Origin of the sequence: Streptomyces sp. YS415, assembly GCF_023544665.1 — a bacterium.
Classification (GTDB): Bacteria; Actinomycetota; Actinomycetes; order Streptomycetales; family Streptomycetaceae; genus Streptomyces.
This window is the reverse complement of record NZ_JAMJFL010000009.1, coordinates 230,687-278,252: the sequence shown is the minus strand read 5'-3', so window position 1 is coordinate 278,252 and position 47,566 is coordinate 230,687. Positions and strand designations below refer to the sequence as shown.

Annotated in this window: 46 protein-coding genes, 5 tRNA genes, 1 other RNA gene and 1 pseudogene (1 of these 53 only partly in view); 25 read left to right on the top strand and 28 right to left on the bottom strand. The window is 72.4% G+C overall.

Annotation, left to right across the window (positions count from 1 at the left end; translation table 11 throughout):
- On the bottom strand, positions 1-1,345 hold a 1,345-nt coding region (locus M8H82_RS14630), incomplete at its 3' end, for a DNA polymerase III subunit gamma and tau (protein ID WP_250073872.1).
- A gap of 45 nt (positions 1,346-1,390) precedes the next feature.
- Positions 1,391-1,487, bottom strand: an RNA gene (gene ffs, locus M8H82_RS14625) — signal recognition particle sRNA small type.
- A gap of 72 nt (positions 1,488-1,559) precedes the next feature.
- Here ffs and M8H82_RS14620 point away from each other — a divergent pair.
- Positions 1,560-1,647: transfer RNA gene (locus M8H82_RS14620), tRNA-Ser, on the top strand.
- A 217-nt stretch (positions 1,648-1,864) separates the two neighbouring features.
- Entirely contained in the window at positions 1,865-2,362 is a 498-nt protein-coding gene (locus M8H82_RS14615) for a DUF4396 domain-containing protein (RefSeq protein WP_250073870.1), read from the top strand.
- A gap of 11 nt (positions 2,363-2,373) precedes the next feature.
- Here M8H82_RS14615 and M8H82_RS14610 read toward each other — a convergent pair whose 3' ends face one another.
- The 5 genes and pseudogenes from M8H82_RS14610 to M8H82_RS14590 all read right to left on the bottom strand — a co-directional run bounded on the left by M8H82_RS14610 (position 2,374) and on the right by M8H82_RS14590 (position 8,180).
- Positions 2,374-4,134, bottom strand: a complete 1,761-nt coding sequence (locus M8H82_RS14610) for a copper resistance protein CopC (RefSeq protein WP_250073893.1) — start codon at positions 4,132-4,134, stop codon at positions 2,374-2,376.
- Between the two features lie 165 nt (positions 4,135-4,299).
- Positions 4,300-5,067: pseudogene (locus M8H82_RS14605) on the bottom strand (SDR family NAD(P)-dependent oxidoreductase).
- Positions 5,064-5,543 carry a cupin domain-containing protein gene (locus M8H82_RS14600; RefSeq protein ID WP_250073868.1) on the bottom strand — a complete coding sequence of 160 codons (480 nt, stop codon included), beginning with the start codon at positions 5,541-5,543 and terminating at the stop codon, positions 5,064-5,066. The pseudogene M8H82_RS14605 and the gene M8H82_RS14600 overlap by 4 nt, the downstream one beginning before the upstream one ends.
- Complete coding sequence (locus tag M8H82_RS14595; protein WP_250073866.1) at positions 5,540-6,139, bottom strand: GNAT family N-acetyltransferase; 600 nt, start codon at positions 6,137-6,139, stop codon at positions 5,540-5,542. The genes M8H82_RS14600 and M8H82_RS14595 overlap by 4 nt, the downstream gene beginning before the upstream one ends.
- Complete coding sequence (locus M8H82_RS14590) at positions 6,132-8,180, bottom strand: penicillin acylase family protein (protein WP_250073864.1); 2,049 nt, start codon at positions 8,178-8,180, stop codon at positions 6,132-6,134. The genes M8H82_RS14595 and M8H82_RS14590 overlap by 8 nt, the downstream gene beginning before the upstream one ends.
- An 88-nt stretch (positions 8,181-8,268) precedes the next feature.
- On the opposite strand from M8H82_RS14590, the gene M8H82_RS14585 reads away from it, so the two are divergent.
- From M8H82_RS14585 to M8H82_RS14570, 4 genes are all read left to right on the top strand, one after another.
- Positions 8,269-8,979: a siderophore-interacting protein gene (locus M8H82_RS14585; RefSeq protein WP_250073862.1), complete on the top strand. Its 711-nt coding sequence runs from the start codon at positions 8,269-8,271 to the stop codon at positions 8,977-8,979.
- Between the two features lie 73 nt (positions 8,980-9,052).
- Positions 9,053-9,637, top strand: coding sequence for an HhH-GPD-type base excision DNA repair protein (locus M8H82_RS14580; protein WP_250073860.1), 585 nt, complete (start codon positions 9,053-9,055; stop codon positions 9,635-9,637).
- A gap of 55 nt (positions 9,638-9,692) precedes the next feature.
- Positions 9,693-10,358, top strand: a complete 666-nt coding sequence (locus M8H82_RS14575; RefSeq protein WP_250073858.1) for an HdeD family acid-resistance protein — start codon at positions 9,693-9,695, stop codon at positions 10,356-10,358.
- Positions 10,359-10,432: 74 nt separating this feature from the next.
- A complete protein-coding gene (locus M8H82_RS14570; RefSeq protein ID WP_250073856.1) occupies positions 10,433-10,735 on the top strand; it encodes a hypothetical protein in 303 nt (100 codons plus the stop codon).
- Positions 10,736-10,931: 196 nt separating this feature from the next.
- Here the strand turns inward: M8H82_RS14570 and M8H82_RS14565 are convergent, their stop codons facing one another.
- A complete protein-coding gene (locus tag M8H82_RS14565) occupies positions 10,932-12,524 on the bottom strand; it encodes a helicase HerA-like domain-containing protein (protein ID WP_250073854.1) in 1,593 nt (530 codons plus the stop codon).
- A 112-nt stretch (positions 12,525-12,636) separates the two neighbouring features.
- Here M8H82_RS14565 and M8H82_RS14560 point away from each other — a divergent pair, with 112 nt between their 5' ends.
- Complete coding sequence (locus tag M8H82_RS14560; protein ID WP_003999914.1) at positions 12,637-12,933, top strand: type II toxin-antitoxin system VapB family antitoxin; 297 nt, start codon at positions 12,637-12,639, stop codon at positions 12,931-12,933.
- A 112-nt stretch (positions 12,934-13,045) separates the two neighbouring features.
- Entirely contained in the window at positions 13,046-13,687 is a 642-nt protein-coding gene (locus M8H82_RS14555; RefSeq protein ID WP_250073852.1) for a LytR C-terminal domain-containing protein, read from the top strand.
- A gap of 147 nt (positions 13,688-13,834) precedes the next feature.
- Here M8H82_RS14555 and upp read toward each other — a convergent pair whose 3' ends face one another.
- The gene (gene upp, locus M8H82_RS14550) at positions 13,835-14,470 is read right to left on the bottom strand and encodes a uracil phosphoribosyltransferase (RefSeq protein WP_250073850.1); all 636 of its coding nucleotides are present in this window, start codon (positions 14,468-14,470) and stop codon (positions 13,835-13,837) included.
- Positions 14,471-14,563: 93 nt separating this feature from the next.
- Between upp and M8H82_RS14545 the strand changes: the two genes are divergently transcribed.
- The 8 genes from M8H82_RS14545 to M8H82_RS14510 all read left to right on the top strand — a co-directional run bounded on the left by M8H82_RS14545 (position 14,564) and on the right by M8H82_RS14510 (position 18,868).
- On the top strand, positions 14,564-14,749 hold the full coding sequence (locus M8H82_RS14545) for a hypothetical protein (RefSeq protein WP_250073848.1): 186 nt from the start codon (positions 14,564-14,566) through the stop codon (positions 14,747-14,749).
- Positions 14,750-14,978: 229 nt separating this feature from the next.
- On the top strand, positions 14,979-15,515 hold the full coding sequence (locus M8H82_RS14540) for a hypothetical protein (RefSeq protein ID WP_250073892.1): 537 nt from the start codon (positions 14,979-14,981) through the stop codon (positions 15,513-15,515).
- A 56-nt stretch (positions 15,516-15,571) separates the two neighbouring features.
- On the top strand, positions 15,572-16,003 hold the full coding sequence (gene tadA, locus M8H82_RS14535; RefSeq protein WP_250073846.1) for a tRNA adenosine(34) deaminase TadA: 432 nt from the start codon (positions 15,572-15,574) through the stop codon (positions 16,001-16,003).
- Between the two features lie 55 nt (positions 16,004-16,058).
- Positions 16,059-16,143 (top strand) — tRNA-Ser (locus tag M8H82_RS14530).
- A 106-nt stretch (positions 16,144-16,249) separates the two neighbouring features.
- Complete coding sequence (locus M8H82_RS14525) at positions 16,250-16,429, top strand: hypothetical protein (RefSeq protein ID WP_250073844.1); 180 nt, start codon at positions 16,250-16,252, stop codon at positions 16,427-16,429.
- The gene (locus M8H82_RS14520) at positions 16,426-16,719 is read left to right on the top strand and encodes a Dabb family protein (protein WP_250073843.1); all 294 of its coding nucleotides are present in this window, start codon (positions 16,426-16,428) and stop codon (positions 16,717-16,719) included. Before M8H82_RS14525 ends, M8H82_RS14520 begins: the two co-directional genes overlap by 4 nt.
- Before the next feature lie 145 nt (positions 16,720-16,864).
- On the top strand, positions 16,865-17,716 hold the full coding sequence (locus tag M8H82_RS14515; protein WP_250073840.1) for an RNA polymerase sigma factor SigF: 852 nt from the start codon (positions 16,865-16,867) through the stop codon (positions 17,714-17,716).
- A 267-nt stretch (positions 17,717-17,983) separates the two neighbouring features.
- Positions 17,984-18,868, top strand: a complete 885-nt coding sequence (locus tag M8H82_RS14510; protein WP_250073838.1) for an RNA polymerase sigma factor SigF — start codon at positions 17,984-17,986, stop codon at positions 18,866-18,868.
- Between the two features lie 101 nt (positions 18,869-18,969).
- Here M8H82_RS14510 and M8H82_RS14505 read toward each other — a convergent pair whose 3' ends face one another.
- The gene (locus M8H82_RS14505; RefSeq protein WP_250073836.1) at positions 18,970-19,164 is read right to left on the bottom strand and encodes a hypothetical protein; all 195 of its coding nucleotides are present in this window, start codon (positions 19,162-19,164) and stop codon (positions 18,970-18,972) included.
- 247 nt (positions 19,165-19,411) lie between these two features.
- Here M8H82_RS14505 and M8H82_RS14500 point away from each other — a divergent pair, with 247 nt between their 5' ends.
- The 4 genes from M8H82_RS14500 (at position 19,412) to M8H82_RS14485 (ending at position 23,710) form a co-directional block, all read left to right on the top strand.
- Complete coding sequence (locus M8H82_RS14500) at positions 19,412-19,867, top strand: MarR family winged helix-turn-helix transcriptional regulator (protein WP_250073834.1); 456 nt, start codon at positions 19,412-19,414, stop codon at positions 19,865-19,867.
- A 13-nt stretch (positions 19,868-19,880) separates the two neighbouring features.
- Entirely contained in the window at positions 19,881-22,334 is a 2,454-nt protein-coding gene (locus tag M8H82_RS14495) for an MFS transporter (protein ID WP_250073832.1), read from the top strand.
- Positions 22,335-22,408: 74 nt separating this feature from the next.
- Positions 22,409-23,230 carry a YceI family protein gene (locus M8H82_RS14490; protein ID WP_250073830.1) on the top strand — a complete coding sequence of 274 codons (822 nt, stop codon included), beginning with the start codon at positions 22,409-22,411 and terminating at the stop codon, positions 23,228-23,230.
- A gap of 9 nt (positions 23,231-23,239) precedes the next feature.
- On the top strand, positions 23,240-23,710 hold the full coding sequence (locus M8H82_RS14485) for a PPOX class F420-dependent oxidoreductase (RefSeq protein WP_250073827.1): 471 nt from the start codon (positions 23,240-23,242) through the stop codon (positions 23,708-23,710).
- Between the two features lie 6 nt (positions 23,711-23,716).
- On the opposite strand, the gene M8H82_RS14480 is transcribed toward M8H82_RS14485, so the two are convergent.
- The 8 genes from M8H82_RS14480 to M8H82_RS14445 form a co-directional block, all read right to left on the bottom strand.
- Positions 23,717-24,469, bottom strand: coding sequence for a TetR/AcrR family transcriptional regulator (locus tag M8H82_RS14480; protein ID WP_250073825.1), 753 nt, complete (start codon positions 24,467-24,469; stop codon positions 23,717-23,719).
- Entirely contained in the window at positions 24,463-25,986 is a 1,524-nt protein-coding gene (locus M8H82_RS14475; protein ID WP_250073823.1) for an MFS transporter, read from the bottom strand. Before M8H82_RS14475 ends, M8H82_RS14480 begins: the two co-directional genes overlap by 7 nt.
- A 63-nt stretch (positions 25,987-26,049) precedes the next feature.
- A complete protein-coding gene (locus tag M8H82_RS14470; protein WP_250073821.1) occupies positions 26,050-28,119 on the bottom strand; it encodes a glycosyltransferase family 39 protein in 2,070 nt (689 codons plus the stop codon).
- Complete coding sequence (locus tag M8H82_RS14465; RefSeq protein WP_250073819.1) at positions 28,116-29,480, bottom strand: bifunctional glycosyltransferase family 2/GtrA family protein; 1,365 nt, start codon at positions 29,478-29,480, stop codon at positions 28,116-28,118. Before M8H82_RS14465 ends, M8H82_RS14470 begins: the two co-directional genes overlap by 4 nt.
- Positions 29,481-29,494: 14 nt before the next feature.
- Complete coding sequence (locus M8H82_RS14460; protein WP_250073816.1) at positions 29,495-31,153, bottom strand: HAMP domain-containing sensor histidine kinase; 1,659 nt, start codon at positions 31,151-31,153, stop codon at positions 29,495-29,497.
- Positions 31,150-31,890, bottom strand: a complete 741-nt coding sequence (locus M8H82_RS14455; protein ID WP_250073812.1) for a response regulator transcription factor — start codon at positions 31,888-31,890, stop codon at positions 31,150-31,152. Before M8H82_RS14455 ends, M8H82_RS14460 begins: the two co-directional genes overlap by 4 nt.
- A 117-nt stretch (positions 31,891-32,007) precedes the next feature.
- Entirely contained in the window at positions 32,008-32,886 is an 879-nt protein-coding gene (locus M8H82_RS14450) for a DUF2797 domain-containing protein (RefSeq protein ID WP_250073810.1), read from the bottom strand.
- Positions 32,887-32,950: 64 nt separating this feature from the next.
- The gene (locus tag M8H82_RS14445) at positions 32,951-33,322 is read right to left on the bottom strand and encodes an HGxxPAAW family protein (protein WP_250073807.1); all 372 of its coding nucleotides are present in this window, start codon (positions 33,320-33,322) and stop codon (positions 32,951-32,953) included.
- A 91-nt stretch (positions 33,323-33,413) separates the two neighbouring features.
- On the opposite strand from M8H82_RS14445, the gene M8H82_RS14440 reads away from it, so the two are divergent.
- Positions 33,414-33,893 (top strand): MarR family winged helix-turn-helix transcriptional regulator, encoded by a 480-nt coding sequence (locus M8H82_RS14440; RefSeq protein ID WP_250073804.1) that lies wholly within the window; start codon positions 33,414-33,416, stop codon positions 33,891-33,893.
- A 183-nt stretch (positions 33,894-34,076) separates the two neighbouring features.
- A complete protein-coding gene (locus tag M8H82_RS14435) occupies positions 34,077-34,559 on the top strand; it encodes a GtrA family protein (protein ID WP_250073802.1) in 483 nt (160 codons plus the stop codon).
- Between the two features lie 57 nt (positions 34,560-34,616).
- Here M8H82_RS14435 and M8H82_RS14430 read toward each other — a convergent pair.
- A tRNA-Arg gene (locus M8H82_RS14430) sits at positions 34,617-34,689 on the bottom strand.
- 185 nt (positions 34,690-34,874) lie between these two features.
- Positions 34,875-34,965: transfer RNA gene (locus M8H82_RS14425), tRNA-Ser, on the bottom strand.
- 169 nt (positions 34,966-35,134) lie between these two features.
- Between M8H82_RS14425 and M8H82_RS14420 the strand changes: the two genes are divergently transcribed.
- Both M8H82_RS14420 and M8H82_RS14415 read left to right on the top strand, forming a co-directional pair.
- Positions 35,135-35,713, top strand: coding sequence for an SSI family serine proteinase inhibitor (locus M8H82_RS14420; RefSeq protein WP_284048865.1), 579 nt, complete (start codon positions 35,135-35,137; stop codon positions 35,711-35,713).
- Between the two features lie 232 nt (positions 35,714-35,945).
- Positions 35,946-40,103, top strand: a complete 4,158-nt coding sequence (locus M8H82_RS14415) for a PAS domain-containing protein (RefSeq protein ID WP_250073800.1) — start codon at positions 35,946-35,948, stop codon at positions 40,101-40,103.
- A gap of 83 nt (positions 40,104-40,186) precedes the next feature.
- Here the strand turns inward: M8H82_RS14415 and M8H82_RS14410 are convergent, their stop codons facing one another.
- The 6 genes from M8H82_RS14410 to M8H82_RS14385 all read right to left on the bottom strand — a co-directional run bounded on the left by M8H82_RS14410 (position 40,187) and on the right by M8H82_RS14385 (position 45,642).
- On the bottom strand, positions 40,187-41,842 hold the full coding sequence (locus M8H82_RS14410; protein WP_250073798.1) for a long-chain fatty acid--CoA ligase: 1,656 nt from the start codon (positions 41,840-41,842) through the stop codon (positions 40,187-40,189).
- 129 nt (positions 41,843-41,971) lie between these two features.
- A complete protein-coding gene (locus M8H82_RS14405; RefSeq protein ID WP_250073797.1) occupies positions 41,972-42,529 on the bottom strand; it encodes a SigE family RNA polymerase sigma factor in 558 nt (185 codons plus the stop codon).
- Positions 42,530-42,722: 193 nt separating this feature from the next.
- Positions 42,723-43,862 (bottom strand): lipid-transfer protein, encoded by a 1,140-nt coding sequence (locus M8H82_RS14400; RefSeq protein ID WP_250073795.1) that lies wholly within the window; start codon positions 43,860-43,862, stop codon positions 42,723-42,725.
- The gene (locus M8H82_RS14395) at positions 43,859-44,248 is read right to left on the bottom strand and encodes a MaoC family dehydratase (RefSeq protein ID WP_250073793.1); all 390 of its coding nucleotides are present in this window, start codon (positions 44,246-44,248) and stop codon (positions 43,859-43,861) included. Before M8H82_RS14395 ends, M8H82_RS14400 begins: the two co-directional genes overlap by 4 nt.
- The gene (locus tag M8H82_RS14390) at positions 44,245-45,138 is read right to left on the bottom strand and encodes an OB-fold domain-containing protein (RefSeq protein WP_250073790.1); all 894 of its coding nucleotides are present in this window, start codon (positions 45,136-45,138) and stop codon (positions 44,245-44,247) included. The genes M8H82_RS14395 and M8H82_RS14390 overlap by 4 nt, the downstream gene beginning before the upstream one ends.
- 177 nt (positions 45,139-45,315) lie before the next feature.
- Complete coding sequence (locus M8H82_RS14385; RefSeq protein ID WP_250073788.1) at positions 45,316-45,642, bottom strand: hypothetical protein; 327 nt, start codon at positions 45,640-45,642, stop codon at positions 45,316-45,318.
- Positions 45,643-45,987: 345 nt separating this feature from the next.
- On the opposite strand from M8H82_RS14385, the gene M8H82_RS14380 reads away from it, so the two are divergent.
- Positions 45,988-46,857 carry a bifunctional DNA primase/polymerase gene (locus M8H82_RS14380; RefSeq protein ID WP_250073787.1) on the top strand — a complete coding sequence of 290 codons (870 nt, stop codon included), beginning with the start codon at positions 45,988-45,990 and terminating at the stop codon, positions 46,855-46,857.
- A gap of 50 nt (positions 46,858-46,907) precedes the next feature.
- Here M8H82_RS14380 and M8H82_RS14375 read toward each other — a convergent pair.
- Positions 46,908-46,997 (bottom strand) — tRNA-Ser (locus tag M8H82_RS14375).
- A 60-nt stretch (positions 46,998-47,057) separates the two neighbouring features.
- On the bottom strand, positions 47,058-47,566 hold the 3' end of the coding sequence (locus tag M8H82_RS14370; protein ID WP_250073785.1) for a S1C family serine protease. 976 nt of this gene lie beyond the right edge of the window; 509 of the gene's 1,485 nt are visible here — the last part of the coding sequence; its start codon lies off the right edge, out of view; its stop codon occupies positions 47,058-47,060.

Sequence of the window (47,566 nt, the reverse complement as noted above, 5' to 3'; positions counted from 1 at the left end):
CTCCCCGTACCGCCGCGCGGGCCGCCGCCGGGCCGCCGGTCGGAGCCGCGGCCCCCTGACCGGGCCCCTGGGTCTGCGCGGGGGCCCCCGCCTGCACCGGGGATTGGGGCTGGACGCCGGGCTGGGCATGGGCCTCAGGTCCGGGGGCGTACCCCATCGCGGGAGCGGCGGCGCCCCCGGAGAAGTTCACGCCGCGCTCCAGCCGGTCCAGCCGGGCCATCACCGAGCGCTCGTCCCCGTAGGCGGCGGGAAGCATCACGCGGGCGCAGATCAGCTCGAGCTGGAGTCGGGGCGAGGTGGCGCCCCGCATCTCGGTGAGGCCGTCGTTGACGAGGTCCGCGGCGCGGCTGAGCTCGGCGGCGCCGAAGGTGCCGGCCTGGGCCTGCATACGCTCCAGCACGTCCGCGGGGGCGTCGATGAGCCCCTTGTCCACGGCGTCCGGAACGGCGGCGAGGATCACCAGGTCCCGCAGCCGCTCCAGCAGGTCGGCGACGAAGCGCCGGGGGTCGTTGCCGCCCTCGATGACGCGGTCGACGACCTCGAAGGCGGCGGCGCCGTCCCCGGTGGCGAAGGCCTCGACGACGGAGTCCAGAAGCGAGCCGTCGGTGTAGCCGAGGAGGGAGGTGGCCATGGCATACGTCACACCCTCCTCCCGCGCCCCGGCGAGCAGCTGGTCCATGACGGACATGGAGTCACGCACGGATCCGCCGCCCGCGCGCACGACCAGCGGGAGGACGCCCTCCTCGACGGGGATGTTCTCGTGCCCGCAGACCTCGGCCAAATACTCCCTGAGGGTGCCCGGAGGCACGAGCCGGAAGGGGTAGTGGTGGGTCCGCGACCGGATCGTCCCGATGACCTTCTCGGGCTCGGTGGTGGCGAAGATGAACTTCAGATGCTCCGGGGGCTCCTCGACGACCTTGAGCAGGGCATTGAAGCCGGCCGACGTGACCATGTGGGCCTCGTCGATGATGTAGATCTTGTACCGGCTGGAGGCGGGGCCGAAGAAGGCCTTTTCCCGCAGCTCACGGGCGTCGTCGACACCACCGTGCGAGGCGGCGTCGATCTCGATGACGTCGATCGAGCCCGGGCCGTTCCGCGCCAGGTCCTGGCAGGACTGGCACTCCCCGCACGGGGTGGGGGTGGGGCCCTGCGCGCAGTTCAGACAGCGGGCGAGGATCCGGGCGCTGGTCGTCTTTCCGCATCCGCGCGGGCCGCTGAACAGGTACGCGTGATTGACCCGGTTGTTCCGCAGCGCCTGCTGCAGCGGGTCGGTGACATGCTCCTGCCCGATGACCTCGGCGAACGACTCCGGGCGATAGCGGCGGTACAGCGCGAGAGACGACACGCATACGAGGTTATAGGCGCCCACTGACAACCCGACCCACGGGAACGCAGACGCCCCCCACGCACCCGCCAGAGCCGACCTACCCTTGCTGCCTTCCGGCCCTGGGGGAGTTCAGTCAGATAGCGCCGCGTGAGGGGCTGCGCACAGAGTACCCGACGTCAGCAGCTCGTATCGAGTTCGCGAGCACCCTCCTCGGTCATGTAATGTTCCCGGCGGAGGATTCGCCTAGAGGCCTAGGGCGCACGCTTGGAAAGCGTGTTGGGGGCAACCCCTCACGAGTTCGAATCTCGTATCCTCCGCCAGTGCCTCACCGGGCACTACGTCGAAGGGCCCCACTGTTCGCAGTGGGGCCCTTCGACGTTGTCCGGCTCAGGGCCTGAATCCCTTCCGGCCCATGGCCTGCCACCCCCTTCCGCCCCAGGGGCTGCACTCCTTCCGGAATACCCCCGGGGGGTATATGGTTCATCGCAGTGGGCCCGGGGACACGGGCCGTGCGGACAGGCGAATGGGGACGTCGTCATGGATCACAGCACTCATCAGCACGCCGGGCACACCGGACACGACAGCCATGCCGGGCACGGCAAGGTCTCGTGGGGCATGGCGATCAAGGCCACCCTGCACTGCCTCACCGGGTGTGCCGTCGGAGAGATCCTCGGCATGGTGATCGGGACCGCGCTGGGCTGGGCGAACGTGCCGACCATGGTGCTGGCGATCAGCCTGGCGTTCCTCTTCGGGTACTCGTTCACGCTGTTCGCCGTCCTGCGGGCCGGGCTGGACCTCAAGTCGGCCGTCAAGGTCGCGCTCGCCGCCGACACCGTCTCCATCGCCGTGATGGAGTTCGTGGACAACGCGATCATCGCCCTCACCCCGGGCGCCATGGACGCCCATCTCGACGACGCGCTGTTCTGGTCGGCCCTGCTGGGCGGCTTCGCGGTGGCGTTCGTGATCACCACGCCGGTCAACAAGTGGATGATCGGGCGGGGCAAGGGCCACGCCGTGGTGCACGCCTACCACTGAGGCCCGCCCCCTCAGCGGACGTCGATCCGCCGCTCCACGCTCACCTGGTCGATCTCCGAGACCCGCACGGTGACCTTCATGGTCCAGGTACCGGCGAGGGGGAGGTTGACGAAGCTGTTGGCCCAGTAGCCGCCCCGGTCGGTCAGGTCGGCGTCGAGGGGGCCGATGTCCTGGGCGGGGAGCGTGAAGGAGACCCGCAGTTCGGGAACGGCCGACAGACCGCCGTCCGGGCCGAGCACCACGGCCTGGAGGGCGTTGTCGCCGACCCGGCCGGGGTCCAGGGTGAGCTCGACCTTGCCGGCGCCGCCCGGGACGCCGACGTCGAAGGGGACCGTGACGGCCACGGTGCCGCCGGTGGGCGGCGCGGCCCCGGCCGCCTCGGCCACGGCCCGGCCCGGCAGGGTCGCGGTGAGCACGGTCGTGATCACCAGCACGACCACCCCGACGGTGACCTCGGCCAGCACCGAGCGGCGCAGGGCGCGGCGCTGGGCCTCGTCGGAGGGCGCGTGCGGTGGCGGGGGCGGCGGGTCCGGGAGGCGGGGGCCGCCCATGGGCTCCGGAACCCTTGCCCGTACGACCGCCTCCGCCGCCTGCTCCCGGCTGCCTTCCCCCGCCGCCCTCTCCGTCCCGACCGCCCCCAGCCGTGCCGTCCACCGGCGGGATGCGGCCGCCGCCGCGAGGAGGAGGGCGACCGCGACGATCTTGAGGGCCAGGAGCCTGCCGTACGTCGTGTCGGTGAGGGCGTCCCAGGAGCCGAGGCCGCGCCAGGACTGGTAGACGCCGGTGACGACCAGGACGGTCACCGAGGCGAAGGCCAGGCGGGAGAAGCGGGTGACCGTGCCGGGGGTGAGGTGGGCGCGGCGCAGGGTGAGCAGCAGGGCCGTGAGGCCGCCGAGCCAGACCGCGGTGGCCAGGAGGTGCAGCACGGCGGAGGTCATCGCCACCGGTACCTGGATTCCGGCCGAGGCGTGATCCGAGGCCGCCCAGGTCAGGGCGAGTCCTACGGCGAGGACGGCTCCCGGCGGGCCGCTGGGCTCGCCCCGCCTCCACCGCCGTACGAGATACGCGGCGGTCAGGAGGAGCAGGGCCAGTCTGGTCAGCAGGGTCAGGCCCGGGCGGCCGGTGAGGGTGTCGGTGAGGGCGTCCGGGTTCAGGGCCCCCGCCGGGGACTCGCCGGTTTCGTACGGGGCCCGGAGCAGCAGCAGGGCGGCCGTCGTGGCCGCCAGGGTCCACCAGCCGAGCAGGAGCGGCGTGCGCAGGGCCTTCGGGTCCGGCGGCCGGCATACGGCGACGAAGGTGGCCGTGCCGATGAGCAGGGCCGCGGCCAGGTAGGCGAGATACCGGGCGATCTTGTGCAGGGCGGCGGTGGCCGGATGCTCGGCCGGGCCCGTGTCGACGGCCACCGGGACGGCCGACGGCTTGCCGACCGAGAAGGTGAACGCGCCCGACACCGGGTGGCTGTCCGCCGACACCACGCGCCAGGCCACGGTGTAGGTGCCCTGGTCCAGGCCCCGGGGCAGGGTGACGCGGGCCGTGCCGTCGTCCTCCGCGTGCTCGGCCTCCCCCACGCGCAGACGCGTGCCGTCCGGGCCCAGGACGCGTACCGAGTCGTCGAGGAGCCCCACGGACTCGGTGAAGGTCAGGGTGAGCTGGCGGGGGGCCGTGGCGAGGACGGCTCCGTTCTCGGGGTCGGTGCCGCTGAGGGCGGCGTGCGCCGAAGCCGTTCCGGCGCCGCCGAGGAGGAGCAGGACCAGCACGGCTCCCAGCAGCACCAGCCCTTGAACCCCGCGCCGTCGGACCACGTCGTCCCTCCGCCTTCCCCGGTCTCCGCCACGAGGATAGGTACGCACCGCGAGCGCCCCACGCTCACCCGGCCGGACGGATCGACGGACGCGTCCGCACCCCGCCCGGCCGCATCCGCGTCCCCGGGACAGGCCTCACCACGTCGGCCGGGCCGATGCCCCTCCGTCCACCACCAGGTCGTGACCGGTGATCCAGGAGGCGAGCGGGGAGGAGAGGAACACGCAGGCGTCCCCCACGTCCTCCGGGCGGCCGAGCCGGCCGACGGCCGTGGCCGCGTTCCAGCGCCGTACGCCCTCCGGCCAGGCCCGGGCCAGTCCGTCCCGGTCGATCAGGCCCGGGCAGACCGTGTTCACGCGGATGCCGTCGCGGCCGTACTCCATGGCCGCCGAGCGGGCGTGCATCACCACCGCCGCCTTCGCGGCCGCGTAGTGCGCGTGCCCCTCCGCCGGCATCCGGCCTCCACGGAGGCGATGTGGGTCACCGAGCCGCCGCCCCGCCCCCGCATCACCTCGGCGGCGGCCTGCGTACAGGCGAAGACACTGGTGAGGTTGGTGTCCAGCACCGCCCGCCACTCGTCCGCGGTCATCCCGGGCAGATCCCGGACCGGCTGCACGCCCGCGTTGTTGACCAGTGCCGTCAGCCTGCCGCCACCCCACTCGGCGGCCTCCCGCACCACGCGGTGGCACTCCTCCTCGACGGTCAGGTCCCCGCGCAGCACGATGGACCGCCCTATTTCGGCGGCCAGTTCGCGCGCCGCGTCCACCGCCGTCCGGCTGGGGGTACCCCCTCTGGGGGAGGAGGGCCACCGCCGCGCCCTGCTCGGCGAAGCGCAGGGCGATGCCGCGGCCGATGCCGCCGCCGGCTCCCGTGATCAGGGCGACCTGGCCCTGGAGCAGCTTCATGGGCGGCACAGTTCCATGATCCGGGCGGCCTCGTGGGGATAGCGGGCGAGGAGGTGCTGCGCGTCGCCGTGCTCGTAGTCCTCGTAGGTGAAGCCGGGGGCCATGGTGCAGCCGAAGAAGGTCCAGCCGCCGCCGGCCGCGACCCGGGCGCCCATCCAGGTGCCCGCGGGGACGGTCAGCTGCGGTTGCTGGCCGTGCAGGACGTCCGGGCCCAGGACGGGCGTGCGGGAGCTGCCGTCGGGAGCGAGCAGCAGCATCTCCAGGGGGTCGCCGAGGTAGAAGTGCCAGACCTCGTCGCCGGTCAGCCGGTGCAGCGCGGAGTAGTCGCCCGGCTCGGCGGTGAGCAGGGCGACTATGGCGGTGCCCGCGGGTCTGCCGTCCGGTAGCGCGGGCCCTTCCCAGGTACGGCGGAACAGTCCGCCCTCGCGCGGTATCGGCTCCAGACCGTAGTGGGCGACGAGGTCTTCCGGGGTCACCCGGGGAAGGCTACCTCCCGGCGGAGGAAGGCGAGTTGGGCCTTCTTCTCCGGCAGGTACACGTCCGGGAGGTCGATCTCGGGGAGGGTGACGAGCGGTCCCGCCTCGAAGCCCTGGCGCACGAAGCGGGCGACGGCCTTCTCGTTCGCCACGTCGGGGTCGATGACGATCCGCCGCCGGTCCAGGCCGATGAGGGCGTAGGAGGTGATGGCCTTGAGCAGCCCGGACGTCCAGCCGCTGCGGCCGCTCTCCTCGTCGGCGGGCGCGAGCAGCAGGTGGACGCCGATGTCGCCGGGCTCCACGTCGTAGCACTCGCTGACCCGGTCGGCCTCGGGCTCGTAGGTCTGCAGCAGCGCGACCGGGACGCCGTCGCGGCGGACGAGGTAGGCGTGGTGGGTGTCGAGGGTGTCCAGGTGGGCGTAGATCTCGGTGACCTGGTCGCGGCTGAGGCCGTTCATGCCCCAGAACGCGGCGCGTTCCTCGCTCACCCAGGAGTGCACGACCTCGGCGTCGGTCTGCGGGTCGAGGCGCAGGACAGACACGGTGCCGAAGCCGTCGACCCGCTCCTCGTACACCGTCTCGCGGGTCTCAGACATCGGTTTCCTTCTCCAGTCGGTCGAAGTCCGTGACGACGGGGACGAGCTCTCCCCGCGTCCACAGGGGCAGTTGGTCGCGGTGGTGGGGAGTGCCGGGCACCCCGGAGGCGCCGAACGGCACCACCCACAGGCTGTGTTCGCGGCGGTCCAGGTCCCAGACGTACCGGGCGGCGGGGCCGCGGGCCGCGAGGTCGGTGATGCCGGGCACGGCGGAGGTGCACAGGACGCAGTCGTGGTCGCCGGAGAGAGCGGGCTCGTCGTACTCGGCGGGCAGGGCACGCCAGGGGGCGAGGCGGTGGGTGTCGCCCCAGACTCCCCCGGGCGGCCGGGCGGCCACCTCCTCCACGGCGGCGCGCACGGCTTCCGGCCGGTCGATGCCGTACAACTCCTCGGCGCGCAGCAGGTGTTCGAGGGCGTAGCCGATGCGCGGGACGAGGGCGAGCCAGGGGAGCAGGACCTCGGGGTAGGCGGGCGGGGCGGTCAGGGCGGCGAAGGCGGGGTGCACGGCGAGCCGGCGTACGACCGCGCCGCGCACCGCCGCGTAGACGGCGGCCGGTGCGCTGTCGGCGTCCATCCGGCGGTCCCAGGCCAGGAGCGTCTCGCGCAGGCGGGCCGCCTCCGGGGAGAGGCCGTCGAGGGCAGCCAGGCGGTCCAGCAGGGCGGCGGCGGAGGCGAGATGGGTATCGGTGTGGATGGCGGGCATGTCGCCGGGCGCCCACTGCTCCTTCTCGCCCAGCAGGGCGGCGATGCGGTCGGCGCGGTGCGGCGGGGCGAACTCGACGCCGAGGGGCGCGGCGGGGCCGCGCTGGTTGGCCATCACCGCGACACCGTCGGCGAGTTCGCCGTACGGCATCTCGTGCCAGCCCTGCCAGGCGTGGCCGGGCTCCCAGGCGGGGACCAGCCGGGTGCGGTTGGCCCGGGCGCGCCGCGGGACCTTTCCGGCGACGCGGTGGAGCAGGCCGCCCTCGGTGTCGGCGGCCTGGACGACGTTGACCGGCTCGGTCCACCGGTCGAAGGCCCGGTCCACGTCGGCGACCCGGCGGGCCCGCAGCAGCGGGAGGAGGGCGCCGAAGCCGAGGTCGCCGGTGACGCGGGGCGGGTAGCGGAGGCTGACGGCGCAGTCGGTGCCGTCGTCGAGGCCTTCGGGGCCGCCGATGACGACCGGGCCGCGGTCGGTCTCGATGACCTCGACCTCGACCGGGTCCTCGCCCGCGACCTCGATGGTCTCGGTGTGCCGGGCGGCGCGGGCCCAGGTGCCGTCCGGACCGAGTGCCTCCACGCCCGCGCCCGTCCGCCGCAGCCGTTCCCGGTACAGGTCCTGGTAGTCGGCCATGGCGTTGGTGATGGCCCAGGCGACCGTGCCGGTGTGCCCGAAGTGGGCGATGCCGGGGACGCCGGGGACGGCGAGGCCGACGACGTCGAACTCGGGGCAGGACAGATGGATCTGCTGGTAGACGCCCGCGTCCTCGATGAACCGGTGCGGGTCGCCCGCGATGATCGGCTGCCCGGAGACCGTGCGCTCGCCGCTCACCAGCCAGCCGTTGCTGCCGGAGGTGCCGGGGCCGTCGATGGCGAACAGGCCGACGGCCTCCTCGCCGAGGTGCCGCACCGCCTGGTCGCGCCAGAGCTTGGCCGGGAAGCCCGCGAAGAGGATGTGGATGCCGAGCCAGATGCCGAGCGGGGTCCAGGGCTCCCAGCGGCCGGGGGTGCCGACCGGCAGGGCGGCCCCGGCGAGGCCTTCGTTGACGCCGTCGACGTACGCCCGGATCCAGTCGGCGGTCTCCGGGTCGCCGTCGGCCAGTTCGGCCCAGCAGCGGCGGGCGGTGTCGTCGAGCCTGGCCCGCCGCACGAAGCGGTCCCAGGCCAGGGAGTCCGGGCCGAGCAGGGCGGCGGAGGTGCCCTCGGCGCGGCGGCGTTCCACCTCCAGCTGCCAGGCCCGGTCGAGGGCGGTGACGCGGCCCTGGGCGCGGGCGAGTTCGCGCGCGCCGTCCGCCCGCAAGTGCGGGATGCCCCAGGCGTCGCGGTAGATCTCGGCGGTCACCTGTCACCCTCCTGTGCTCATGGCCTGCTTTAGGTTAGCCTTGCCTAAGTTATTCGTGGCGGAATAGTACGCGAAGGGTGAAGACGCGATGGGGCAGGGGCACGGTTGGCAGGGCACGGTCCTGAAACTGATGGGCGCCAAGGACTTCGAGTTCACGGTCACCGGCGCCGAGGACGTCTCTCCCGACTACCGGCGGCTGCACCTCACCGACGGCGGCATGCTCGCGGCGACCGGCGTCCACCCGACGATGTGGGTCCGGCTCTGGTTCACCGACGGGGGCAAGCCGCACCAGCGGGCGTACACGCTGGTCGACCCCGATCCGGAGGCCGGCACCTTCAGCCTGGAGTTCGCGCTGCACGAAGGTGTGGCCAGTGACTGGGCGCGGGCGGCGCGGGCCGGGGACACCATCGAGGCGACGGTCCAGGGCACGGGCTTCCAGCATCCCCGGCCCGAGCCCTCCCACGTCTTCGCGATGGCCGACCCCGCCTCGCTGCCCGCGCTCAACTCCCTCCTGGACGCGCTGGGTACGGCCCCGGCGACCATCTGGTTCGAGGGCACCCTCGACGGGCTGCCCTGCCGGGCCGACGCCTCCCGGCACGAGCTGCGCCCGGTCGCCCGCCACGAGCTGGTGGACGCCGTACGCGCGGACCTGCCCGACCTGGTGAAGGGCACCGACCAGCCGTACGTCTGGATCGCCTGTGACACGGTGACCACCCGGAACCTGTCGGCCTACGTCCGCAAGGAGCTGGGCGTCGCCAAGGACCGGATGCACGCGCTGGGGTACTGGCGCGCGACCTGAGCCCGAGCAGGCGCACGCGGTCGCGCTCGCGTACCGGCGCGCGACCCGGGCTCGTCCGCGGGATCATCGAGCCATGGACGTCACCCTTCACCTCGCCCAGGACCCCGACGCCGACGAGCTGCTCGGCCGCAGTCCGCTCGCCGCGCTGGTCGGGATGCTGCTCGACCAGCAGGTCCCGATGGAGTGGGCGTTCAAGGGGCCCCGGACGATCGCGGACCGGCTCGGCGCGGACGATCTGGACGCGCACGACATCGCCGCCCTGGACCCGGAGTCCTTCGCGGCGCTGCTGTCGGAGAAGCCGGCCGTGCACCGCTACCCGGGGTCCATGGCCAAGCGCGTCCAGCAGCTGTGCCAGTACCTGGTCGAGCACTACGACGGCAACGCCGAACTGGTCTGGAAGGGCGTCACCGAGGGCACGGAACTGCTGCGGCGCCTGGAGGAACTGCCCGGCTTCGGCAAGCAGAAGGCGCAGATCTTCCTCGCGCTGCTGGGCAAGCGGCTCGGCGTGGCCCCGAAGGGCTGGCGGGAGGCGGCCGGCTCCTACGGCGAGGCCGAGTCCTTCCGGTCCGTCGCCGACATCACGGGGCCGGAGTCGCTGGCGAAGGTGCGCGCGCACAAGCAGGAGATGAAGGCGGCGGCCAGGGCGGCCAAGAAGTAAGCCGTTCGGCTCACCCTTGGTGGCGGCACCGGCCGGGCCGTTCTCAGCTTGAACCATGACCGAGGCACCGTCCGGCCCCGCGTGGGGCCCGGAGTACGACGACCGCAACGTCCACGCGCGGCGCGCCCCGAGAGGCGGCCACGAACCCGAACCGCCCCTCGAGGGCCCCCTGCACGCCCTGTCCCGGGCCGCCTGGCAGATCGTCCTGCTGACCGGCCTCGCCTCGCTGGTCCTGGGCGTGCTGGTGCTGGTCTGGCCGGGCTCCACGCTGCGCGCCACCGGCGTCCTGTTCGGCCTCTACCTCCTGCTCAGCGGCGTCTTCCAGCTGGTCGCCGCCTTCGGCACGCACAAGACGACCTCGCTGCGCGTGCTGGGCTTCATCAGCGGCGCCCTGTCGATCCTGCTGGGCCTGTTCTGCTTCCGCGGGCCCATGCAGTCGCTGCTGCTGCTCGCCCTGTGGATCGGCATCGGCTGGCTGATCCGCGGCATCACCCAGACCGTGGCGGCCGTCTCCGACCCGGGCATGCCCGCCCGCGGCCGGCAGATCCTCCTCGGCGTCGTCACCTTCGCCGCCGGGGCCGTGCTGATCGTCTCGCCGTTCGAGTCGGTCGGCGTCCTCGTCGTGGTCGGCGGGATCTGGCTGGTCGTCGTCGGCATCGTCGAGATCGTCACGGCGCTGGGCATCCGCCACCGCGCCCGCCAGGTCCCCCACGAGCTGTGACCGGGTACGCCGGGCGGGCGGTTCTCGGGCGCGCCGCGCAGAACGGCGCGGCCGCGACGGGGAGATGACCTTCCGTGAGCACCGTACGAAGCCTCCGACCCGGCCGGACCTGGCTGCGGACCTTCGTCCTGCTGCTCGCCCTGTGCGTCCCCGCGGCACCCGCCGGAGGGCCCCTCTCCCCCGTCGCGGCGGCCACCGAGATCATCGAGTACGACGTCGTCGACCCCGCCCCGCGGCCCGGAACCGCCCGCCGCGCGCACCGCGCCGCCGCCCTCCCGCCGCCTCCCGCCCCGCGCCCCCGCCCGGCGGCCCTGCTCCCGCCGCCGCACCCGCGCACCCCGGCCGCCCGCCGCTCGGTGGTGGTCCTGCGCTGCTGACAGAACCGCTCCCCCCGGTTCATCCGTCAGTACGACGCAAGGAGCACCCCCATGCCCATGGACCCGTACGCCGTCCTGCGCGCCCTGCTGCGGGCGGAGGCCGCACGCAGCACGCCGAAGCCGCAGACGAAGCGGGACGAACATTCCCCGAAGGACAAGAACCGCTGAGCAGCCGGCGGAGGCGGGGCCGTGGCGGCTACCGCCTCCGCCGCCGGGCCGTACCGAAGACCGAGCGGGTGATCTCGCGCCCGATCTGAGTGCCGACGGACCGGGCCAGCGACTTGAACATGCCGCTGCCGACGACCTGCTCGACCACCGACGGCTGCTCCTGGGTCCGCGGGGCGGCCTGGGGGGCCCGGGCCCGCATCTCGTCCGGCCCCTTGCCCGCGGGCGGCCGCTGCAGCCGCTCGTACGCCGACTCCCGGTCGACGGCCTGCGCGTACCGCCCGTACAGCGGCGACGACGTCACCGCCTCGTTCAGGGCCGCGGACTCGATCGGCCCCATCAGGGACTCGGGTGCCCGCAGCCGGGTCGCGGCGACCGGCGTCGGGGCGCCCCTCTCGCTGAGCACGGTGACCACCGCCTCGCCGGTCCCGAGCCCGGTGAGCAGCTCCTCCAGGTCGTACGCCGAGTTGGGGAAGGTCTTCACCGTGGCCCTGAGCGCCTTCTCGTCGTCCGGGGTGAAGGCGCGCAGCGCGTGCTGGATCCGGTTGCCGAGCTGGCCGAGGACGTCCCCCGGTACGTCCTTCGGGGTCTGCGTGACGAAGAAGACGCCGACCCCTTTCGAGCGAATGAGCCGCACGGTCCGCGTGATCGCGTCCAGGAAGGCCGGGGAGGCGTCCTGGAACAGCAGATGCGCCTCGTCGAAGAAGAAGACCAGCTTCGGCTTGCCGGTGTCACCGACCTCGGGCAGATCGTGGAAGAGATCGGCGAGCAGCCACATCAGGAACGTGGAGAACAGCTCCGGCTTGTCCTGCACGGCGGGCAGTTCGAGGACGGAGACCGTGCCGCGCCCGTCCCCGTCCGTGCGCAGGAACTCGGCCGTGTCGAACTCCGGCTCCCCGAAGAAGCCGCCCATGCCCTGCGCCTCGAAGGCGGTCAGCGCCCGCAGGATCACTCCCGCCGTGGCACTGGACAGACCGCCGATGCTCTTCAGCTCCGGCCGGCCCTCGTCCGAGGTCAGGAAGGCGACCACCGCCCTGAGGTCCTTGAGGTCGACCAGCTCCAGGCCCTTGGTGTCGGCGTAGTGGAAGACCAGGCCGAGCGACTGCTCCTGGGTCCGGTTCAGCTGCAGCACCTTCGAGAGCAGGACCGGGCCGAAGCTGGTGATCGTGGCCCGCACCGGAACGCCGTGGCCGAGACCGCCGAGCGCGTAGAACTGCGCGGGGAAGCCGGTCGCCGTCCAGCGCTGGTGGACGTCCGCGGCACGGGCGGTGATCCGGTCGCCGGGCTGTCCCGGCGCCGAGATGCCCGACAGATCGCCCTTGATGTCGGCGAGGAACACCGGCACGCCCTGGGCCGAGAGCTGTTCGGCGATCAGCTGGAGCGTCTTGGTCTTGCCGGTGCCGGTCGCGCCGGCGACCAGACCGTGCCGATTGAGCATCGGCAGCGGGATCCGGATCTGCGCGTCGGCCAGGCACCGGCCCTCCCACAGCAGGGCGCCCAGGTCGAGGGCGGGGCCTGCGAAGGCGTACCCGGCGGCGATCTCCAGGGCCTCCTTCGGCAGGGCGGGAGCGCTCCCGGACTTCTCGGGGGCGGTGGCCGACGGCACGGTTTCGCGGTCACTCATCTCAGGCACCTATCCGAAAATTGAGGTTCACCCCGATTTACAGCGGCTTTTCCAGCGTCGCACTCGGGCGCCATGGCTGCGCCCGGAACGTCTGGACCGGTAGGCTTTCCGTGTGATCTTCAAGCGCATCGGAAACGGCCGGCCGTACCCCGACCACGGCCGGGAGAGCACCCGGCAGTGGGCGGACGTCGCACCGCGCCCGGTCCGCCTCGATCAGCTCGTGACGACCAAGGGCCAGCTCGACCTGGAGACCCTGCTCGCCGAGGACTCCACCTTCTACGGCGACCTGTTCGCGCACGTGGTGAAGTGGCAGGGCGATCTGTACCTGGAGGACGGTCTGCACCGGGCCGTGCGCGCCGCGCTGCAACAGCGCCAGGTGCTGCACGCGCGCGTGCTCGAGCTGGACTGACGCCGCGGATCGAGTGGCGGTCCGGTGAAGGGTTGACCCTTTCGGGTTCTCCTGCCCGGCATCCAATGATCATGTAGTAGGAATCACCGCTCCGGCGCACTACGCTGCGCCCATGAGCATGCTGACTCCCCCTGGCATGGGCGGCCAGTACCGGATCACGGGGGACAAGTACCCGCGGATGCGCCGGCCGCGGCGACGCGGCAGGCTCGTTCTCCTGGCCGTCGCGTCCGTCACCGCCCTCGGCGTGCTCGGCTGGGGCACGCTCCAGCTCATCGACGTCTTCACCGGTGGCGGCAAGGAAGCCTCCGCGGCCGGCGCCCGGCTCGGGGAGTGCCGCGACCGGGCGACTGTCTCGACCAAGGCCGCCGCGCTCCCCGAGCCGGGCCGGATCACCGTCAACGTGCTCAACGCCACGCCGGTGAGCGGCCTCGCGAAGAAGACCGCGGACGAGCTGAAGAAGCGCGGCTTCCGGATCGGCGAGGTGGGCAACGCGACCAAGCAGTACGACAAGAAGGTCAAGGGCACGGCGCTGCTGCTCGGCCCCTCCGCCGCCCTCGACACGTCGCTGCCGGTCCTCGCCACCCAGCTGCCGGGCGCCGAGCGCCGCACGGACGCGGCCCGCAAGGGCACGGCGGTGGACCTGATCCTCGGCTCGGGCTTCAAGAAGCTGACGGCGAAGGCGGACGCCGACAAGGCCCTGGCCACGCTGACCAAGCCGAAGCCGACGCCCGCCGCGGCGGACAAGGCCTGCTGACACCACTCGGCCAGCGGCAAATCCCCTGGGGGGCGGATTGCGCCTGGGGCGCAGGAATCTGCGCCCAGGGGCGCGGGGAACTGCGCGGCAAGCCACGACGGCGCCGCAGCCACCGCGCACCCCTGAGGAAAACAGGCGACCCGCGTCCTACTCCGCGGCGCCGTACATCCGGTCGCCCGCGTCGCCGAGCCCCGGCACGATGTACCCGTGCTCGTTGAGCCGCTCGTCGACGGAGGCCGTCACCACGGTCACCGGCGCCCCCGCCAGCTCGCGTTCCATCACCTCGACGCCCTCGGGGGCGGCGAGCAGCACCACCGCGGTCACGTCGTCGGCGCCGCGCTTGATCAGCTCCTGGATCGCCGCGACCAGGGTGCCGCCGGTGGCCAGCATCGGGTCGAGGACGTACACCTGGCGCCCGGAGAGGTCCTCCGGCATCCGGGTGGCGTACGTGGAGGCCTGGAGCGTCTCCTCGTTGCGGATCATGCCCATGAAGCCCACCTCGGCGGTCGGCAGCAGCCGGACCATGCCTTCCAGCATGCCGAGGCCGGCCCGGAGGATCGGCACCACCAGCGGGCGGGGGTGGGACAGCTTGACGCCCGTGGTCCGCTCGACCGGCGTTTGGATGTCGACCTGTTCGGTGCGCACGTCCCGGGTGGCCTCGTAGGCGAGCAGGGTGACCAGCTCGTCGGCGAGGCGGCGGAAGGTCGCGGAGTCGGTGCGCTGGTCGCGCAGGGTGGTGAGCTTGTGGGCGACCAGGGGGTGGTCGACGACGTGGAGACGCATGTCCCCAACAGTAACCGGGCCGCCGCGCCCCACGTGCTGGCATCAAACCGGCCACCGGTGGGAACGCGGGAAGGACGTACTGGGGGTGTGCACATGCCTGACAGGGAGTCCCGACAGAACCGCGACCAGCGGGAGACCGACGCGCAGCGGCGCCGGCGCCGGGCCCAGTTCCTGCGCGACCTGGCGGAGGCCCGCGAGCTGCGCGACCGCGTCCAGCCGCGGCGCGCCAAGGCCGCCCGGCTGCGCCACGCCATGCGCATGCGCACCTTCCGCTGGTGACCCCGGCCCGCTGTCGGCCCGTCTGATGCGTGCGCCAGGCCGGGTGCCGCGTACGATCCCGCTGGTGGACGATCAAAACGGGCGGACACAGGGAGCCGAAGACGTCCCCTGAACGCTCCGTTTCTGCCACGATTCCGAGTGGGCGGGGCTCGGCGCACCGCACTCCCGCCCACAGCCTCCGCCGGGGGGACCCCCAACCGGCACGCCTATGACCAGTGGGAGAGTCACGGTGTACTTCGCCGCACTGCTCGCGCGCACCGAAGACGGGTGGGAAGCGAGCGACACAGAGCTCGACGATGTGGAGACCCTGTCGGACCTGGCCGAACTGGCCCGTGAATCCTCCCCGGAGGACGACACGGTGCTCGTGCTCATCGAGCAGGAGGACGCCTGGTTCGGCGTCGTCCGCATCGACGGCGAGGACGACCCTCGTATCTACGTCTCGGACGCCGCCGCCGCTGCCCGCAGCAGCTACGGCGAGATCCTGCTCACCGACGAACTGCTCGGAAAGGAGCCCGGCGACGACGTCCCCGACCTGGACGCCCTCGACCTCGACGGCACGGAGGAGCCGGACGGCGACTCCGACGACACCGAGGAACCCGTGGGCGGGACCTCCGCCGACGCGGTGCCGCACAGCCCGGTGGGCGACAGCGGGATCCTCGACGACCTGGGCATCAGCGAGAAGGAGCTGAAGACCCTGGACGCCGACGCGCTGAGCGCCATCGCCGAGGCGCTGGGCGCCGCGGAGGTCCTGGAGACCGTCCGCTGACCCCGGCCCTTCCCGCGGGTCCTCCGGACCCGGTACGCGACCGCTGGCGGGCGGCGATGCGACTCGCCCTGGACCAGGCCGAACTGGCCGTCCGGGGCGGGGACGTCCCCGTCGGCGCCGTCGTGCTGTCCGCGGACGGTACGACCGTGCTCGGCACCGGGCACAACGAACGCGAGGCCGTCGGCGACCCCACCGCGCACGCGGAGGTGCTGGCGATCCGCCGGGCCGCCGCGAGGACCGGCGAGTGGCGGCTGACCGGCTGCACGCTGGTCGTCACGCTGGAGCCGTGCACCATGTGCGCGGGCGCGCTGGTGCAGTCGCGGGTGGACCGGGTCGTCTACGGCGCCCGGGACGAGAAGGCCGGCGCCGCGGGATCCCTCTGGGACGTCGTGCGCGACCGGCGGCTCAACCACCGCCCCGAGGTCGTCGAGGGCGTGCTCGCCGAGGAGTGCGCCGGGCTGCTCACGGACTTCTTCCGGCACCGCTGACGGCCCCCGATTATCGATTTTTGAGCAGTGCCCAGCGTGCTGTAAGGTCTCCCTCGGTAGCGTGTCCGAGCGGCCGAAGGAGCTCGCCTCGAAAGCGAGTGTGGCGCAAGTCACCGAGGGTTCAAATCCCTCCGCTACCGCTCTGAGAAGGGCCTCGTCGCGAGACGGGGCCCTTTCATCTGTTCGGTTACACTCGCCGCCGGCAACAGGGGGCCCTTCGGGGGCGACAGGCGCAGGGAGGCCGCGGTGGCGGTGAATTCGAAGAAGATCGCCGTCTATGTGCTCGTGGTCTTCGTGCTCTACCTGATCATCACGGACCCGGCCAAGGCAGCCGACTACGTGCAGATAGGGTTCGAGGGCATATCGGACGCCGCCAAGGCCATCGGCGACTTCATGACGTGGATCGCCAACGGAGGAGAAGAATGATCCGCCACCTGGTCCTCTTCAAGCTGAACGAGGGTGTCCGGCGCGACGACCCGCGGGTCGTGGAGGGCGAGAAGGCCTTCCAGGCGCTGGAGGGCACGATCCCCGAGATCCGCTTCTGGGAACTCGGCTGGAACCTCAGCGACCGCCCGATCGCCTACGACTATGCGATCAACTCCGCCTTCGACGACGCCGACGCCCTGCGCCGGTACGTGGAGCACCCCGAGCACCAGGCGGGCGTGGCCCTCTGGAAGGAGTTCGCCACCTGGGTGATCGCGGACTACGCCTACTAGACCCGACCGCCGCACAGCCCTTCGCCGCGATGGCGAGGGGCTTTTCTGCGTTTTTGGGCACTTGGTCCTCAACACGGTGTTATGCGGTGCTTGCACACAGTGCACATGTCTTGTGATGCTATGACCGCTTTTGACGGATGAGTTGATGGATCACGAGGTGGAGTTGACCGTGCCGGCCAGTACTGCGCCTCCCCAAGAAGCGGCCCCCGAACCGGCGGCAGCCGCCCCGCGCAGCCGCGGTGCCGACACCCGCGCGCTCACTCAGGTGCTCTTCGCCCAGCTGAAGGAGCTCCGCCCGGGCACGCCGGAGCACAACCGGGTGCGCGGGGCGCTGATCGAGGCCAACCTCCCGCTCGTGCGCTACGCGGCCGCCCGCTTCCGCTCCCGCAACGAGCCGATGGAGGACGTGATCCAGGTCGGCACCATCGGCCTGATCAACGCCATCGACCGCTTCGACCCGGACCGGGGCGTGCAGTTCCCCACCTTCGCGATGCCGACGGTGATCGGCGAGATCAAGCGGTACTTCCGTGACAACGTCCGCACGGTCCACGTCCCGCGCCGGCTGCACGAGCTGTGGGTGCAGGTCAACAGTGCGACCGAGGACCTGACGACCGCCTTCGGACGCTCCCCGACCACCGCCGAGATCGCCGAGCGGCTGCGCATCAGCGAGGAGGACGTGCTGTCCTGCATCGAGGCGGGACGCTCCTACCACGCCACCTCGCTGGAGGCCGCCCAGGAGGGCGACGGGCTGCCCGGCCTGCTGGACCGGCTCGGCTACGAGGACCCCGCGCTGGACGGCGTGGAGCACCGCGATCTGGTCCGGCACCTGCTGGTCCAACTCCCCGAGCGGGAACAGCGCATCCTGCTGCTGCGCTACTACAGCAATCTCACCCAGTCGCAGATCAGCGCGGAACTCGGCGTCTCCCAGATGCACGTGTCGCGGCTACTCGCGCGTAGCTTCCAGCGGCTGCGGTCGGCAAATCGGATCGACGCCTGACCGCAAGCACGAGCGAACGGTCACCGGGTCGAGCGAATCGCTCACCAGGGCTCTTCCCGGCGGTTTCGCGCCGAAAGACCGTCAGACCCCTTGTTTCCAGGGCGGATTCACGTCTGACATGTCGACATGTCACTACAGCGTGTTGCCGACATGTGACATTCTGCGGGAAGCGCGTTTGCCGCGGCTCCGGCTCCGGTATTCAGGTGAAGGCTGCGTTCCTCAGTGGGAGCGTCCGCCCCGACCGTCCCGCGACCCAAAGGGGGTGGCATGTCCGCAGAACAGGGCAGCTCGAAGGTGCTCACGCTCACGAAGAGCGAGGCTGAGCCCGCGCTCGACGACGTAACGGCCCTTGTCGAGGCCGCGCCGGCCCCGGCCCTCCCGACGTCGGGAGCCATCGACACCCGCACCCTCTCCCGCTCCCTGTTCCTGCGGCTCGCCGCGCTGGACGAGAACAGCCCCGAGCGCGCGTACGTCCGTGACACGCTGATCGAGCTGAACCTCCCGCTCGTCCGGTACGCGGCGGCACGCTTCCGCTCCCGCAACGAGCCGATGGAGGACATCGTCCAGGTCGGCACCATCGGCCTGATCAAGGCGATCGACCGGTTCGACTGCGAACGCGGCGTGGAATTCCCGACGTTCGCGATGCCGACGGTGGTCGGGGAGATCAAGCGGTTCTTCCGGGACACCTCGTGGTCGGTGCGGGTGCCGCGCCGTCTTCAGGAACTGCGGCTGGCCCTGACGAAGGCCAGCGACGAACTCTCCCAGAAGCTGGACCGCTCGCCGACGGTCACCGAACTCGCCGCGGTGCTGGGCGTGTCGGAGGAGGACGTGGTCGACGGCCTGGCGGTCGGCAACGCCTACACGGCGTCCTCGCTGGACTCACCGGCGCCCGAGGACGACGGCGGCGAGGGCTCGCTGGCGGACCGCCTCGGCTACGAGGACACCGCGCTGGAAGGCGTCGAGTACCGGGAGTCGCTGAAGCCGCTGCTGGCCAAGCTGCCGCCCCGGGAGCGCCGCATCATCATGCTCCGCTTCTTCGCCAACATGACCCAGTCCCAGATCGGAGAGGAAGTCGGCATCTCCCAGATGCACGTCTCCCGCCTGCTGACCCGCACGCTCGCGCAGCTGCGCGAGGGGCTCATCTCGGACTGACGCCGAGGGCGGCGCCCGGCGCTCCGGGCGACGACATGGACACATGGCCGCGGAGGCGCCCTGACCGGCGCCTCGGCGGCCGTCGTGTGTCCGGGGCGGACTTACATCAGCGCCAGCCAGGCCACCGCCGCGACGATCGCGACGGCGAGGACGACACCGACGATCAGGCCGATGCGGGGGCCGGAGGAGGCCGCCGCCTGCTGACGCCCCTGCGGGGCCTCGTCGACGAACGCACGGAACATCTGGGTGCTGCCGGCGGGGTCGTAATTGCCCTGCGGGCCCTCGGTGTTAGCCATGGGCCGAAACCCTAGCGAACCCAGGGGTGCCGCCCAAGCGCGGGGCGGCGGGGGCCCTGCGGGATCCCGGCGTCCGGCCGGTGCGACCGGCACCGGGAAGCGCCCGTATCGGCCGTCACCTGCACGTTTACGGTCGCAATACTTGCCTTTGCCAACTTTTGGAGCGTACCCCCGCCCCTTTTGCTTGCCTGTAGCAACCATCAGCTTCTATGGTTGCCCTAAGCAACGAATACTCCCGGGAGGCGCGATGGCCGAGCAGGCGGTGTACGAGGAGCTCGTCCGTCAGTTCAGTGCCTTCGGTGCCGTGAAGCGGGAGCTGGGGCGGGCGCTGCCGGCCGACTGCCCGAGTGGTTCCGCCGCCGTGCTGACGCTGCTGGAGCGCCACGGCGACATGCGCATGAGCAAGCTCGCGGACCTGCTCGCCGTGGACATGTCGGTCACCAGCCGCCATGTGGCCCATGTCGCCGAGCGCGGCTGGATCGACCGCTCCCCCGACCCGGCCGACAAGCGCGGCCGCATCCTGCGTCTCACGCCCGCGGGACGGGCGCGGGTCGAGGAGCTCGCCCGGTGCACCACCCGGCTGCTCGCCGAGCGCCTGAGCGACTGGACCGACGACGAGGTCACCCAGCTCACGCTGCTCATGGCCCGCCTGAGGCGCTGCTTCGACGAACAGTCCCCCCGTACACCCGCGATCACCACGTAAGAGAAGGAAGTCCATGGCAACGACCACACCAGCCGGTGTGCGGGCTCATGCCAAGCACTCAGGAGGCGCCGGCGAGGCCCCCATGACGCATCGGCAGATCATGGAGGCGCTCTCCGGGCTGCTGCTCGGCATGTTCGCCGCCATCCTGTCCTCCACCATCGTCTCCAACGCGCTGCCCGAGATCATCCAGGACCTCGGCGGCGGGCAGAGCGCGTACACCTGGGTCGTGACCGCGGCGCTGCTGGCGATGACGGCGTCCACGCCCCTGTGGGGCAAGCTCGCCGACCTGGTCAGCAAGAAGGCCCTGGTCCAGATAGCCCTGGTCGTCTACATCATCGGCTCGGTCGTCGCCGGTCTGTCCCAGAACGCCGGGATGCTGATCGGCGCCCGGGTGATCCAGGGGCTCGGTGCCGGTGGTCTGACCGCGCTCGCCCAGATCATCATGGCCGCGATGATCTCCCCCCGGGAGCGCGGCCGTTATTCCGGCTACCTCGGCGCGACCTTCGCCGTCGCGACCGTCGGCGGTCCGCTGGTCGGCGGTGTCATCACCGACACCGACTGGCTGGGCTGGCGCTGGTGCCTGTACGTCGGGATCCCGTTCGCGCTGATCGCCCTGTTCGTGCTGCAGAAGACGCTGCACCTGCCGGTGACCAGGCGCAAGGTCAAGGTCGACTGGGCCGGTGCCTTCTTCATCACCGCGGCCGTCTGTCTGCTGCTGGTCTGGGTGACCTTCGCGGACGACAAGTACGCCTGGCTGTCCTGGCAGACCTACGCGATGGTCGGCGGCGCGCTCGCCCTCACGCTGGTCTTCCTGTTCGTGGAGACCAGGGCCGCCGAGCCGATCATCCCGCTGCACCTGTTCCGGAACCGGACGATCACGCTGGCCTCGCTCGCCTCCCTGCTGGTCGGTGTCGCGATGTTCGCGGGCACGGTCTTCTTCAGCCAGTACTTCCAGCTGGCGCGGGACAAGTCCCCGACCATGTCGGGCGTCATGACCATCCCGATGATCGCCGGTCTGTTCGTCTCCTCCACCGTCTCCGGCGCGATCATCACCAAGACCGGCAAGTGGAAGGCGTGGCTGGTCACCGGCGGTGTGCTGCTGGCGGCGGGCCTCGGGCTGCTGGGCACCATGCGCTACGACACCCCGTACTGGCACATCGCCGTCTACATGGCGGTCATGGGCCTCGGCATCGGCATGATGATGCAGAACCTGGTGCTGTCCACGCAGAACCAGGTCGCCCCGCACGAGCTCGGCGCCGCCAGCTCGGTGGTGACCTTCTTCCGGTCCCTCGGCGGTGCGATGGGCGTCTCGGCGCTCGGCTCGGTGATGTCCAGCCGGATCAGCCACTACGCCACCGACACCATCGGCTCCCTCAGCCCGCAGGAGCAGGCCGGCGCGGCCCGCGCCGTGGGCTCCGGCGAGCTGCCCGACATGGACGCCCTCCCCGAGCACATCCGCACCTGGCTGGAGAGCGCCTACGGACACGGCATCGCCGACATCTTCCTGTACGTCGCCCCGATCGCCTTCCTCGCCTTCCTGGTGACGCTGTTCATCAAGGAGGTCCCGCTGCGGACGTCCGGCGCGCTGGTGCAGGCGGCCGAGGGCACGAAGCCGGCGGCGGCTCCCGCTGCGGAGAAGGACGCGGCCGAGAAGGACACCGTGGTAGAGCACCCCGTGGTGGAGGACGCAGTGCAGGTCACCGGTGGGGCCGTGCCCGTGCGCGGATTCGTCCGCGGCGCCGAGAGCGCGCCCGTACCGCGGGCCGCCGTCACGCTGATCTCCCTCTCGGGACGGCAGCTCGGCCGCTCGGTGGCCCAGACGGACGGTGCCTACGGCGTCGACGCGCCGGGCGCCGGCTCGTACGTCCTCATCGCCTCCGCCGACGGCTTCCAGCCGCAGGCGTCCACCGTCGTCGTCGGCGAGGAGCCTTTGGCCTACGACATCCTGCTCAGCGGCACCAGTGGGCTGAGCGGTGTGGTGCGGGCGGCCGACGGGGCGCTGCCGGTGCAGGACGCGATGGTGATCGTCACCGATGTGCGCGGGGACCTGCTGGCCACCGCCGCCACCGGGGAGCAGGGCGAGTTCGCCCTCGGCGAGCTGGTGCCGGGCACGGTGACCGTCGCGGTGAACGCCGCCGGGTTCCGGCCGCGCGCCCTGCCCGTCGAGATCGGCGGCACCGGCGTCACCCGGGTCGAGGTCGGCCTCGACTCCGGTGCCCAGGTGCGGGGCGTCGTACGGGCGCCGCACGGTCCGCTGGCCGACGCCCGGGTCACGCTGGTGGACGCGGCGGGCAATGTCGTCGGCACCGCGACGACCGGGGCGGACGGGGCGTACGCCTTCGCCGACCTGGACGGCGGCGACTACACCGTCATCGCGACGGGTTACCCGCCGGTGGCGTCCGCGCTGGCCGTCGGCGGATCCGGCGTCGACGACCACGACATCGAACTCGCCCACCCCGGCGAGTAGGACAGGCCCCGGCCCGTGGAGCGCGCTCTGAGCGGAGGCGCGCTCCACGGGCCGGTTTCATGCGAGGAGTTGAGATGGGACTGACCGCGAGGATCCGTACCCGGGACGGTTGGGCCGTGTCGCACGCGGTCGTCACGGTGACGGACGGGAACGGCAACCAGGTGCTGCGCGCCCCTGCCGACGCGGAAGGCGCGGTGCGGGACCCGAACCCGCTGGCGCCCGGGGCGTACACGGTCATCGTCACCGCCGTCGGGTACGCGCCCGCCGCGGCGAGCGCGATCGTCACCGCGAGCGGCCGGGCCGAGGTGGGCACGGTGACGCTGGCCCGGCAGGGCGGGGCGGAACTGCCGCCGCCGGGGGTGTGGACGGTGGACCCGGCGCACTCGTCGGTGGGCGCGGTCGCCCAGCACCTGGGGATCTCCAGCGTGCACGGGCGGTTCACCGACTTCTCCGCGACCGTCGCCATCGCCCCTGACGACGTCACCGGGTCGCGGGTGGAGGCGGTGATCCGGGCGTCGTCGATCGACACGGGCAATGCCGTACGGGACGAGCACCTGCGGTCGGCGGACTTCCTGGACGTGGAGAGGTTCCCGGAGATCACCTACCGCTCGACGGGCCTGACCGCGGCCGGCCCGGATCGCTGGACGGTCCACGGGACGCTGGGGCTGCACGGTGTCGTACGGCCGGTGGACCTGGACCTGGCGTACCTGGGGACCGGGTCGGATCCGTGGGGCGGGACCCGGGCCGCCTTCCGGGCCACCGCCGAGCTGCGGCGGGAGGACTTCGCGATGCGCTACAACCAGGTCGTCCAGGCGGGGATCGCCGCCATCGGTACGACGCTGCGGGTGGAACTCGACGTGCAGGCGGTCCAGGGAGACGCGCTCCCGCAGTCCTAGGCTGGGCGCATGGCACCGAACATCGCGACCAACACCACCGTCTCGTCGGCCGAGTTGCTGGACTTCGTCCGGCCGCGGCATCGCGCGATCCTGCTGACGCGGCGGGCCGACGGGAGCCCGCAGGGGTCGCCGCTCACCTGCGGGGTGGACGACTCCGGGCGGATCGTCGTCTCCACCTACCCCGAGCGGGCCAAGACCCGGAACGCCCGGCGGGATCCGCGGGTCAGCCTGATCGTGCTGAGCGACGACTGGAACGGTCCCTGGGTGCAGATCGACGGCACGGCGGAGGTCGTCGACTGCCCCGACTCCGTCGAGCCGCTGGTGGAGTACTACCGGAACATCGCCGGGGAGCATCCGGACTGGGACGAGTACCGGGCGGCGATGGTGAAGCAGGGCAAGTCGATCATCCGGGTGACGCCGCAGAGGTGGGGGCCGGTGGCGACGGGCGGATTTCCCGCGCGGCTCGTCGAGGACGCCTAGCCGGTCCTATCGTCCTCTCGCCACCATCGCCTCGATGCCCGCGACCAGCAGGTCCAGGGCGAAGACGAAGTCCCGCTCCAGCATCTCCTCGACCGTGTCGCCGCCCCGGGCCGCCATGATGTCCTTGGCCTCGTCGACGACCTCCGCGGTCGAGGGGGACTCGCTCACCGTCTTCATGGCGTGCTGGAACCAGGCGTCGGGGGTCATGCCCGCGTCCTGGACCCGGGCGAAGAAGTGGCCCTCGATCGTGCCGTAGCCGTACACGAACTGGAAGACGGCCGAGATCGCGCCCGTCACGCCCTCGGCCGGCAGCCCCGTCCTGCGGATCACGCGCTGGACCACCCGGGAGAAGGCCAGGGAGTTCGGCCCGATGTTGAGGTAGGTCCCGGCCAGCGGGGAGATCCACGGGTGGCGGACCAGCAGGGCCCGGTACTCGCGGGCCAGCGTGCGCAGTTGGTCGCGCCAGTCCTCGTCGGCCTCCGGGTCGGGGAGCCGGAGTTCGCCGTAGACCGTGTCCAGGGCGAGTTCGAGGAGGTCGTCCTTGGTGTCGACGTACCAGTAGACGGACATGGCCGTGACGTTCAGCTCGGTGGCCAGCCGGCGCATGGAGAACTTGGTGAGCCCTTCCGCGTCGAGCAGCCGTACGGTCACCTCGGTGATCCGGTCCCGGTCGAGGCCGGAGGGCTGCCCCCCGCCCCGGCCGCCGCGGCGCCCCTTGGCCTCCAGCCATACGCTGGCCCGCTCGGCTGCCTTCACCATGGCGCACCTTCCTGGTCCTGCTGCGTGCGGGTCATGTCACCCGAGTCTGCCCGCTCCGCCCTGCGCAGCAACGTCGCCGCCACCAACCCGCCGAGCAGCACGGCCACCGCGCCCACCAACTGACTGCTCTCCAGGCCGGAGGCGAACGCGTCCCTGATCTCGCTGCGCCGGGCCTCGCCGTCGGCCGCCGCCATCGCCGCCGGGAACGAGGACGCGGCCACCGGGACGAGCGCCGCGAAGCGGGAGGTGAGCACGGCCCCGAGCACGGCCACGCCCAGGCCCTGCCCGAACTCCGCCACGGTCCCGTTGATCCCGGCCCCGATGCCCGCCTTCTCCGGCGGGATCGAGCTCATGATCGCGTGCGCCATCGCCGGGTTGGCGATCGCCGCACCGGCGCCTATGAGGAGCAGGCCCAGCAGCGTTCCGGTGTACCCGCTCGCGGTGAGCAGGGCGATCGACGCCAGGCCGCAGGCCATCAGGGCCATGCCGACCCCGATGGCGGCCGGGTTGCCGAGCCTGGCCGCCCACTTGGCCGCCACTCCGGTGAAGTTCAGGGCCACGATCGCGAGCGCGAGCGGTGCCGTGCGCAGACCGGCCTCCAGCGGGCCGTAGCCGAGGACGAACTGCATGTGCTGGGTGAGCAGGAAGAGCGAGCCGCCCATGCCGAAGGTGATCAGCACCGCGCCCGCGATCGCCCCCGTGAACCGCTGGTTCTTGAAGAAGTGCAGGTCGAGCATGGGGTACGGGATCCGGCTCTCCCAGTAGGCGAAGGCCGCCAGCACTCCGCCCGCGACGGCCGCCGACCCCAGCACCCGGGCCGAGGTCCAGCCGTGCTCGGGTCCGGAGATGATCGCGAAGACCAGGGAGGCCATGCCGATCGTGGAGAGCAGGGCGCCGAGCAGGTCGGGCCGGTCGCCGCGGGGGTTCTTCGACTCGGGGACCAGGGTGACGGCGGCGACCAGGCCCAGCACCACGACCGGCAGGTTGATCAGGAAGATCGCGCCCCACCAGAAGTGGTCCAGCATGAAGCCGCCGAGCAGCGGGCCGCAGGCGAAGCCGAGCGCGTTGACCGCGGCCCAGATGCCGATGGCCTTGGCGTGCTCCTCGGGGGCGAAGATCTGCATCACGACGGCGAGCGTGGTGGTCAGCAGCAGCGCCCCGCCCACGCCCATGCCCGCCCGGGCGGCGATCAACTGGCCGGTGGTGTCGGCGAGTCCGGCCGTCAGCGAACCGGCGCCGAACAGGGCCAGGCCGGTGATCAGCATCTTCTTGCGGCCGTAGCGGTCGGCGGCGCTGCCCGCGGTGAGCAGCAGTCCGGACTGCACCAGCGAGTACGCGTTGATCATCCACTGGATGTCCGAGGTGGCCGCGTCCAGCTCGCTGGTCAGCGAGGGGATGGCGACGTTCAGGACGGTGTTGTCCAGGACGACGGTGAGCTGCGCCAGGCAGATGACGCCGAGGATCAGCCAGCGCTGGGGGTGGCCCTGGGAGACGGTGACGGGTGCGGAGACGGACATGCTGTACACCGTAGAACAGCTCTCATACGGTGTACAGCGCGTTTCTCCCGTCTGCTGCGGCGCTCAGCCGCCCGCCTTCCGCGTCAGGTCGTAGAAGGTGGCGGAACCGGCCGTGACCTGCTTGAAGTTGGCCTCGACCCACTCCGTGATCCGGGCGGACGTACCGCTGTCGGAGCCGCCCATGCCGCCGCCGGAGCCGCTGGAGATGAAGTAGTGGATCCGGCCGTCCGCCACATAGTCCTTGAATTGGGAGAGCGTCGGGGAGGGGTCGGTGCCGTTGAAGCCGCCGATCGCCATCACGGGCTCTCCGGTGGAGAGTTGGTAGCTCGCGGCGTTCTGGGCGCCGATGGCCGCGGCGGCCCAGGTGTAGTCCGCGGCGTTCTCCGTCAGGAGGTCCGTGGCCTCGTCGGCGACCGTGGCGCCGTTGAGCAGACCGCCCATGCCGCCGCCCCCGCCACCGGGGGTACCGCCGTCACCGTCCTGCTGGTTCTGCTGACCCGGCATCCGGCCGGTCCCGTTTACCGGGGGCCCGCCCGTGCCGCCGCCCTGCTGGTTCTGCCGGCCCGGCATGCCCCCGCCGTCCGGGAAGCCACCCCCGCCCGGACCGCCGCCACGGCCGCCCTGCACCGAGGGTCCCGCGGTCACGATCGAGCCGGAGTGCCCCTCGCTCACCGTGGTGAGGGTGTACGCCGCGGGCCCGGCCAGCGCCGCCACCAGCCCGAGTCCGGCCACCGCCATGGCCGCTCGGCGACCCAGCCTGCTCGCGAAGACGAGCCCGAGCGCGGCGAGCAGACCGCCGACCAGCACCAGCCACTTCAGCCAGGGCAGGTAGTCGGCGGACCGGTTGAGCAGGACGTACCCCCAGGCCGCGGTGGCCGCCGCCGCGGTCGCCAGGGTCCCCGACGCCCACGCCCTGTCCCGCTTCTCCCACAGCAGCACCGAGCCCATCCCGACCAGGGGAGCGATGCAGGGGGCGAGCGCCACCGTGTAGTACTCGTGGAAGATGCCCTGCATGTAGCTGAAGACCACCATGGTGGTCAGCAGCGCGCCGCCCCAGACGAGGAACGAACCACGGGTCACCGAGGTGCGCTCGGCCTTGTGGGTGGCCACCAGGCCCGCGATCAGCAGGATCAGCGCGGCCGGGAGCAGCCAGGAGATCTGGCCGCCGATGCCGGCGCCGAACAGCCGGTCCCAGCCGGTCTCGCCCCACTGCCCGGTGCCGCCACCGCCACCGCCGCCGACGCTGCCGGTCTCCTCGCCGTTCAGCCGGCCGAGACCGTTGTAGCCGAAGGTCAGCTCGAGGAAGGAGTTGTTCTGGGAGCCGCCGATGTACGGGCGGGAGGACGCCGGCCACCACTCCACGACCGCCACCCACCAGCCGCCCGAGACGACGATCGCGGCCAGTCCCGCCGCCAGCTGTCCGATCCGCTTCCTCACCCTCACCGGGGCGCAGACGGCGTGGGCGAAGGCCAGCGCGGGCAGGATCAGGAACGCCTGGAGCGTCTTGGCGAGGAACGCGAAGCCGATCGCGGCCCCGGCCCACAGCAGCCACTTCGTACGGCCGTCCTCCAGGCCGCGGATGACGAAGTAGCAGGCCAGGGTCATCAGCAGGGCCAGCAGCGCGTCCGGGTTGTTGAACCGGAACATCAGCGCCGCGACCGGCGTCAGCGCGAGCACCGCGCCCGCGATCAGACCGGCGGCCGGACTGAACCGGCGGCGGACGGCCGCGTACACGACGGCGACCGTGCCGACGCCCATCAGCACCTCGGGGACGAGGATCGCCCATGAGTTCAGGCCGAAGATCCGTACCGACAGCGCCATCGGCCACAGCGCGGCCGGGGGCTTGTCGACGGTGATCGCGCCGGCCGCGTCCAGCGAGCCGAAGAAGAACGCCTTCCAGGACTGGCTGCCGGCCTGGACGGCCGCGGAGTAGAAGGAGTTGGCGTAGCCGGAGGCGCTCAGATTCCAGAGGTAGAGCACCGCGGTGGCGAGCAGCAGGCCGAGGAAGGCCGGGCGCGCCCAGCGCGGGTCCCCGGTCCTGCCGCGCCACAGTCCGCGCAGGAACGGCCGCTCGGGCCCGGCGGCCGTGGGAGCGGGCGGCTCCTGCACGGCCGTACGGTAAGTGCTGGTCATCGGGGCTCCCCCGGTCGGTGGTCGGAGGGCCGCACGGGCTGCGGGGGCCGCGGGAGCGGCGGCTGCGGTACGGCGTACGCCGGGATGTGCCGCACGGCCGTCGGCGGCGGCTCCTCGCGGCGGTCCGGGAAGACCCACACCCGGAAGAGGAGGAACCGCAGCACGGTCGCCGCGAGGTTGGCGGCGATCAGGACCGCCAGTTCGGTGGAGTGCCCGGGGTCCCCGGCCGCCGTGTTCAGGGCGGCCAGCGAGCCGCTGGTCAGGGCGAGTCCGATGGCGAGGACCACCAGGCCCTGCGCCTGGTGCCGCACCGCCCCGCCGGGGCCGCGCACCCCGAAGGTGAGGCGCCGGTTGGCGGCCGTGTTGGCGACCGCCGAGACCAGCAGGGCCAGGGCGTTGGCCGGCTGCGCACCGGTGAACTGGCGCAACCCGCTGTAGAGCAGCAGGTAGAACAGCGTGGACAGCGCGCCGACCACGCAGAATCCGACGAGCTGACGGGCCAGCCCCTTCGGCACGTCCTGGAGGTCGCGGTCGCGCGGATCGTCGCCGAAGGGGCGGGCGAGGCGGTCCAGCGGCAGCGAACCGGTGGCCAGGGCCTTGCCGATCCGCCACACGCCCTTCAGATCGTCGGCGGCCGTCCTGACGATGCGGACGGTGGAGTCCGGGTCGTCGACCCAGTCGACGGGCACCTCGTGGATACGCAGTCCCGCGCGCTCGGCGAGCACCAGCATCTCGGTGTCGAAGAACCAGCCGCTGTCCTCCACCAGCGGCAGCAGCACTTGGGCCACCTCACGGCGGATCGCCTTGAACCCGCACTGCGCGTCCGAGAACCGGGCCTGGAGCGAGCCGCGCAGGATGAGGTTGTACGAGCGGCTGATGAACTCCCGCTTCGGGCCGCGCACGACCCGGGAGGAGCGGGCGAGACGGGAGCCGATCGCCAGGTCCGAGTGGCCCGAGATCAGCGGGGCCACCAGTGGCAGCAGGGCGTTGAGGTCGGTGGACAGATCCACGTCCATGTAGGCGAGGACCGGGGCGTCCGAGGCGGACCACACGGTGCGCAGGGCGCGGCCGCGGCCCTTCTGCTCCAAGCGGACGGCCCGGACCTCCGGGATCTCCGCCTCCAGCCGCCGGGACACCTCGGGAGTGGTGTCCGTCGAGGCGTTGTCCGCGATCGTGATGCGGAACGGGTACGGGAAGGTGCGCCGCAGGTGCTCGTGCAGTCTCCGCACACACGGCTGGAGGTCCTTCTCCTCGTTGTGGACGGGGATCACTACGTCCAGGACAGGCGTAGGCGTACCGGCGTCTGTGGCCGGGAGGTGCTCCCGCGCCGGCAGAGTGCCGGGAGAAGAGTCGGTTCGCATGGAACCGACTTTTCTCAACTGCCCTGTCGTGCCCGTGTGGTGGTGCTGTGCTGTGCCTGTGAGTGAGGCTGCCCGCGGGTTTCGGTGGCCGGCCGGACGGTGAGCGGGGGCAGATGGACCGTGAAGACGGTCCGCCCGGGCACGCTGTCCACGGTCACGGCACCGCCGTGCGCGGTGGTGACGGCCTGCACGATGGCAAGGCCGAGACCGGTCGAGCCGGAGGCGCGGGAGCGCGAGGTGTCGCCGCGCGCGAACCGTTCGAAGACGTGCGGCAGCAACTCGGGCGGGACGCCCGGGCCGTCGTCCTCGACGTCCACGCACGTCCAGGGACCGCGCCGCTGCACGCGCGCGGTGACCGTCGTCCCCGGCGGGGTGTGGGTGCGGGCGTTGGCCAGCAGGTTGACCAGGACCTGTTGCAGCCGGGCCGCGTCCGCGCTGATCAGGGCGGGTTCGTCGGGCAGGTCGAGGCGCCAGTTGTGGTCGCGGCCGGCCGCCCGGGCGTCGCTGACGGTGTCGACGACGAGGGGGACGAGGTCGGTCTGCTCGAACCGGAGCGGCCGGCCGGCGTCCAGCCTGGCCAGCAGGAGCAGATCCTCCACCAACAGGGTCATGCGGCCCGCCTCGGACTCGATCCGGCCCAGGGCGTGCCGGGTGTCGGGGCCGACGTCCTCCCGGCCGCGCCGGGTCAGCTCGGCGTAGCCGCGGATGGAGGCGAGCGGGGTTCTGAGCTCGTGGCCGGCGTCGGCGACGAACTGCCGTACCCGTGTCTCGCTCTGCTGGCGGGAGTGCAGGGCGCCGTGGACGTGGTCCAGCATGCGGTTCAGAGCGGCGCCGACCCGGCCGACCTCGGTGTGCGGGTCGCACTCGGACTCCGGGACCCGCTCCTCGAGGTTCACCTCGCCGGTGTGCAGCGGGAGTTCGGAGACGCGGGTGGCGGTGGCGGCGACCTTGCGCAGGGGGCGGGTGGCGACGCCGACGATGACGGTTCCGGCGAGGGAGGCGGCGATCAGGCCGGCGGCGGTGACGCTGATCTCGATGAGGATCAGGGTGTCGAGGGTGTTGTCGGCTTCCTCGGTGGGGACGGCGACGTAGAAGCTGCCGTTGTCGCCGGAGGCGTACTGGACCCGGTAGTCACCCAGCTCGCCGAGGTCCACGGTGTGTTTGCGGCCGTCCCGGGGCACGGAGTCGAGCGCCTGGACCTGGCTCTCGGTGAGGTCCTCGGACTCCAGGCCGCTGAGTTCGGTGCTGGTGTCGTCCTGCACGCCGACCTTGGCGGCGGTGATGGAGCCGCGCTCGACCTCGGCGACGACCGTGCCCTGGGGTTGGGGGCCGCGGGTGACGATGTCGTCGAGGCTGAAGGGCTGCGGGGCGTCGGCCGCGTCGCCGTCGGCTTGGGCGTTGTCGTCGGCGCTGTCGTCGGCGTTGTCGGGGTTGGCGTCGGGGTTGCCGTCGCCGTGGGGTCCGCCGAAACCGGCGACGCGGCCGGTGACCTCGGTCAGCCGTCCGTCGAGCTGGGCGTAGAGGTGGGAGCGCAGCGCCAGCGTGGTCACCGTGCCGATCACCGCGCAGACCACGGCGATCAGGACCACGGAAGCGACGACGAGCCGTGTCCGCAGGGTGCGCGGCTGTCCCGCTCGCGTCTGCTGCGGACGCGTCCGTCGTCGCCCGCTCACGAGGCGGCGGGCTTGATCAGGTATCCGGCTCCGCGCCGGGTGTGGATCATCGGCTCCCGGCCCGCGTCGATCTTCCGCCGCAGGTAGGAGATGTACAGCTCGACGACGTTGGCCTGGCCGCCGAAGTCGTAGGACCAGACCCGGTCGAGTATCTGCGCCTTGCTGAGCACGCGGCGCGGGTTGCGCATCAGGAAGCGCAGCAACTCGAACTCGGTGGCGGTGAGATGGATGGAGTCCCCGCCCCGGCTGACCTCGTGGCTGTCCTCGTCGAGGGTGAGATCGCCGACGACGAGCACGGAGTCGGAGCGGCGGTCGGCGGCGCCGGAACGGCGGATCAGTCCGCGCAGCCGGGCGACGACCTCTTCGAGGCTGAACGGCTTGGTGACGTAGTCGTCACCGCCGGCGGTGAGCCCGGCGATCCGGTCCTCGACGGCGTCCTTGGCGGTGAGGAAGAGGACGGGCACCTGGGGCAGCTCGCGCCGCAGGCGGCCCAGGACCGCGAGTCCGTCCATGTCGGGCAGCATCATGTCGAGGACGACGGCGTCGGGCCGGAACTCGCGCGCGGCCTGGACGGCACCGGTGCCGTCCCCGGCGCTGCGGATCTGCCAGCCTTCGTAGCGCAGTGCCATCGACAGCAGCTCGGTGATCGACAACTCGTCGTCCACCACAAGCACGCGGACGGGGCTCCCGTCCGGCCTCAGCAGTTCGGTGCGCCCCTGGGGCGAGGTCGTGGTCATGCCCGCCACGCTGTCGGTCCCCTCTGAGAACACACTTTCGGCAACCTGTGATTTCCCTGAGAAACACACAGGGGGTTCTCGGTCAGGTTTTCCGGGAGGTTCTCAGGGCGTCCTGGTTCAGAACAGGCCCTCCTGGGGCGGGTGGGCCGGCTTCGGTTCACGGATCGGGAAGGGCGGGGCGTCGTCCGTCGCGGGTATCAGGGGCCAGCCTCGGAGCAGGCGGGTGTCGAGGACGACGACTCCGTCCGGCGTCCGCAGATGGAGGTCGGGGCCTGCCGCGGCGAGGAGTTGGCCGTGGAGGGCGGCGCCGGCGACCAGTTCGGTGACTTCTCCGGCGGCGGGCGGGAGGCCCGTGAGGCCGAAGGCGTGCACGTGATCGACGGGGCGGCAGGGCGCGGGGGTGAGGGAGTCCGGCCAGGCGGGAAGAGCGAGGGCCTGCGCATGCAGCCGCTCCAGCTCCGCGGACCGCTCGCCCTCGGTGCCGGGAAGGGCGGAGCGTACGGCCCGCTTGTCGGCGTACGGAATCCGGTCGGGCACGCGCAGCGCGGCCCGCAGCAGCTCCTCGGTCCGCCGGGCGGCCATCAGCGGCCCGGTGCCCAGCCAGCTGAAACAGACCGCACCCTGCTCAAGAAGGCGCGCCGAGCCCCGTTCCTCGGCGGTGATCCCGACCTTGACCAGGCCGGTCCCGAACCAGGCCAGATAGACGCGGTACGGCCGGGGATCGTCGGCGAGGGTGTCCGCAGCCACCGAGTGCGCACGGTCCAGCCGGGCACACTCCTCGCACCGCCCGCCGACACTGCGCCCCGGCACGGGGGCCCGCACGGGACAGGCATGCCCCCTGGCCCCGATGCACGTCCGCACACCCCCTCCCGCCACCCCGAAGGCGACACGCTTCCCCCGGACCAGCGCACTGCGCCGCCCGCCGTCCCACTCCAGCACGGGCCCCGTCGCAGACGACCACCGCAGCCCCGAACACATCCACGACGCCTGTTCCATCACCGTCGAGACTAGGCGGGGGGACTGACAACGGCCTGGGGACGGCCGTACGGGACAGGCCCGTTCACTCGGCGGCGGACGCCAGGAGTACCGGCTCACTCGCGGGCACCGTCACCACGTCGGGGACCACCTCCCGGCGCCCCCGTCCGGCCAGCCGGCACCCCAGGCACCCGGCGTGCCCCTGACGCGCCTGCGAGTCGCGCGCCCGCATCGGCCACTCCTCCCGCGGCCGCCGTCCCGACGGCTTCCCCCATCCCGCGAGATGCAGCGTCCAGGTGACCAGCAGGGCCCCGGCCACGATCACGAAGCCGAGGGCCAGCCAGGCGCCGGACACCGTGCAGACGCCGACGCCCAGTGCCGCGGTTCCGACGGTCGCTATGCCGAAGCCGGTCCACCCCGCGACCGTATGTCCGTGGTCATACTGATGTGCGCTCACGTATCCGCCCCACCTCGAAGCCAGCAGAACCTCTTACCTCGTAAGAAGTTTAGCGCAGAAATCCCTCACGAGCTAAGGTAATAACACCCTCATGTCCGCCACGTCGCGCCCCGCCGCCACCCCAGCCCAGGCGCTGGAGGCGATGGACTCCCTCATCGCGGCCCATCTGCTCGGCCAGCAGGAGATGGCCCAGCGGCTGGGCCTGAACATCACCGACCTGCTCTGCTTCGCCTGCGTCCTGAAGGCGGGCGAGAACCTGCTCACCGCGGGCGACCTCGCCGAGCACGCCCACGTCACCACCGGCGCGATGACCGGCATCCTCAACCGGCTCGAGCGCGGCGGCTACATCACCCGCGTCCCCGACCCGGCCGACCGGCGCCGGGTCCGCGTGGCCGCGGTACCGGACGCCGTCACGCGCGTGGAGGCGCTGTACGGGCCCTACTACGGCCGCCTCAACGCCCTGTTCGCCGACTACTCGCCCGACGAGATCGCCGTACTGACCGACTGGTTCACCCGGACCACGGGGCTGGCCCAGCAGTACATCGACGAGCTCCGGCAGGGCGACGGCTGAGACTCACGCAGGACGCCGTACCTGGAGCGGACCCAACTGCCTTGGTAGGGCTGGCCACACCCCCGATCGGGGAGCTCACCTCCTCGTGCGGGAACCGGGATCACGGGATCGTTGGACACGGCGGAACACGACAGCCGTAAGCCGCCGCTCCGGCTCAACGCCCCCTCCCCGGAAGGACGTTCCATGACGTCGCCGTCACCGCTCGCGTCCTTCGCCCGGTTCGTGGTGTGCGGGGGCGGCGTCGGACTGGCCTCCGGAGCCACGGTGCCGCTGCTGGCGCACTCGATGCCGTGGGCGGTGGCCAACGCGCTGATCACCGTGGCCTCCACGCTGCTCTGCACCGAGCTGCACGCCCTGTTCACCTTCGGCACGGGCAGCCGGCCGGGCCTGCGCCGGCACCTGCAGTCGGCGGGCTCCGCGGCGGTGGCGTACGCGGTGACGTCCGCCGCGATCCTGCTCCTGCACCTGGTGGAGCCGTCCCCCACCCTGCTGTGGGAGCAGACGGTCTACCTCACCGCCGCCGCACTCGCCGGGATCGGCCGCTTCCTGGTGCTGCGGCTGTTCGTCTTCACGGGCGACGCCACCGCCCCGGTGAAATCGGCACCGTCCCGCCCGGCACCGATCAGGTTCTCCCTCACCCCGAAGAACGCGGCCACCCTCGCCTGACCGAAGCCGCCCCATAACGCAGGAAGCCCCGGATCTCTCCGGGGCTTCCTGTCGATGTGCACTCGGCAGGATTCGAACCTGCAACCTTCTGATCCGTAGTCAGATGCTCTATCCGTTAAGCTACGAGTGCTTGTTCTGTTTTCCCGCCGCTCCTTGCCCTTCCGGGCCGCTCGCGGCGACAGGAAGAACATTACATGACTGCCGCCGCCATGTGAAATCCATTGGCCATACCCCTTGTGACCTGCGAAAACAGCTCTGGAGCGGTCGGGAAACACTGAAGCCCCGGTCGGGTGACCGGGGCTTCGTGATCTACGGCGGAGGCGGAGGGATTTGAACCCTCGATGGGCTTTGAGGCCCAAACCGCATTAGCAGTGCGGCGCCATAGACCGGACTAGGCGACGCCTCCAGCACATCCGCACGCGCGAGCGCGATTGGTGCGTGCCGATGATGACACAGTCGAGCGCGGTGTCACCAATCGCCCCCCACGGTACTAGGCAGGCGGGGTGTGGGGCAAAGCCCTTGTCGCTGGTCGGGCAGGGGCGCAACGTCCCGGCGCGCGGGGCGTTAGTCAGGTCATGTTGCAGGTCTCCCGCCCCTCCGGCGGCCATCGCGCCCCCCGTCCCTCCCGCACCCGCCGGCTGAGCCGGTTCCTGGTCGTCGCCACCGGCTCGGTCGTCGCCACCGGCTCGGTGGTCGCCACCGGATCCGTCGCGGCCACCGGCCCGGCCGTCGCGGGCCCCGCTGTGCCGGGGCTCGCCGCTTCCGTCATCTCCGCCGTGCCCACCGCTGCCGTACCTCCGGCCACCGCCCGCTCCGGTGACCACCTCACCGTCACCGTCCGGAACGCCGGCGGCGGTGCCGACGGGCGGTACGAGCTGTACTGCCACCCCGGCGGCGGCGACCATCCCGACGTCTCCGGCGCCTGCGCGGCCCTCGACCGCGGGGCCCGCTGGGGCAAGGACGCCTTCTCCCCCGTACCGCGGGGCAGCGTGTGCACCATGCAGTACGGCGGGGCGGCCACCGCTCATGTCACCGGGACCTGGCGCGGGCGGCCGGTGGACGCGCGGTTCGACCGGGGTGACGGGTGCGAGATCGCCCGCTGGGACCGGATGGTTCCCGTCCTGCCCGACCTGCGGCGGGCCGGCCGCGTGTGACGCAGCGACCGGGTAAATGTCCCGCGAAGGTCTCGCGAAGCAAGCGGGCCGTGAGCGGGCTGCTCGCGGACGCGCTCATACGTTCTGGGTCACTTCGTCGTGCGACCTCCCTCTCATCCGGGGCCGCCATCACACCCCCAGCCCTTAGACTCCCTCGCGTGACACGTCGCGGGCAGGTTGGCAAGATGGCCCGAGCGGTCGGCAAGGTGCGGTAACAGGAGGGAAGCGTCTCGTGAGCAGCAGGCCATCCCGAGGCGCTGCTCGCCTCGCAGCCATACTCGACGCGCTGCCCGATGCGTTGGTGCTGGTCAACGCCAACGGGACCGTCGTCAACGCCAACACCATCGCCCTGGAGGCCTTCGAGGCCCCGGGCACCGCGCTGGTGGGGCGCGGGCTGCTCGATCTGCTGCCGCAGTTCGACTCCAAGCTGATCCCGGGCTCCATGCGCCGGCCCGACCACATGGACCCGCGCGGGCGGACCAAGCCGACCCGGATGATGGCCCGCCGCACCGACGGCACCGAGTTCCCCGTCGAGGTCACCTCCGCGAACCTGGAGAACGGCCAGCAGGCCTACGACGGTTACGGCTACACCAGCGACGAGCTGCTGATGCTCGTCGTCCGTGACCTGTCCGGGACCATCGACACCGAGGCCGAGCTGGCCCGCTCGCAGCGGCAGACCGAGATGATCCTGCGGGCCGCCGCCGAGGGTGTCGTGGGCACCGACACCGACGGACGGATCGTCCTGGTCAACCCGGCCGCCGCCCAGATACTGGGGTACCGGGCCAGCGACCTCGGCGGGCGCGAGCTGCACGACCTCGTCCTGCACTCCCGGCCCGACGGCACGCCCTTCCCGTACGAGGAGTCCCCGCTCGCCGACACCCTGCGCTCCGGGCGCAAGCACCGGGTGCGCGGGCAGGTGCTGTTCGCCAAGAGCGGCGAGCAGGTGGCGGTCGACCTGACCACCGCACCCGTGCGCGACGGCGACCAGCTCGTCGGCGCCGTGATGACCTTCACCGACCGGCGGCCCTACGACGCCCTCGCCGCGGAGAAGGCCGCCGCCGAGAAGCGCCACGAGGAGGAGCTGGAGCGGCTCTCCGAGGAGCACGCCTCCGAGCTCACCGCGCTGCGCCAGAAGCACGTGACCGAGCTGGAAGGGCTCCAGGAGCGGCACGAGGAGGAACTCGGCGCCAACGAGGAGCGGTACGCGGCGCTCGGGGAGCGCGAGAAGGACCGCTACGAGGCCCTCGCCGGGCGGCACGAGCAGCTGCTGACACTGCTCGCCCAGTCGCTGCGCGGGCCGCTGGACGAACTGCGCCGCGAGCTGGCGGCGCTGGCCGCGGACGACGCGGGGCAGCTGTGGCCCGAGGCCAACCAGGTGCTGCACCATCTGTCGGCCGGGTACTCCCGGATCACCACCCTCATCGACAACGTCCTCGGCTATCAGCGGCTCGACACCGGCAGCGAGGGGATCACGCGTACGAAGGTGATGCTCGACGCCGTGGTCGCCGCCGGTGTCGACGGGGCCGTCGAACTCATCGGCCCCGGCCGGGTGCAGTTCGCCGTGCACGCGCCGCCCATCGAGGCGGAGGTCGACTCCCGGATGCTCGCGACCGCGCTGGCGCATCTGGTCGCCGATGTCGCGGGCGTCGACGCGACCGGCAACGCGCCCGTGTCGGCGGGCGGCTACATGGACAACACGGTCGTCGTGGCGGCGGCGCAGCGCGGTGAGGTCGTACGGATCGAGGTGCGCGGGCCGTACCCCGGGGGAGACCCGGTGCACGAGCCGATCGTGCGCGGGATCGTGCGGGCGCACGGCGGTGTGCTGCAGACCCACGAGGTGCCCGGGATGAGCGGCAGCGCGTTCGTGCTGGAGGTGCCGATCGGCGGTGGCGCCGGGGCGGTTCCGGGCTCCGAGGTCGCCCTGGTCGCCCCTCCGGCCGAGGCCGAGGCGGAAGCCGTCGAGCAGACCTCCGGCGGCGGGCGGCGGCGGGCCCGGCGAGCCTCCGTGGACGCCTTCCTGGACAGCGAGGTGGCCGGGCAGCCGGGCGGCGCCGGGAGCGAGTCCGCGCCCGAGTCCGCGCCGACCGGACGGCGCAGGCGGCGGGCGGTGGAGGCGGCGCCCGTTCCGGCTCAGGCGCAGGCACCGGCCGACGCGTCCGGCGGTACGGGGCGGCGGCGCGGGCGTCCGGCCGAGATCGCCGGTGCGGACGGCACCGGCGCGGGGGTGTCCGAGGGCGCCGTGGTCACGGCCGCCGAGCATGCCGCGGGCACCGCTGCCGTGGGGACCGGTCTCGGCGGCACGGTGCCGCCGCAGGGCGTGCCCGGGCCGGGCGGACGGCGGGCCCGGCGGGACTCCGGCGAACAGCACGCGCTGCCTCCGGCATTGCCCGCGGTCTCGTCCGGGCCGATTCCGGCGCAGGGCGGGTCCGGCACGGACTCCGGCCCCGGTATCGACTCCGGTTCCGGCCCCGGTTCCGGCCCCGGTATCGACTCCGGCTCTGCCGAGGACGGGCAGCCGACCGGGCGCCGGCGGCGGGCGCTGGCGGCCGCGAACGAGCGTGCGGCCGCGCAGGAGGCGGGACCTCGTACGGTGTTCGCCCTGCCTCCGGCCGACGCGGACCGGCCGGAGCAGCAGGCGCCGGTGCCGCCTCAGGCCCCGGTTCCGGCCCAGGGCCACGGCCCGGTTCCGGTCCAGGGCCACGGCCCGGTTCCGGTCCAGGGCCACGGCCCGGTTCCGGCCCAGGGCCAGGCTCCGGTTCCTCCTCACGGCCAGGCCCCGGTTCCGAACCAGTCCCAAGTAGTCCAGCCCCCGGCACCCCACCCCGCCTCCGTCCCAGTCCCCGCCCCCGCCCCCGCCGCGGACGACGGCCGGCACGACGCCGTACCGCACGATCAGGCCGACGACCACACGCCGCCGCAGCCTCATCCCACGAGCGCCCCCACCGGGCGCCGTCGGCGGGCCGTGGCGCAGCCGGTCCCGGAGGCCGGAGCCCCCGCGGCGCCGCACCCCGAGGCGCAGGCCCCCGCCGCGCTTCCGCTGCCCGCCGAGGCCGCCGCTCCGGCACAGGGCACCCCCGTCGCCGCCCAGCCGTGGCCCGGCGCGGACGACACCACCGGCGCCGGTACGGCCGTACCCCCGAACCCCGCCCCGCCGCAGCCGGCGCCCGTCGCGGGCACCCCCGCGCAGGGGACGCCGTCCCAGGGCACCCCGTTGCCCCCGGAGGCCGAGAGGCCGCGCGCGGCGCAGCCGCTGCCCGCCGAGGCCGCCGCCCCCGTGGATCCGAACTCCACGCAGGGGCGGGCGATCAGTGTGCGGACCCTGGGCCAGGGCGTGCCGTTCACACGGCAGGCGGCGCAGGTGCAGCAGCAGTCGGCGACGCCGCCCCCGCACCAGACGAACGGCGGCGGCCGTCGGCGCAAGCTGGGGACGCGGCCCGATGCGGTGGGCGCGGCCCCGGCGGAGCAGACGGCACGGCCGCAGGCCCAGCCGTCGCCGACCGGGCAGTCCCGGCTGGCGCAGGGCACCGAGGGCACGGGACGGTCGTACGCCATAGGCGCGCCGGACGAGAACGCCGCCGAGGGGCCCGAGCCGCTGGACGGGCCGGGCGGCGCGGTGGAGGTCGCGGACACCCCGCGGCCGCAGCCGATGGACGACGAGCTGCCCCCGGAGCCACTGGACAACCCGCGACGGCTGCTGGTGTGGCCTGCCCCGGACGTCACCACGCAGCAGGCGCTGAGCGACCGCGGCTACCGGCCCGTCATCGTGCACTCGCGCGAGGAGGTGGACGCGCAGATCGCGGCGTTCCCGGCCGCGCTGTTCGTGGACCCGTTGACCGGTCCGATCACCCGTACCGCCCTGCAGTCCCTGCGGCAGGCCGCGGTGGCCGCCGAGGTGCCGGTGATGGTGACGGCGGGGCTCGGTCAGGCCTCGCGGGAGGCGGCGTACGGCGCCGACCCCGCCGTACTGCTGAAGGCGCTGGCGCCCCGGGACAGCGAGCAGCATCCGCCGCGGGTGCTGCTGATCGAGGAGCACGCGGAGATCGCGCTGGCGCTGACCGCGACGCTGGAGCGGCGCGGGATGCAGGTGGCGCGGGCCGCGAGCGATGTGGACGCGGTGACGCTGGCGGGGCAGTTCCGGCCGAACCTGGTCGTGATGGACCTGATGCAGGTGCACCGCCGCCAGGCCGGGTTCACCGGGATCATCGACTGGCTGCGCGCGAACGGCCAGCTCAACCGCACTCCGCTGGTCGTCTACACCGCCGCCGTGGACCAGGCCGACCTGCCGCGGCTCGCCTCGGGCGAGACGGTGCTGTTCCTCGCGGAGCGGTCGACGAGCCCCGAGGTGCAGAACCGGATCGTGGACCTGCTGGCGCGGATCGGCACCAACTAGCCGCCGTACGCACGCACACCAGAGCCCCCGGCCGTTGCCGGGGGCTCTGTTCGATCGTGGGTCAGATCCGGGTCAGATCCGGGTCAGATCCGGGTCACGTCCAGCGTGCCCTCCGCGTACTGCCGGCGCAGCACCTTCTTGTCGAACTTGCCGACGCTCGTCTTCGGCACCGTCTCGATGACCGTCCAGCGCTCCGGGAGCTGCCACTTGGCGATGCCGGCCTGGTCGGCGAGGAAGGTGCGCAGGGCGGCGAAGTCGGCCGTCGAGCCCTCCTTCAGGACCACCGTGGCCAGCGGACGCTCGCCCCACTTGTCGTCGGGCACCGCCACCACGGCCGCCTCGGCGACCTCGGGGTGGGACATCAGGGCGTTCTCCAGCTCCACCGACGAGATCCACTCGCCGCCGGACTTGATGACGTCCTTCGCCCGGTCCGTCAGGGTCAGGAAGCCGTCCGGGCTGATCGTGCCGACGTCACCCGTCTTCAGCCAGCCGTCCTCGCTGAACTTGTCGTCGGGGCGCAGGGGTTCGGCGTCGGGGCCGTTGTAGTAGGCGCCGGCGATCCACGGGCCGCGCACCTCCAGCTCGCCCGCCGACTCGCCGTCCCAGGGCAGGCGCTCGCCGCCCGGGCCGGTGAGGCGGGCCTCCACCGAGGCGGGGAAGCGGCCCTGGGTGAGGCGGTAGCCGAACTCGTCGTCCGTGCCCACCGCGTGGGCCGGCGGACGGGCGATCGTGCCGAGCGGGGAGGTCTCCGTCATGCCCCAGGCGTGGCAGACCCGCATGCCGAGCTCGTCGAAGGCCTTCATGAGCGAGGGCGGACAGGCCGAGCCGCCGATGGTGACCTGGCCGAGGGAGGACACCTCGCGCGGGTTCGCCGTCAGCTCGCCCAGCAGGCCCTGCCAGATGGTGGGCACCGCCGCCGCGTGCGTCGGCTTCTCGCGCTCGATCATCTCGGCCAGCGGGGCCGGCTGCAGGAAGCGGTCCGGCATCAGCAGGTTGACGCCGGTCATGAAGGTGGCGTGCGGCAGGCCCCAGGCGTTGACGTGGAACTGGGGAACCACGACCAGGGAGGTGTCCTCGTCGGTCAGGCCCATCGACTGAGTCATGTTGACCTGCATGGAGTGCAGGTAGATCGAACGGTGGCTGTACACCACGCCCTTGGGGTCGCCGGTCGTGCCGGACGTGTAGCACATGGCCGCCGCCGCACGCTCGTCCAGCTCGGGCCAGTCGTAGGTGTCCGGCTTGCCGGCGATCAGGTCCTCGTACTCGTGGACCCGCACGGACGCGTCCGCGAGCAGCCCGCGGTCGCCGGGGCCCGAGATCACCACGTGCTCGACCGTCTTCAGGTGCGGGAGCAGCGGGGCGAGCAGCGGCAGCAGGGAGCCGTTGGCGATCACCACCCGGTCGGCCGCGTGGTTGACGATCCAGACCAGCTGCTCCGGGGGGAGGCGCAGGTTGAGGGTGTGCAGCACCGCGCCCATGGAGGGGATCGCGAAGTACGCCTCGACGTGCTCGGCGTTGTTCCACATCAGGGTCGCGACCCGCTCGTCGGCCGCCACGCCCAGGTCGTCCCGCAGCGCGTGCGCCAGCCGGGCCGCGCGTGTGCCGATCTCGGCGAAGGAGCGGCGGTGCGGTTCGGCCTCGCCGGTCCAGGTGGTCACCTGTGATGTGCCGTGGATCGTCGACCCGTGGGCCAGGATCCTGGAGATCAGCAGCGGTACGTCCTGCATGGTGCTCAGCACGGTGGTCCTCCCGGGGCGGCATTGCCTACGCGGTGGTACGGGTTGCCGAGATTCTGCGCGCATACCGCGTGGTATGTCACTAGGGGAGGGTGATCGATCACATCACGTTGCGCTCACCAAAGGATGACGCTAACGCGACAGGGCCAGTCCGGGGTCCTCGCGCAGCTTGCCGAGCGCCCGGGACACCGCCGACTTCACGGTGCCGACGGACACGCCGAGCACCTCGGCCGTCTGGGCCTCGCTGAGGTCCTCGTAGTACCTGAGGACGACCATCGCCCGCTGCCGGGCCGGCAGCTTCATGATCGCCCGCCACATCGCGTCGTGCAGCGCCTGCTGCTCGGCCGGGTCGGAGCCGCTCGGGCAGGGCTCCGGCTCGGGCAGCTCGTCGGTCGCGAACTCGTCGACCTTTCTCTTGCGCCACTGCGAGGTGCGCGTGTTCACCAGCGCCCGGCGCACATAGCCGTCGAGCGCGCGGTGGTCCTCGATGCGCTCCCAGGCGACATACGTCTTGGTCAGCGCGGTCTGGAGCAGATCCTCCGCGTCGCACGGGTTCGCGGTCAGCGACCTGGCGGTACGCAGCAGCACCGGCTGGCGGGCCCGCACGTACGACGAGAACGACGGGTACGGAAGGGTCTGCGCCCTGGGTGCGGCGGCGTTCGAAGCGCGTGTGCAGACGGGAGTGGTCATGGCTCCACGCTAGGAGCGGGCACCAGGTTCGCTCATCGGCCGGAGGTCCCGAAGCAGAGTCCGCCTCAGGTTGTAGGGGTGGGGTCAGCTCCACCTCCTGAGGGTGGACGAGAGGGCGAGGGCTACTCCGGGATGACCCCCAGGGGACCTCCGTACGCCGTCGGCTGTCGCCGTCGTCCACCGCCCGCCGCCGTCATCCGTCCGCCGTCAGCAGCAGGCCCGAGGTCGGCACCCCCGTCCCCGCCGTCACCAGCACCCGGGCCGCCCCGGGGACCTGGTTCACCGAAGTGCCCCGGATCTGGCGTACGCCCTCCGCGATGCCGTTCATCCCATGGAGGTACGCCTCGCCGAGCTGACCGCCGTGGGTGTTGAGCGGCAGCCGGCCCTCCGCCACGAAGTGCGCCGCCTCGCCGCGGGCGCAGAACCCGTACTCCTCCAGTTGCATGAGCACGAACGGGGTGAAGTGGTCGTAGAGGATCCCCACGTCGATGTCGGCGGGGGTGAGTCCCGTCGTGAGCCACAGCCGGCGGGCCACGACCGCCGACTCGGCGAGGCCGGTGAGGTCGCCGGTGTGGAAGCCGGTCATCTGCTCCTGGCCCCGGGAGGCGCCCTGCGCGGCCGCGGCGACCACCACCGGCGGGTGGGGGAGGTCGCGGGCGCGTTCCAGGGAGGTGACGACGACCGCCTGGCCGCCGTCCGTCTCCTGGCAGCAGTCCAGCAGGCGCAACGGCTCGGCGATCCAGCGGGAGGCGGCGTGGTCGGCGAGGGTGATGGGGCGGCCGTGGAACCAGGCGGCCGGGTTGGTGGCCGCGTGCCGGCGGGCCGTGACGGCGACGGGGCCGAAGGCGGCCTCGGGGGTCAGGCCGTAGGTGTGCAGATAGCGCTGGGCCGCCATCGCCACCCAGGACGCCGGGGTGAGCAGGCCGAACGGCAGCGCCCAGCCCAGCGCGGCGCCCTCCGCCGACGGCTCGCGCCGCTGCACGCCGGAGCCGAAGCGGCGGCCCGAGCGCTCGTTGAAGGCGCGGTAGCAGACGACCACCTCGGCCACCCCGGCCGTCACCGCGAGCACGGCCTGCTGGACGGTGGCGCAGGCGGCGCCGCCGCCGTAGTGGACGCGGGAGAAGAAGGACAGCTCGCCCATGCCGGCCGCCTGGGCCACGGTGATCTCCGGGCTGGTGTCCATGGTGAAGGTGACCATCCCGTCCACGTCGCCGGGGGTCAGCCCCGCGTCGTCCAGCGCCGCCCGCACCGCCTCCACGGCCAGCCGCAGCTCACTGCGGCCGGAGTCCTTGGAGAACTCCGTCGCCCCGATCCCGGCGATCGCCGCGCTCACGGGGCGGCTCCGAGCGTGACGGTGGCCGTGCCGGTCACATGGGCGCCGAGGCTGTTCGTCCCGACGACGCGCACGGTGGCCGTGTCGCCGTCGACTTCCTCGACGCGGCCGGTCAGCACCAGGGTGTCGCCGGGGTGGTTGGGGGCGCCGAGGCGGATGGAGAGCGTGCGGAGCACGGCCGTGGGGCCGAAGTGGTCGGTGAGGTAGCGGCCGACCAGGCCGTTGGTGGTGAGGATGTTCATGAAGATGTCCGGGGAGCCCTTCCGCCGGGCGAGTTCCGGGTCGTGGTGGACGTCCTGGTAGTCGCGCGACGCGATGGCTCCGGCGACGATCAGGGTGCGGGTGACGGGGACGGTCAGCGGCGGCAGTTCCGCACCGGCCCTCATGCGGCCACCCGCCATACCGGAAGGGTCAGCTCCTCGTCGTGGGCCCGGAACTCGACCCGGACCGGCAGCCCGATCCGCACCTTGTCGTACGGCACCCCGGCCACGTTCCCGAGCATCCGCACCCCCTCCGGCAGCTCGATCAGGGCGACGGCGTAGGGCGGGGCGAAGGCCGGGAAGGGCGGGTGGTGCATGACGACGTACGAGTACACCGTCCCCTCGCCGCTCGCCTCCACGGTGTCCCAGTCGAGGCTGCCGCAGGCGTTGCAGCCGGGGAGCCAGGGGTGACGGGGGGTGGCGCAGGCGGTGCAGCGCTGGAGGAGGAGCCGGTGCTGCCGGACGCCCTCCCAGAAGCCGGCGTTGTCGCGGTTGACGACCGGGCGGGGGCGCGGGGGCTTCTCGGCCTGTCGGGCGGGGGCGTACTTGAGGATGCGGAAGCGGTGGGTGCCGACCAGGTCGGGGCCGACCCGGATGTCGGTGCGGGTGGTGACGAAGTGGCCGGTGCCGAGCCTGGTGGTCTTGCGGTCCGAGACGGTCTCGATCACGGTGTCGAAGGTGATCTCGTCGCCGGGGCGCAGGGGGCGCAGGTACTCCTGCTCGCAGTCGGTGGCGACGACGGAGGTGCAGCCCGTCGCGTCGAGCAGGCCGAGCAGGTCGTCGTAGGCCGCCGAACGGCCCGTGTGACCGAGGAGGCCGCCCATCGTCCACGCCTGGAGCATGGTGGGCGGGGCGATGGCGTCGGGGCCCGAGTAGGCCGGGTTCGTGTCGCCGAGGGCCTCGCACCAGTGGCGGATCATGGGCAGGTTGACGGGGTCCTTGCCGGTGGCCCGGGTGGCGGCGGGCCGGCCCTCGAAGGCCTTGAGCCGCTCGGTCAGGTCTGCTTCGGTGCGCACGACTCCCTCCCCTCTCACGTTTCTGACTGTCCGTCAGATCTGATGGGGAGTCAAGACCGCGCATGCCGGGCACAAACGCCTGCGCGGCGGTGCCGTAGCACCGCCGCGCGGACGTGTCACACCCCATGCACACCACTCGGGAGACCGGGACCGGCGGCGTGAACGCCGGCCCTCAGCTCACCACCACAGCGGGGTGAAGTTGACGGCCACGTTGTCGTTCCCCTGGTTGATGGCCGTGAACGCGGAACCGTCGACCTGGGCGGTGTTGCTCTGGTTCGAGGCACCGGAGCCGATCGCCTGCTGCTGGGTGGTGGACGAGTTGCCGTTGTTGGCCCCGCCCACACCACTGCCGAGGATGCCCTGCCAGGCATTGGTGACGGCCGCGCTCGATCCGTCGTCCGCGATGGCGCCGTTGTCCGCCGAGGCGACACCGGCGAAGAGCGCGGCGGCGAGCGGCAGGGCGGAGACGGCGGCGATGACGCGGACGGTACGGATGCTTGCCATGTTGTTCCTCCAGAACGTGAAGTACGTGAAGCACGTGAACCACGGCTCCTGCCAAGGCAGTTGGCCCACCGGCTTGGCGTTGTGCACGACGTCGCGAATCCAGAATTGCCCACCGAATCCCCGGCGAACCACCCCTAACGCCGCGATTCGCCCTCAAGCGTGATGACAAGTCGATAAACCCCTTTGCCCACCCGGACCGCCCAGGTCAGGGCAGTAGGGACAGCCCGCCCCAAGCGCCGCAAGAGGGGAAGCGTTCCGGCACATTTCCGCCGTCATCCGGCCTTCCGGGCGCGTCGGGGGCCGGACCCTCTTCCCTTTTTCGAACACGCGTACGAACATGGGTCCATGGCCACCACCGACCGGCAGGCCACGACGCTGGCCCTCGCCCACGCCCTGTCAGCCGCGGAGCGCGGACTGGCCGTCATCCCCCTGTCCCGGACGAAACTCCCGGCCCTGCGCTCCCCCCATCGCGACGACCCCCTGGCCGCGCCCTGCCACGGCGAATGCGGCCGCTTCGGGCACGGTGTCTACGACGCCTCGACGGACCCCGCGCGGATCCGCGCACTCTTCGCCGCCGCACCCTGGGCGACCGGCTACGGCATCGCGTGCGGCCTCCCGCCCCACCATCTGATCGGCATCGACCTCGACACCAAGTCGGGCACGGACTCCTCCGCCGCGCTGCGGGAACTGGCCCTGCGCCACCTGTTCACCATCCCCGACACCGTGGTCGTCCTGACCCCGAGCGGCGGGCGCCATCTCTGGCTCAGCGGCCCCGCGGACGTGGTCGTCCCCAACTCGGCCGGCCGGCTGGCCCCCGGCATCGACATCCGCGGCGCCGGCGGCTACCTCGTCGGCCCCGGCTCGCGCACCGAGCACGGCGTCTACGGCACGGCGCCGGGCACCACCCACCTGGCCCCCGCGGCCTGCCCGCCCTCGCTCCTGCGCCTGCTGCTCCCACCGCCCCGCGCGCCGCAGAACCCGGTGCCGGTGTCGGCGGGCGACCACGGCCGGGGCCTGGTGCAGTTCGTCCTCGCCGCGCACGAGGGGCAACGCAACACCCGCCTGTTCTGGGCGGCCTGCCGCGCCTACGAGGACGGCATCGGCCCCGCCCTGGTCGCCCCCCTGGTCGAAGCGGCCCTCGACACGGGCCTGACCGAACGGGAGGCCCGGGCGACGATCGCCTCGGCGGCCCGGATGACGGGACACGGGGCGTGAGGGCGGTGCACGCACGAGGGGGGCCGCCGGTGTCCGGCGGCCCCCCTCGGTGGCGGAGGCGGTGGGATTTGAACCCACGGTGACATCGCTGCCACGACGGTTTTCAAGACCGTTCCCTTAGGCCGCTCGGGCACGCCTCCCCGCGCCGGTGTTGATCCGGCGCGGGACAAGAGTAACGGGTGGGCCCGGCGGCGGGGGTGTCAGCTGTCGCCGACCCGGGAGCCCAGGGTCAGTTCGACCGTACGGGTCTTGCCGTCGCGTTCGTAGGTGATCTCGACCTTGTCACCGGGCTGGTGGGTCCAGATCTCGCCGATCAGGGTGGGGCCGGAGTCGATCACGCGGTCGTCGAGCTTGGTGATGACGTCCCCGGGCTTGAGGCCCGCGTCGGCCGCGGGGCCGCCCGGCTCCACCGCGTCCGAGCCGCTCGCGCCCTGCTCGGTGATCTTCGCGCCGCCCGTGCCCTCCTCCAGCGAGACGGAGGCGCCGATCTTGGCGTACACCGGCTTGCCGGTCTTGATCAGCTGCTGGGCGACGACCTTCGCCTGGTTGATCGGGATGGCGAAGCCCAGGCCGATGGAGCCGGACTGGCTGGTGCCGCCCAGGCCACTGCCCGCCGACTGGATCGCCGAGTTGATGCCGATCACATTGCCCTGGGCGTCCAGCAGCGGGCCGCCGGAGTTGCCCGGGTTGATCGACGCGTCCGTCTGCA

What these genes read in the sequence shown, in the direction of transcription:
- M8H82_RS14420 (WP_284048865.1), top strand. Translation starts at nt 35,135, where the DNA reads ATGTTGCAGGTCTCCCGCCCCTCCGGCGGCCATCGCGCCCCCCGTCCC.
- M8H82_RS14515 (WP_250073840.1), top strand. Translation starts at nt 16,865, where the DNA reads ATGGATCACGAGGTGGAGTTGACCGTGCCGGCCAGTACTGCGCCTCCC.
- M8H82_RS14475 (WP_250073823.1), bottom strand. Translation starts at nt 25,986, where the DNA reads ATGTCCGTCTCCGCACCCGTCACCGTCTCCCAGGGCCACCCCCAGCGC.
- M8H82_RS14440 (WP_250073804.1), top strand. Translation starts at nt 33,414, where the DNA reads ATGTCCGCCACGTCGCGCCCCGCCGCCACCCCAGCCCAGGCGCTGGAG.
- tadA (WP_250073846.1), top strand. Translation starts at nt 15,572, where the DNA reads ATGCGACTCGCCCTGGACCAGGCCGAACTGGCCGTCCGGGGCGGGGAC.
- M8H82_RS14450 (WP_250073810.1), bottom strand. Translation starts at nt 32,886, where the DNA reads ATGGAACAGGCGTCGTGGATGTGTTCGGGGCTGCGGTGGTCGTCTGCG.
- M8H82_RS14580 (WP_250073860.1), top strand. Translation starts at nt 9,053, where the DNA reads ATGGACGTCACCCTTCACCTCGCCCAGGACCCCGACGCCGACGAGCTG.
- M8H82_RS14395 (WP_250073793.1), bottom strand. Translation starts at nt 44,248, where the DNA reads ATGAGGGCCGGTGCGGAACTGCCGCCGCTGACCGTCCCCGTCACCCGC.
- M8H82_RS14575 (WP_250073858.1), top strand. Translation starts at nt 9,693, where the DNA reads ATGACCGAGGCACCGTCCGGCCCCGCGTGGGGCCCGGAGTACGACGAC.
- M8H82_RS14490 (WP_250073830.1), top strand. Translation starts at nt 22,409, where the DNA reads ATGGGACTGACCGCGAGGATCCGTACCCGGGACGGTTGGGCCGTGTCG.
- M8H82_RS14435 (WP_250073802.1), top strand. Translation starts at nt 34,077, where the DNA reads ATGACGTCGCCGTCACCGCTCGCGTCCTTCGCCCGGTTCGTGGTGTGC.
- M8H82_RS14485 (WP_250073827.1), top strand. Translation starts at nt 23,240, where the DNA reads ATGGCACCGAACATCGCGACCAACACCACCGTCTCGTCGGCCGAGTTG.
- M8H82_RS14510 (WP_250073838.1), top strand. Translation starts at nt 17,984, where the DNA reads ATGTCCGCAGAACAGGGCAGCTCGAAGGTGCTCACGCTCACGAAGAGC.
- M8H82_RS14480 (WP_250073825.1), bottom strand. Translation starts at nt 24,469, where the DNA reads ATGGTGAAGGCAGCCGAGCGGGCCAGCGTATGGCTGGAGGCCAAGGGG.
- M8H82_RS14405 (WP_250073797.1), bottom strand. Translation starts at nt 42,529, where the DNA reads ATGACCACTCCCGTCTGCACACGCGCTTCGAACGCCGCCGCACCCAGG.
- M8H82_RS14495 (WP_250073832.1), top strand. Translation starts at nt 19,881, where the DNA reads ATGGCAACGACCACACCAGCCGGTGTGCGGGCTCATGCCAAGCACTCA.
- M8H82_RS14455 (WP_250073812.1), bottom strand. Translation starts at nt 31,890, where the DNA reads ATGACCACGACCTCGCCCCAGGGGCGCACCGAACTGCTGAGGCCGGAC.
- M8H82_RS14615 (WP_250073870.1), top strand. Translation starts at nt 1,865, where the DNA reads ATGGATCACAGCACTCATCAGCACGCCGGGCACACCGGACACGACAGC.
- M8H82_RS14565 (WP_250073854.1), bottom strand. Translation starts at nt 12,524, where the DNA reads ATGAGTGACCGCGAAACCGTGCCGTCGGCCACCGCCCCCGAGAAGTCC.
- M8H82_RS14545 (WP_250073848.1), top strand. Translation starts at nt 14,564, where the DNA reads ATGCCTGACAGGGAGTCCCGACAGAACCGCGACCAGCGGGAGACCGAC.
- M8H82_RS14500 (WP_250073834.1), top strand. Translation starts at nt 19,412, where the DNA reads ATGGCCGAGCAGGCGGTGTACGAGGAGCTCGTCCGTCAGTTCAGTGCC.
- upp (WP_250073850.1), bottom strand. Translation starts at nt 14,470, where the DNA reads ATGCGTCTCCACGTCGTCGACCACCCCCTGGTCGCCCACAAGCTCACC.
- M8H82_RS14385 (WP_250073788.1), bottom strand. Translation starts at nt 45,642, where the DNA reads ATGGCAAGCATCCGTACCGTCCGCGTCATCGCCGCCGTCTCCGCCCTG.
- M8H82_RS14505 (WP_250073836.1), bottom strand. Translation starts at nt 19,164, where the DNA reads ATGGCTAACACCGAGGGCCCGCAGGGCAATTACGACCCCGCCGGCAGC.
- M8H82_RS14470 (WP_250073821.1), bottom strand. Translation starts at nt 28,119, where the DNA reads ATGACCAGCACTTACCGTACGGCCGTGCAGGAGCCGCCCGCTCCCACG.
- M8H82_RS14520 (WP_250073843.1), top strand. Translation starts at nt 16,426, where the DNA reads ATGATCCGCCACCTGGTCCTCTTCAAGCTGAACGAGGGTGTCCGGCGC.
- M8H82_RS14465 (WP_250073819.1), bottom strand. Translation starts at nt 29,480, where the DNA reads ATGCGAACCGACTCTTCTCCCGGCACTCTGCCGGCGCGGGAGCACCTC.
- M8H82_RS14585 (WP_250073862.1), top strand. Translation starts at nt 8,269, where the DNA reads ATGGGGCAGGGGCACGGTTGGCAGGGCACGGTCCTGAAACTGATGGGC.
- M8H82_RS14555 (WP_250073852.1), top strand. Translation starts at nt 13,046, where the DNA reads ATGAGCATGCTGACTCCCCCTGGCATGGGCGGCCAGTACCGGATCACG.
- M8H82_RS14380 (WP_250073787.1), top strand. Translation starts at nt 45,988, where the DNA reads ATGGCCACCACCGACCGGCAGGCCACGACGCTGGCCCTCGCCCACGCC.
- M8H82_RS14595 (WP_250073866.1), bottom strand. Translation starts at nt 6,139, where the DNA reads ATGTCTGAGACCCGCGAGACGGTGTACGAGGAGCGGGTCGACGGCTTC.